Annotated in this window: 47 protein-coding genes (2 of these 47 only partly in view); 19 read left to right on the forward strand and 28 right to left on the reverse strand. The window is 63.3% G+C overall.

Annotated elements, in window-relative coordinates; all coding sequences use genetic code 11:
• From R9B85_RS21685 to R9B85_RS21710, 6 genes are all read left to right on the forward strand, one after another.
• Positions 1-236: the 3' portion of a Csu type fimbrial protein gene (locus R9B85_RS21685; protein WP_112252349.1), read on the forward strand. 301 nt of this gene lie to the left of the window's left edge; only the last 236 of its 537 coding nucleotides appear in the window; its start codon lies beyond the left edge, outside the window; its stop codon occupies positions 234-236.
• A gap of 18 nt (positions 237-254) precedes the next feature.
• Complete coding sequence (locus R9B85_RS21690) at positions 255-785, forward strand: Csu type fimbrial protein (protein ID WP_112252350.1); 531 nt, start codon at positions 255-257, stop codon at positions 783-785.
• Positions 786-788: 3 nt separating this feature from the next.
• On the forward strand, positions 789-1292 hold the full coding sequence (locus R9B85_RS21695; protein ID WP_252378844.1) for a Csu type fimbrial protein: 504 nt from the start codon (positions 789-791) through the stop codon (positions 1290-1292).
• A gap of 39 nt (positions 1293-1331) precedes the next feature.
• A complete protein-coding gene (locus tag R9B85_RS21700) occupies positions 1332-2108 on the forward strand; it encodes a fimbrial biogenesis chaperone (protein ID WP_207877406.1) in 777 nt (258 codons plus the stop codon).
• 108 nt (positions 2109-2216) lie between these two features.
• The gene (locus R9B85_RS21705) at positions 2217-4514 is read left to right on the forward strand and encodes a fimbria/pilus outer membrane usher protein (RefSeq protein WP_112252438.1); all 2298 of its coding nucleotides are present in this window, start codon (positions 2217-2219) and stop codon (positions 4512-4514) included.
• Positions 4511-5479 (forward strand): Csu type fimbrial protein, encoded by a 969-nt coding sequence (locus R9B85_RS21710; protein ID WP_112252353.1) that lies wholly within the window; start codon positions 4511-4513, stop codon positions 5477-5479. The genes R9B85_RS21705 and R9B85_RS21710 overlap by 4 nt, the downstream gene beginning before the upstream one ends.
• A gap of 167 nt (positions 5480-5646) precedes the next feature.
• On the opposite strand, the gene R9B85_RS21715 is transcribed toward R9B85_RS21710, so the two are convergent.
• From R9B85_RS21715 to R9B85_RS21735, 5 genes are all read right to left on the reverse strand, one after another.
• Positions 5647-6795 carry a M14 family metallopeptidase gene (locus tag R9B85_RS21715; RefSeq protein WP_112252354.1) on the reverse strand — a complete coding sequence of 383 codons (1149 nt, stop codon included), beginning with the start codon at positions 6793-6795 and terminating at the stop codon, positions 5647-5649.
• 109 nt (positions 6796-6904) lie between these two features.
• Positions 6905-7678 carry an AraC family transcriptional regulator gene (locus tag R9B85_RS21720; protein ID WP_112252355.1) on the reverse strand — a complete coding sequence of 258 codons (774 nt, stop codon included), beginning with the start codon at positions 7676-7678 and terminating at the stop codon, positions 6905-6907.
• A 39-nt stretch (positions 7679-7717) separates the two neighbouring features.
• Positions 7718-8950: an MFS transporter gene (locus R9B85_RS21725; protein ID WP_215521213.1), complete on the reverse strand. Its 1233-nt coding sequence runs from the start codon at positions 8948-8950 to the stop codon at positions 7718-7720.
• Between the two features lie 328 nt (positions 8951-9278).
• Entirely contained in the window at positions 9279-9488 is a 210-nt protein-coding gene (locus R9B85_RS21730) for a hypothetical protein (RefSeq protein ID WP_112252357.1), read from the reverse strand.
• A 13-nt stretch (positions 9489-9501) separates the two neighbouring features.
• Entirely contained in the window at positions 9502-10284 is a 783-nt protein-coding gene (locus R9B85_RS21735; RefSeq protein WP_423770547.1) for an MlaA family lipoprotein, read from the reverse strand.
• Positions 10285-10450: 166 nt separating this feature from the next.
• Here R9B85_RS21735 and R9B85_RS21740 point away from each other — a divergent pair, with 166 nt between their 5' ends.
• Together R9B85_RS21740 and R9B85_RS21745 are read left to right on the forward strand one after the other, a co-directional pair.
• A complete protein-coding gene (locus R9B85_RS21740) occupies positions 10451-11161 on the forward strand; it encodes a response regulator (protein ID WP_112252439.1) in 711 nt (236 codons plus the stop codon).
• Entirely contained in the window at positions 11158-12513 is a 1356-nt protein-coding gene (locus tag R9B85_RS21745; protein ID WP_112252359.1) for an ATP-binding protein, read from the forward strand. Before R9B85_RS21740 ends, R9B85_RS21745 begins: the two co-directional genes overlap by 4 nt.
• On the opposite strand, the gene R9B85_RS21750 is transcribed toward R9B85_RS21745, so the two are convergent.
• From R9B85_RS21750 to R9B85_RS21780, 7 genes are all read right to left on the reverse strand, one after another.
• Positions 12514-12978 (reverse strand): DUF1348 family protein, encoded by a 465-nt coding sequence (locus R9B85_RS21750; RefSeq protein ID WP_085592957.1) that lies wholly within the window; start codon positions 12976-12978, stop codon positions 12514-12516.
• A 260-nt stretch (positions 12979-13238) separates the two neighbouring features.
• Positions 13239-14411 carry an MFS transporter gene (locus R9B85_RS21755; protein WP_207877397.1) on the reverse strand — a complete coding sequence of 391 codons (1173 nt, stop codon included), beginning with the start codon at positions 14409-14411 and terminating at the stop codon, positions 13239-13241.
• Positions 14408-15400 carry a TIGR03571 family LLM class oxidoreductase gene (locus R9B85_RS21760; RefSeq protein WP_423770548.1) on the reverse strand — a complete coding sequence of 331 codons (993 nt, stop codon included), beginning with the start codon at positions 15398-15400 and terminating at the stop codon, positions 14408-14410. Before R9B85_RS21760 ends, R9B85_RS21755 begins: the two co-directional genes overlap by 4 nt.
• Positions 15401-15404: 4 nt before the next feature.
• Positions 15405-16208, reverse strand: coding sequence for a 2,5-didehydrogluconate reductase DkgB (dkgB, locus tag R9B85_RS21765; RefSeq protein WP_112252362.1), 804 nt, complete (start codon positions 16206-16208; stop codon positions 15405-15407).
• 223 nt (positions 16209-16431) lie between these two features.
• Entirely contained in the window at positions 16432-18003 is a 1572-nt protein-coding gene (locus tag R9B85_RS21770; RefSeq protein WP_207877395.1) for a hypothetical protein, read from the reverse strand.
• Positions 18004-18127: 124 nt separating this feature from the next.
• Positions 18128-18622 carry a DUF934 domain-containing protein gene (locus R9B85_RS21775; RefSeq protein ID WP_013971943.1) on the reverse strand — a complete coding sequence of 165 codons (495 nt, stop codon included), beginning with the start codon at positions 18620-18622 and terminating at the stop codon, positions 18128-18130.
• The gene (locus R9B85_RS21780; protein ID WP_112252363.1) at positions 18606-20258 is read right to left on the reverse strand and encodes a nitrite/sulfite reductase; all 1653 of its coding nucleotides are present in this window, start codon (positions 20256-20258) and stop codon (positions 18606-18608) included. Before R9B85_RS21780 ends, R9B85_RS21775 begins: the two co-directional genes overlap by 17 nt.
• Before the next feature lie 213 nt (positions 20259-20471).
• Here R9B85_RS21780 and R9B85_RS21785 point away from each other — a divergent pair, with 213 nt between their 5' ends.
• Positions 20472-21548: an ABC transporter substrate-binding protein gene (locus R9B85_RS21785; RefSeq protein WP_207877393.1), complete on the forward strand. Its 1077-nt coding sequence runs from the start codon at positions 20472-20474 to the stop codon at positions 21546-21548.
• A 378-nt stretch (positions 21549-21926) separates the two neighbouring features.
• Here the strand turns inward: R9B85_RS21785 and R9B85_RS21790 are convergent, their stop codons facing one another.
• Positions 21927-22142, reverse strand: coding sequence for a DUF2970 domain-containing protein (locus R9B85_RS21790; protein WP_423770549.1), 216 nt, complete (start codon positions 22140-22142; stop codon positions 21927-21929).
• Positions 22143-22313: 171 nt separating this feature from the next.
• Positions 22314-26021 carry a methionine synthase gene (gene metH, locus R9B85_RS21795; RefSeq protein WP_112252366.1) on the reverse strand — a complete coding sequence of 1236 codons (3708 nt, stop codon included), beginning with the start codon at positions 26019-26021 and terminating at the stop codon, positions 22314-22316.
• 182 nt (positions 26022-26203) lie between these two features.
• Between metH and R9B85_RS21800 the strand changes: the two genes are divergently transcribed.
• The 5 genes from R9B85_RS21800 (at position 26204) to R9B85_RS21820 (ending at position 31889) form a co-directional block, all read left to right on the forward strand.
• Positions 26204-28504 (forward strand): fatty acid cis/trans isomerase, encoded by a 2301-nt coding sequence (locus tag R9B85_RS21800; protein ID WP_112252367.1) that lies wholly within the window; start codon positions 26204-26206, stop codon positions 28502-28504.
• Between the two features lie 275 nt (positions 28505-28779).
• Positions 28780-29814: an acyltransferase family protein gene (locus R9B85_RS21805; protein ID WP_112252368.1), complete on the forward strand. Its 1035-nt coding sequence runs from the start codon at positions 28780-28782 to the stop codon at positions 29812-29814.
• A 58-nt stretch (positions 29815-29872) separates the two neighbouring features.
• Complete coding sequence (gene nfuA, locus R9B85_RS21810) at positions 29873-30457, forward strand: Fe-S biogenesis protein NfuA (protein WP_003250416.1); 585 nt, start codon at positions 29873-29875, stop codon at positions 30455-30457.
• A gap of 340 nt (positions 30458-30797) precedes the next feature.
• On the forward strand, positions 30798-31406 hold the full coding sequence (locus R9B85_RS21815) for an SCO family protein (protein ID WP_024086651.1): 609 nt from the start codon (positions 30798-30800) through the stop codon (positions 31404-31406).
• Complete coding sequence (locus R9B85_RS21820) at positions 31407-31889, forward strand: copper chaperone PCu(A)C (RefSeq protein WP_313853863.1); 483 nt, start codon at positions 31407-31409, stop codon at positions 31887-31889.
• A 127-nt stretch (positions 31890-32016) separates the two neighbouring features.
• Here R9B85_RS21820 and R9B85_RS21825 read toward each other — a convergent pair whose 3' ends face one another.
• The 8 genes from R9B85_RS21825 to R9B85_RS21860 form a co-directional block, all read right to left on the reverse strand.
• Positions 32017-32244 (reverse strand): hypothetical protein, encoded by a 228-nt coding sequence (locus R9B85_RS21825; RefSeq protein WP_003260451.1) that lies wholly within the window; start codon positions 32242-32244, stop codon positions 32017-32019.
• Positions 32245-32316: 72 nt separating this feature from the next.
• On the reverse strand, positions 32317-33150 hold the full coding sequence (locus R9B85_RS21830; RefSeq protein WP_112252370.1) for an AraC family transcriptional regulator: 834 nt from the start codon (positions 33148-33150) through the stop codon (positions 32317-32319).
• The gene (locus tag R9B85_RS21835) at positions 33147-33461 is read right to left on the reverse strand and encodes an AzlD domain-containing protein (protein ID WP_112252371.1); all 315 of its coding nucleotides are present in this window, start codon (positions 33459-33461) and stop codon (positions 33147-33149) included. The genes R9B85_RS21830 and R9B85_RS21835 overlap by 4 nt, the downstream gene beginning before the upstream one ends.
• The gene (locus tag R9B85_RS21840) at positions 33458-34150 is read right to left on the reverse strand and encodes an AzlC family ABC transporter permease (RefSeq protein WP_112252372.1); all 693 of its coding nucleotides are present in this window, start codon (positions 34148-34150) and stop codon (positions 33458-33460) included. The genes R9B85_RS21835 and R9B85_RS21840 overlap by 4 nt, the downstream gene beginning before the upstream one ends.
• A 222-nt stretch (positions 34151-34372) precedes the next feature.
• Entirely contained in the window at positions 34373-35068 is a 696-nt protein-coding gene (locus R9B85_RS21845; protein ID WP_423770550.1) for a sel1 repeat family protein, read from the reverse strand.
• Between the two features lie 138 nt (positions 35069-35206).
• On the reverse strand, positions 35207-36289 hold the full coding sequence (locus tag R9B85_RS21850) for a hypothetical protein (protein ID WP_112252374.1): 1083 nt from the start codon (positions 36287-36289) through the stop codon (positions 35207-35209).
• A gap of 39 nt (positions 36290-36328) precedes the next feature.
• Positions 36329-36955, reverse strand: coding sequence for a LysE family translocator (locus R9B85_RS21855; protein WP_025338491.1), 627 nt, complete (start codon positions 36953-36955; stop codon positions 36329-36331).
• A gap of 2 nt (positions 36956-36957) precedes the next feature.
• On the reverse strand, positions 36958-37746 hold the full coding sequence (locus tag R9B85_RS21860; RefSeq protein ID WP_112252375.1) for a YqcI/YcgG family protein: 789 nt from the start codon (positions 37744-37746) through the stop codon (positions 36958-36960).
• A 159-nt stretch (positions 37747-37905) separates the two neighbouring features.
• On the opposite strand from R9B85_RS21860, the gene R9B85_RS21865 reads away from it, so the two are divergent.
• Positions 37906-38826, forward strand: coding sequence for a LysR substrate-binding domain-containing protein (locus R9B85_RS21865; RefSeq protein ID WP_085592215.1), 921 nt, complete (start codon positions 37906-37908; stop codon positions 38824-38826).
• Here R9B85_RS21865 and R9B85_RS21870 read toward each other — a convergent pair.
• Positions 38807-39703, reverse strand: coding sequence for a LysR family transcriptional regulator (locus tag R9B85_RS21870; RefSeq protein WP_112252440.1), 897 nt, complete (start codon positions 39701-39703; stop codon positions 38807-38809). The genes R9B85_RS21865 and R9B85_RS21870 overlap by 20 nt on opposite strands.
• A gap of 117 nt (positions 39704-39820) precedes the next feature.
• Here R9B85_RS21870 and R9B85_RS21875 point away from each other — a divergent pair, with 117 nt between their 5' ends.
• Complete coding sequence (locus R9B85_RS21875) at positions 39821-41011, forward strand: MFS transporter (protein ID WP_112252376.1); 1191 nt, start codon at positions 39821-39823, stop codon at positions 41009-41011.
• Between the two features lie 235 nt (positions 41012-41246).
• On the opposite strand, the gene R9B85_RS21880 is transcribed toward R9B85_RS21875, so the two are convergent.
• The 5 genes from R9B85_RS21880 to R9B85_RS21900 form a co-directional block, all read right to left on the reverse strand.
• Positions 41247-41519, reverse strand: a complete 273-nt coding sequence (locus R9B85_RS21880) for a DUF3077 domain-containing protein (protein ID WP_112252377.1) — start codon at positions 41517-41519, stop codon at positions 41247-41249.
• 4 nt (positions 41520-41523) lie between these two features.
• On the reverse strand, positions 41524-41787 hold the full coding sequence (locus R9B85_RS21885) for a hypothetical protein (protein WP_112252378.1): 264 nt from the start codon (positions 41785-41787) through the stop codon (positions 41524-41526).
• A gap of 778 nt (positions 41788-42565) precedes the next feature.
• On the reverse strand, positions 42566-43033 hold the full coding sequence (locus R9B85_RS21890; RefSeq protein ID WP_146742839.1) for a hypothetical protein: 468 nt from the start codon (positions 43031-43033) through the stop codon (positions 42566-42568).
• Complete coding sequence (locus tag R9B85_RS21895) at positions 43030-44934, reverse strand: RHS repeat-associated core domain-containing protein (protein WP_423770551.1); 1905 nt, start codon at positions 44932-44934, stop codon at positions 43030-43032. Before R9B85_RS21895 ends, R9B85_RS21890 begins: the two co-directional genes overlap by 4 nt.
• 130 nt (positions 44935-45064) lie before the next feature.
• Complete coding sequence (locus tag R9B85_RS21900) at positions 45065-47629, reverse strand: DUF6531 domain-containing protein (protein WP_423770552.1); 2565 nt, start codon at positions 47627-47629, stop codon at positions 45065-45067.
• Positions 47630-48123: 494 nt separating this feature from the next.
• On the opposite strand from R9B85_RS21900, the gene R9B85_RS21905 reads away from it, so the two are divergent.
• The 3 genes from R9B85_RS21905 to R9B85_RS21915 form a co-directional block, all read left to right on the forward strand.
• Complete coding sequence (locus tag R9B85_RS21905) at positions 48124-50484, forward strand: DNA polymerase II (protein WP_112252380.1); 2361 nt, start codon at positions 48124-48126, stop codon at positions 50482-50484.
• 78 nt (positions 50485-50562) lie between these two features.
• Complete coding sequence (locus R9B85_RS21910) at positions 50563-55038, forward strand: NEL-type E3 ubiquitin ligase domain-containing protein (RefSeq protein WP_423770553.1); 4476 nt, start codon at positions 50563-50565, stop codon at positions 55036-55038.
• Between the two features lie 203 nt (positions 55039-55241).
• Positions 55242-57671, forward strand: partial view of an NEL-type E3 ubiquitin ligase domain-containing protein gene (locus R9B85_RS21915; RefSeq protein WP_423770554.1) — the 5' portion only. The gene runs 2070 nt beyond the window's last position; 2430 of the gene's 4500 nt are visible here — the first part of the coding sequence; the start codon lies at positions 55242-55244; the stop codon falls past the right edge of the window.

Raw genomic sequence — 57671 nt, forward strand, 5'->3', positions numbered from 1 at the left:
GCCTGAATGGCAGCGACGGCATACGGCGGCTGAGCAACGGCCGCGAGCTGATCCCCTACCAACTGGCGATCGACCCGGGCGGTAACAGCCGCTACGGCATCGGCCAGGCACGTGCCTTCACCATCAGCAGTACCCGGCAGATCCCGATCCCGATCTACGGTGTGGTAGTGGCGCACCCGCGCGCACTGCCGGCCGGGCTGTACCGTGACACCCTCAGGGTGACCCTGGACTGGTAACGACGCAAGGAGACTTCGATGCGAATGAACCTTTCACGCTGCATCCTCGCCGGTCTGGGCCTGGTGCTGGCTTCCCAGGCCCAGGCCGCCACGACCGGAACCATCGACTCGAAGCTGACCTTGACCGCGGCGTGCCAGGTCAATGGCAGCTCGGGCACCTCGGGGGTGAACTTCGGTGCCTTGGACTTCGGCACCAAGGATGCTCTGTTCACCACCGTCGACGCCCAGGTAATCGGTGGCGGCGGAGGGGCGATCAGCATTCTCTGTTCGGCCGGCACGGTACCCGTGATCCGTGTGGGTGCCGGTGCCCACGATGGCCAGTCGGCCGGCGGCAGTCGTGCGCTGGCGGATGGCCTCGGCAACTTCGTGCCGTACGACTTCTACACCGATACCGGGCGCACGCAGCTGTTGGCCATCAACGGCACCATCACCTTGCCGACCAGCAGCGGTGCGGCCCAGACCGTCAACCTGTATGGCCAGGCACGCGGCAAGGCCGGCCTGCCGGCGGGGGTGTACACCGACACGGTGTCCGTCGAGCTGTCGTTCTGAGCCATGCGCATCTGGCTGGCGGGCAGCCTGAGCGGCCTCGGCGTACTGCTGGCCGGGCCCCTGGATGCGGCGACCACCAGCAGTTTCATGGTGACGGCGCAGATCGTCGCCGGGTGCCTGGTGGTTGGCGGTGTGAGCAGCTACGGGACGCTCGACTACGGTACGCAATCGGCACTCGCCACCGGGGCCATCGGCACCTCGTTGGGCGGTACCACGGTGACCTTTCAGTGCACCCCGGGGGTGGCCTTGAGCATGAGCGTGGATGGTGGGCAGAACAGTGCCAGCGGCACACGCAACCTCAAGCGCACGGGGGGCACGCAAGTGCTGGCCTATCAGTTGTACCGGGACGCGGCCTACAGCCAGGGCCTGGGGATCGGCCAGAGCGTGGCCGTGAACTACAGCGACCCGACGGCGATCAAGCTGCCGGTGTACGGGCGGGTCCAGTTGAGCGGCACGCTGCCGGCCGGGACCTACACCGATGTGGTGCAAGTGACGGTGACCTGGTGAATGCACCGGCACCAACGACCAGTAGCCAAGGAGAGTTTCATGGGGGCAGGCGCGAAGTGGGCGCGTGGATTGACAGGGCTATTGTGGCTGGCGAGCCTGCCGGCCTGGGCGGCCACCTCGGTGCTGATCTGGCCGATCGACCCGGTGCTGGAGGCTGACCAGAAGGCTGGCGCACTGTGGCTGGAAAACCGCGGTACTGCACCGGCCAACCTGCAGGTGCGGGTGTTCGCCTGGCGCCAGGGGGACTATCAGGAACAGTACCAGGCACAGCGCGAGATCATCGGCAGCCCGCCAGTGGCCAGCATCGCACCCGGACAGAAGCAGCTGATCCGCCTGACCCGCACCGGCCCCTCGCCAGTCGGCCAGGAGCAGGCCTACCGCATCATCATCGACGAAATCCCTGCCGCCATCCCCGTCGACAAGGCCGAGCCCGGCACCACCGCGGCGATCCGCCTGCAGATGCGCTACTCGGTACCCCTGTTCGTCTACGGCGAAGGCCTGTGGGGCAAGGCCGATCCCGCGGGCAAGCGCAATGCCGAGGGCGTCGGCAAGCCGCAACTCAGCTGGCGTGCGGTGACCGTACAGGGCAAACCGTACGTGGAACTGCGCAACACCGGCGCGGTGCATGCGCGCCTGACCGATGTGGTGGTGCAGCAGGGTAGCCAGAGCAAGCCACTGGCCGATGGCCTGCTGGGTTATGTGCTGCCGGGGGCCAGCATGCGCTGGCCGGCACCGCTGGTACCGAATGCCGGCAGCGTGCTGAAGGGGAGGGTAAACGGCCAGAGCAGCGCGGACGCCATCCGCCAAAGCCAATGAGCCTGCGCCTGAATGCCGCGCAGGGGCCATGGGGGACCCGGCAATGGTTGGAAACCGTGTGTGAGGTGGCTGACAGGGGGTACCCACCGCTGGTGCCTGGGGCTTGCCCTGGTCGGCCCTGGCCTGGTGTTGGCCGACGACCTGCCGCCACCACCTACGGAGCTGGCCGCCATCGCCGATGCCACGTTGTACCTCGAGCTGCTGGTGAACCAGATGCCCAAGGCTGAGCTGGTGCCGGTGCAGCAGCGCGCCGGGCGGTTGTATCTGGACAGCGAGGTGTTGCGGGCAGCCGGTATCGCGCCGCCTGGCAACCCCCAGGGCGAGGTGGCGCTGGAGGCCATCGTGGGGCTGCATGCCGACTACGACAGCCAGAACCAGCGCCTGCTGCTGCAAGTGCCGCCGGCCTGGCTGCCCGAGCAGCAACTGGGCGACCGCAACCTGTACCCGGCCAGCGATGCGCGCAGCAGTTTCGGCGCCTTGTTCAACTACGATCTGTACCTGAACGACACCGATGACGGTGGCAGCTACCTGGCGGCCTGGAACGAACTGCGCCTGTTCGACAGCTGGGGTACGTTCTCCAGTACCGGGCAGTGGCGCCAGTCGTTCAATGGTGCGCCGACCGACGACGTGCGCCAGGGCTTCTTGCGCTATGACACTACCTGGCGCTTCACCGACGAACAGCGCCTGCTGACCTACGAAACCGGTGACCTGGTGACCGGGGCCTTGCCCTGGACCAGCTCGGTGCGGGTCGGTGGCCTGCAGGTGTCGCGCGATTTCGCTGCACGTCCCGACCTGGTCACCTATCCGCTGCCGGCGTTCTCCGGTGAAGCGGCGGTACCCACCTCGCTGGACCTGTTCATCAATGGCTACAAGTCCAGCACCGCCGAATTGCAGCCGGGCCCCTACACATTGACCAACGTGCCGTTCATCAACGGCGCCGGGGAGGCTGTGGTGGTCACCACCGATGCCCTCGGCCGGCAGGTGTCGACCACCTTGCCGTTCTACGTCACCAGCAGCCTGCTGCAGCAGGGCCTGGCGGATTATTCGGTGGCGGCCGGCAGCCTGCGCCGTGACTACGGGCTGCGCGATTTTGCCTACGGCCCCGGGGTTGCTTCGGCAAGCCTGCGCTATGGGGTCAGCGACGTCTTCACCCTGGAGACTCATGCCGAAAGCGCCGAATCGCTGATGCTGGGCGGCCTGGGCGGCAACATGCGGTTGGGCAATTTCGGCGTGCTCAACGCGGCCTTGGCGCAGAGCCGGTTCGACGGCGACAAGGGCCACCAGGTCGCCCTCGGCTACCAGTACAACAGCCAGCGCATCGGCTTCAGCTACCAGCGCCTGCAACGTTACGGCGACTACGCCGACCTGACCCGGGTCGATAGCCGTGATGTTCAGCTGAGCCAGCGCAGCGAACAGGTCACGTTGAGCCTGAACCTGAATCAATACGGCAACATCGGCGCCGGCTATTTCGATGTGCGCGCCGGCGACGGCACACGTACGCGCTTGATCAACCTGAGCTACAGCAGGCCGCTATGGGGCAACAGCAGCGTGTATCTGTCGGCCAACCGTGAAGTGGGGGACAGCCAGTGGGCGGTGCAGGCGCAACTGGTGATCCCGTTCGACCTGCACGGCACCCTGGCCCTGGGCATGGAGCGCAGCCAGCAAGGCGAAACCCTGCAGCGGGTGAACTACAGCCGCGCCACGCCGGTGGGTGGTGGTGTCGGTTACAACCTGGGCTACGCCGCCGGTAGCGAGCGCGACGCCTACCGCCAGGCCGATGTCACCTGGCGCTTGCAGTCGGTGCAGTTGCAGGCCGGTTTGTATGGCAGCAGTGGCGAGATGACCCGCTGGGCTGACGCCAGTGGCTCGCTGGTGTGGATGGATGCCGGGCTGTTCGCTGCCAACCGTATCGACGATGCCTTCGTGGTGGTCAGCACCGGAGGTTACGCCGATGTGCCGGTGCGTTATGAAAACCAGGAAGTCGGCCGTACCGATGCCGACGGCCACTTGCTGGTGCCGTACAGCAGCGGTTACTACCGCGGCAAGTACGAAATCGACCCCATGGACTTGCCGCCGGATATCCTCGCGCCGGAAGTGGAACAGCGGGTGGCGGTGCGCCGGGGCAGCGGTTACCTGCTGGAGTTCCCGCTCAGGCGCGTGCTGGCGGCCAGTGTCGAACTGGTGGACGCTGACCGGCAGGCACTCAAGCTGGGCAGCCGTGTCACCCATGCTGAAAGCGGCAGCCAGGCGGTGGTCGGTTGGGATGGCCTGGTGTATCTGGAGAACCTGACGCCGCATAACCGACTGCAGGTGGAGCTGGAAGGGGGCGGGCATTGCCAGGTTGCGTTCGACCTGCCTGAAGCGCAAGGCTCCATCCCGTTGATTGGCCCGTTGGTGTGCAAGTGAACGCCTGCTGGCGTGGGTTGTTGGCATGCGCCTTGTTGCTGTGGGCGGGCTCGGCCTGGGCCAAGTGCACATCAGTGTTGACAGCGCCGGCGGCGTTTGGATCGCTCAACTCGACCCAGGTACGTGGCACGGTACAGACGGCTTCCAGCACCAACTCTGGCCTGCAATGCAACGGTTCGGTGATCAGCCTGCTCAGTAGCAGCGACTCCTTCAAGATCAAGATTACTGCTACTACCAGCGGCCTGGTTGGGCCTACCGGGGATATCATCCCCTACACGCTGTATGCCGACGCCACAACCACCTATCCGATCACCCGTGGCACCCCCTTCGAATTCAGGACTACCGGCATCCTCGACTTGCTCGGGTTGCTTAACGGTACACCGAAGAACGTGCCCATCTATATGCGCACGCAGGTAGGCAGCAACGTATCGGCGGGGCTGTATCAGGAAACCCTCGATGTCCAATGGGAGTGGGACTATTGCGACGGGATTGGTGTTGGCGGGCTTTGCATCGGGCGAGACCAGGGCTCCGGTACCAGGACCCTGCTGGTAAGCATGACGGTGACCAACGACTGCCAGATCAGCACACCCAGCATCAACTTCGCCAGCGCCCCGGTGGTGGCGGGGTTCGGCACGGTGAGCCAGAGCCTGAGCGTTTCGTGCACCAAGGGCAGCAACTACACCGTGGGCCTGGATGACGGGCAGAACGTGGCCAATGGGCGGCGGCGGATGAAGTCGGCGGCCAACAACTACCTGGCCTACGACATTTTCAAGAGCGCCGGTGCGGTGCGCTGGGGTTCGGTAGGGGCTGCGCGACGGGCCAGCGCCGATGCCGACGTGAACCCCGGCACGGGTACCGGTACCGGTAGCCAGGTGTTCAACTACAACGCCAAGGTCTACACCGACCAGGCTACACCACCGGCGGCGACCTATACCGACAGTGTGATTCTGGATGTGCAGTTCTGAGCGCAGGGACCTGTGGGAGCGGCTTTAGCCGCGAAGAATCCAACACGGTGCATGGCACCGGCTACGCCGGTGTTCGCGGCTGAAGCCGCTCCCACAGGGGCCCTGCTAATTCCGTGAGTCATGTGCAGTCCTGTGAGAGCCGGCTTGCCGGCGATGGGCCGTTTCACTCAGCGCAAATCACCAACCATCTTCGCCAATGTCTCCAGCACCGCCCCGGCCAGCGCCTTCGAGCGCGCCCCCGACCAGCCGGTGACGGCATCCGGCGCGTCGTCATGGTCCTTGAACGGCATTTCCAGGGTCAGTGACAGGCAGTCATGCGCCATCCCCACCGCATTGCAGGCCAGCGTCGTGTTGGCCTGCCCCGGTTCGTCGCGGGTGTAGCCATGCACGGTCTGGAAGTCGCGGGTCAGGCTGCACAGGGTGCTGCGGAACTGCTCTTCCAGTTTGGCCAGCCGCGGCGTGTAGCCCGGGTTGCCCTCGCAGGCCGCGGTGAACACATGGGGAATCTCTTCGTCGCCATGCACATCGATGAACGCATCCACGCCGTATTGCTTCATCTGCGCCTGGGCGAAGAACACCTCGGGGCTGAGCTCGACGCTGGCGTCCTGCCACGCGCGATTGAGGTCCTTGCCCTTGAAGTTGGTGCGCAGGTGGCCGAGGAAGGCACCGTCGGGGTTCATGTTGGGGATCAGGTACAGGTCGGCCTTTGCCAGCAACTGCTGGATCACCGCGTCGTTACCCTGCAGGCGGTCGATCACGCCCTCCATGAACCATTCAGCCATGTGTTCGCCCGGGTGTTGCTGGGCAATCAACCACAGCTTGCGCTTGCCTGCGGCACCATCACCGGCACGCAGCAGGGGAATGTCGCGGCCCTGTACGCTGCGACCACTGGCGAGCAATTCGACCCCCGGCAGTAGCCGTGCACGTTCGATCAGCTGGTTGTGGCGCGCGCGCGGGTAGGGCTCGAAGTAGGCGAACCAGATGTGTGGCTGCTCGGCCTTCACCTCGAACGACAGCGCCGTGCCGTCGAACTGGCTGGGGACGCGGAACCAGGTTTGCTGGTCGTAGGAGGCCACGGCGTTGTAGCCGCTCCAGGCGTTTTTGTAGGAGGAGCCGGAGGCATTGTCGAGGCTGAAACGATGGACCTGGCCCGGCGTCAGCCCGCTGACCTTGAAGTGGAACCACTGGTAGTGGCCGCTGTGGGTGTCGGGGCGGATGGCCAGGTGCACCCGGGCCGGGTTGCTGGCATCCAGCACCTGGATGTTGCCGGAATCGAAATCGCAGTCGATCTGCAGGGGGGACAGCGTCACGCTCATGTGCCAGGCTCCTTCTGGGGGCTTTGTTGTGAGGGTACTGTACACGGCTTGGCAGGGTTGCTGCGCGAGATCAGGCGACGCGGGGGCGATCTCATATGTTTCCTACAGGCTATTTGAAGAACTGACTCGGCGTGATGCCGAACTGGCGCTTGAACATGCTGGCGAAGGCACTAGGGCTGTCATACCCCAGCGTCCCCGCCACATCGATGATTCGCTCGCCCAGGGCGATCCGCTCCAGTGCCTGCATCAGCCGCGCCTGCTGGCGCCACTGGCCGAAGGTCATGCCGGTTTCCTTGCGGAACAGGCGCTGGATGGTCTTTTCGTCCACCCCCAGCTGCTGGCCCCAGTCGGCCACGGTGGCGTTATCGTCAGGCCGCTCGTGCAGCGCGGAGCAGATTGCCTGCAGGCGCTTGTCGCCGGGCTGCGACAGTTTCAGTGGCAAGGTCGGCAGCACGCAGATCTCGTCGAGGATCAGGCGCATCACCCGGGCTTCACGCGAGTCTTCGGCAAACGGCGCGGTAAAGCCTACGGAGGCCTTGATCAATTCGCTGAGCAGCGGCGAGATGCTGATAGCCTTGCTCTGCGCAGGCAACTGCACTGCCGCGTCGGTGCGCACGAACACACTGCGCATCTTCACATCGCCCACGCAGCGGATCGCGTGCACCTGGCCGCAGGGCATCCATACGCCGCGGCTGGGGGGCACGGTCCAGCGTTCGTTACCGGACTCGACGATCATCAGGCCTTTGATGGCATAGATCAGTTGGTGCTTGGCATGGCTGTGGGGCTCGATGAACCAGTCGGTCGGGTAGTCCGTCGCACGGCTGCCGACCTCCCCGGTCCACTCATCCACTTCCACCAGCAATTCATGCTGCGGCTTCAGCATTTCGCTCCCCCTTGTACTGGCCAGCCTGGCGCGCCCACTTTAACAGCAGCGGCTGGGGCGGGCTTGCGAGCGGGTTGCCGGCAGCAGCGCCGTGGCCAACCCCAGCAGCGGCAGGAAGGAAATCATCTGGTACACCCAAGCGATGCCATGCCGGTCGGCCAGTTCGCCGAGCCCGGCGGCGCCGATGCCGCTGATACCGAACATCAGCCCGAACATCACCCCCGACACCATGCCCACCCGGCCCGGCACGGCCTCCTGGGCGTACACCACCAGTGCGGCGAAGGCCGAGGACATCACCAGGCCGATGGCCACCGCCAGTACCGCCGTCCAGGCCAGGTTGGCGTAGGGCAGGGCGAGGGCGAAGGGCGCCACGCCGAGGAACGAGACCCAGATCACCGCCTTGCGCCCGATACGGTCACCCACCGGGCCACCGGCAAAGGTACCCAGTGCCACGGCCGCGAGGAATATGAACAGGTACAACTGGCTGTGCTGCACGCTCAGGCCGAAATGCTCGATCAGGTAGAAGGTGAAGTAATTGGTGAACGAGGCGATGTAGACGAACTTGGCGAACATCAGCACGGCGATGACCGCCACGGCACGCCACATGGCGCCACGCGACAGGCCGGGGGCCTGCTGGCCGGCGAAGGTCTTGAGCCGGGTCTGGCCGTGGCGCACGGTCCAGCCGGTCACCCGCAACAGCACGAATACTGCCAGCGCAGCTGCCAGCATGAACCAGGCGATGGCCGGCTGGCCGTAGGGTATGACGATGGCAGCGGTCAGCAGCGGGCCGAGGGCCGAGCCGGTGTTGCCACCGACCTGGAAGGTCGATTGCGCGGTGCCGAAGCGCCCACCAGAGGCCATCCTGGCCACTCGCGAGGCTTCTGGGTGGAAGGTCGCCGAGCCCACGCCGACCACCGCTGCGGCCACCAGCAGCATTTCATAGCTGCCGGCGAAGGCGAGCAGGGCGATGCCCACCAGGGTCACCAGCATGCCGGCCGGCAGCAGGTAGGGTTGCGGGTGCTTGTCGGTGTACAGGCCGACCCAGGGTTGCAGCAGGGATGCGGTTACCTGGTAGATGAGGGCGATCCAGCCTACCTGGGCGAAGCTCAGCGTGAAATCGCTCTTGAGCATCGGGTAGATGGATGGCAGCACGGCCTGGATCAGGTCATTGAGCAGGTGGGCGAATGCGGCGGCGCCGACGATGCGGACCAGAAAGCCCTGGGGTTGATCGGCAGGTGTGGTGGCGGCCATGGAGGCGGTGGAGGTCGTCATGGGCGATCTTCTTCTGGCGAAAGGGAACAAGGCATTGCGGGGGCAGGTTAGCCAGTACCCGGGTTGCCTGTCTCACGCCGAACAGGCAGCTACTGTCGCGTTTCGGACATCTTGGGCCAGACGCCCAAACGCAATTCCTTTAGGAAATTTGCCGAGGCCTTTGGGCTGCACTGTTGGGTAGAGAATTGCATTTGCAAGCGGTCCGCGCGCCCTGTGGGAGCGGGTTTACCCGCGAAGAATCCAACGCGGTGCATGGCACCGGCTGCGCCGGTGTTCGCGGCTAAAGCCGCTCCCACAGGTCCCTGCTAATACCCGGCCGCACTCGGATTCATCGCTCGTGCCGCGCCACCCAGCGCAGCAATGCTGCAATCGGTACGCTGCGGTGAGCCTCATGCCGGTAAGGCTTGCCGTCGGCGGTAAAGCGTTCGCGATAGCGGCTCAGCACCAGGCTCCGGCCATCGGCCGAAACCCGGGCCTCCAGTTCGTGCAGCAACAGCGGTTGCCGGGCGGCGCCTTCCAGGCGCCTGAACAGCAGCATGGCGGCTTGGGCATCATTCTTCACGGGCACCCCCTGCACAATCCACTGGCCACGCTCCCGGCTCGCCGGCCTTGCCTTCTGCCACCCGGTTGCTGCGCCGCTGCGCGGTGTAATCACGCAACGCAAGGTAGTAGTCAGGCCAGGTGCGCAGCAGGTCGGTCAATGGCAGTGCTTCGGCCCGTGCATCGACAATGCCGCCGGCCGTGGCTAGGTTGCCCATGGTTTCGACGGTATCGCTGTTGCCGCCAAACGGGTCCAGCGCCAAGCCCAGTACTGTGCCAGTGGCATCGCGCAGGTTGTGGGTGCCCAGCAGTGGCAGTTCGACGATGGGGCCAGCGGCAATGTTCCACACCCCGAAGGTCTGGCCAAAGTCCGAGCGATGCTGGCTCAGCCCCATCTTGCCAGACACATCGACCAGCCCTGCCACACCCAGGGTGGTGTTGAAGATGAAGCGGCTGATGCTGGTCATCGCCCGTTCGCCATTGCCCTGCAGCAGGTCGTTGACGAACACCTTGGGCTCACCGAAGTTGCTGGCAAAGTTGTGCATGCCCTGTCGGGCAAAACCGGGCAGCGCGCTGTAGCCCCGTGCGACGGGGGCCAGCAGATAGTCGTCGACCCTGCGGTTGAAAGCGAACACGGCACGGTTGGCGGGCTCGGCCGGGTCACTGACCTGATAGGCGACATTACCGCAGGCAGCCGTGGCCGGCGCACGTTGGCTGCAGCCTCCCGCCGCAAGCAGCGACAAGGCCAGCGCGGCAGAGCGCACTGAGCGGGAGGCGGATGATGAACGGGACATGGATGCATTCCTGGCAAGAACTGGCGGCGATGCTGCGCAGTTTTCTTTGCCTGGGAATGTCCGGATTGTCTCGGCATCGACACTTTGTTTCCGGGTTGAAATATATGACGGCTGCGTGGGGATGGCCTTAAAGTACGGCTTGGTAACCTTGTTTTGCGGTGCTTTTGTGAGCCATTTGCTGATAGTCGACGATGATGTCGAGGTGCTCGACCTGCTGCAGAAGTTTCTCTGCCAGCATGGCTACGAGGTTGATGTGGCCAGGGATGGCAAGGCGCTCTGGCAGGCCGTCGAGCGGCGGGTGCCGGACCTGGTCATTCTGGATGTGATGCTGCCAGGCGACAGTGGCCTGGTGTTGTGCCAGCGTTTGCTGGCCGAGCACAAGGTGGCAGTGATCATGCTCACCGCCATGGGCGAGTTGAGTGACCGGGTGGTTGGCCTGGAGCTGGGGGCAGACGACTACCTGACAAAACCGTTCGCCGCCCGTGAACTGCTGGCCCGGGTGAGGGCAGTGCTGCGACGTGCCGGTGAAACTCCCGGTGGCACGGCGGGCCATGCCTGCGCGACCCTGGAGTTTGCCGGGTGGCGGCTGGATGTGGTGCGGCGCGAACTGCGTTCGCCGGACAACGTCATGATCCCCTTGTCCAACGGTGAGTTCGAGCTGCTGCTGGTGTTCGCCGAGCATCCACGGCGGGTGCTCAGCCGCCAGCAGTTGCTGGACATGGCCCGTGGCGATGCCTACGACGCCTATGACCGCAGCATCGACGTACAGGTGAGCCGGCTGCGTCGCAAGCTTGAAACCGACAACGGCAACGAACCCCTGATCCGTACCCTGCGCAACGCCGGTTACCTGTTCACGCCCACGGTCGCGAAGCGATGAAGTTGCTGGCCAGGGTTCGTCAGGCCCTGCCGCGGCCCAGAATCACCATCGCCCGCTGGATCGCGTTGACCACTCTGACGGCGATGCTGTTCTTGCTCTTGCTAAAGGTGCTGTTCAGCCTGTTGCTGAGCGTCTGGGCGCAGCCACCACTGCTGGAGAGTGGGGTGATCGAGAAGGTTGCAGCGGTCACCCGCATCCTCGACGCCGCGCCTGTGGCGCAGCGTGCCAACATCGCCAGTGCGGCGGGCGACGGCTCATACTCCGTGCGATGGTTGCACCGCCATGACGAAGCGGGCGTGCCGGCGCTGGTCGATGCCGAGTTCAGCCAGGGCACGCCTATCCTGCGCGCACTGCTCAAGCGCCCGGACGCCAGGATCGAGGCTTTCGAACCGTCCGATATGCCGCAGTACGCACCTGAACGTGGTTATGCGCTGATGATCGAGCTGAGCGACAAGTCCTGGGTGCTGTTCCGTGCCACCAGCCGTAGCTGGGGCCTGGATGAACTGCCGCGCAACCTGATCATCCTCGGGCTGATGCTGGTTTCCAGCCTTGTCGTCGCGCTGCTGGCCACGCGCTACCTGGCCAAGCCGCTGGAGCGCTTTGCCGAAGGTGCGCGGCGTTTTGGCAAGGACTTCAATGCCCCACCCATTCCGGTGGTCGGCCCGCACGACCTGCGCCAGGCCATTCTCGCGTTCAATGCCACCCAGGCGCAGCTCAAACATTTTCTCAACGACCGTACCCAGATGCTTGCGGCCATTTCCCACGACTTGCGGGCACCGCTGACGCGCATGCGCTTGCGCGCCGAATTCATCGACGATGCCCAGCTACAGGCCAAGCTATTCAAGGATGTCGACGAGATGCAGGCGATGGTCGATGCGGCGTTGGGGTTCTTCCGTGATGACGCGCGGCTGGAACAGAGCACCGTGTTCGACCTGGGCCAGTTGCTGCTGACCGTGGTGGACGACTTCAAGGATGCAGGGGTAGAGGTCGGCCTCAGCGGGCCCCGCCGCTGCGTGTATACGGGGCGGCCAGTGGGTATCAAACGTGTGCTGGTCAACTTGATCGACAATGCGGCGAAGTACGGCCTTGAGCCCATGGTGGTGTTGGCGGTAAGCGCCAGGCAGATCGAGATTACCGTGCAGGATCGCGGGCCGGGTATCGCGCCGGAGCTGCATGAGCAGGTATTCGCGCCGTTCTACCGTATCGAAGGTTCACGCAACCGCAATACCGGTGGCGTGGGGCTGGGCCTGCCAGCAGCACGGGCCATCGTGCTCGAGCAGGGCGGCAGCGTGACCCTGGCCAACCGCCCGGGTGGTGGGCTGGAAGTCAGGGTCATGCTGCCGCCGGGCTGATCAGAGCCCCAGTTCGCTGAGCCCGGGGTGATCATCCGGGCGCCGGCCCAACGGCCAGCGGAACTTGCGCTCGGCTTCGCTGATAGGGTGCTCGTTGATGCTCGAGTGGCGGTTCTGCATCAGCCCGTCGTCGGCAAACTCCCAGTTCTCGTTGCCATAGGCGCGGTACCACTGACCGCTGTCGTCGTGGTACTCGTAGGCATAGCGCACGGCAATGCGGTTGCCGGTGAAGGCCCACAGCTCCTTGATCAGGCGGTACTCCAGTTCATGGTTCCATTTACGGGTCAGGAACGCCTCGACCTCGGCACGGCCGCGGGGGAACTCGGCGCGGTTACGCCAGACGGTGTCGATGGTATAGGCAAGCGCGACCTTGGCCGGGTCGCGGCCGTTCCAGCCATCCTCGGCCAGGCGGACCTTTTCGATGGCGCTTTCGCGGGTGAAGGGTGGCAGGGGTGGGCGGGACATCGGGATACTCCTCAGTTCGATTGGCCTGTAGGAGAGTAGTAGCCGCTGGCCGAACAGAGAATGGGTGTGCCTGGCACATCATAATTGCAGTGCGTGGAACAATGCTGAGGTGCCATGGCAGGCGCGGTCCACGTGTAGGAGCGGCCTTGTGTCGCGACAGGGCCGCCCAGCGGCCCCAGCAATTCATGCTGCGAAGCTGAAAATCTGGGGCCGCTGTGCGGCCCATCGCGACACAAGGCCGCTCCTACAGGGGGGCTTTATCAGGCTGCGTCGGCTGCGGTTTGCCCGGCAGCCTTGCTACGCCCGCCCAGCCACACCAGCAGCAGCCCGGCAGCCGCCAGCACGCCACCTGCCATCGGCACTGCCGCATAGCCCAGGTCCAGGCTGATCACCGCACCGCCCAGCGCCGCGCCCACGGCATTGCCCAGGTTGAACGCGCCGACGTTGATCGACGAGGCCAGCCCCGGTGCTTCGATGGCGGCGATCATCACCCGCATCTGCAGCGGCGGTACCACGGCGAAGGTGAACATGCCCCACACCAGCAAGGCGATGGCGGCGCCGATGTGGCTGCCCAGCACCAGCGGCATCAGCAGCATGATCACCGCCAGTGCCGCGAGGAAGATCCGCGCCGCCCCATCCAGCGACCAGTCGGCCAGGCGGCCACCCAGGCTGTTGCCCAGGGTAAAGCCCACACCGATCAGCACCAGGCCGAGGGTGACGAAGCTGTCCGAGGCGCCGGTCAGTTCGGCCAGTACCGGTGCGACATAGGTGTACAAGGTGAACATGGCGCCGGCACCGAGCACGGTGGTGGCCATTGCCAGCAGCACGCTGGGGCGGGCGATGACCGCCAGCTCCTTGCGCACGTGCGGCACGCTGCCGCGTTCGCCCTTGGGCAGGGCATACCACAGCGCGGCCATGGCCAGCAGGCCGAGCACGGCGGTACCGGCAAAGGCCATGCGCCAGCCGACCTGCTGGCCGATCCAGGTGGCGGCCGGCACACCGCCGATGTTGGCGATGGTCAGGCCCATGAACATGGTGGCCACGGCACTGGCCTGTTTCTCCTTGGGCACCACACTGGCAGCCACTACCGCGCCAAGGCCGAAGAACGCGCCGTGGTTGAGGCTGGTGACCAGGCGTGAGGCGAGCAGGGTGTAGTAGTCCGGTGACAGCGCCGACAGCAGGTTGCCGAGGGTGAAGATGGCCATCAGCGCCATTAGCGCGGCGCGTTTGCCGAAACGGCTGAACAGCAGGGTCATGATCGGCGCACCGACCATCACTCCGATGGCATAGGCGGTAATCAGCATGCCGGCGCTGGGGATACTGACATCAACCCCTTGGGCGATTACCGGCAGCAGGCCCATCGGGGTGAACTCGGTGGTGCCGATGCCGAAGGCGCCGATGGCCAGGGCAAACAGGACGCGTCCGGCGTTCATTGCGCGTGCTCCGGCGCGGCCAACTCGGTCAATGGGGATGGGGTGGACTCCGTCAGTTTGACTGGTGTCTCATGGAACTGTGGCAGTACGTATTCGGCGATTTCGTGCAGGGTTTCGTCCAGCGGTCGCACGTTACGCCGCAGGTGCAGGCCGATATGGTCGACGCCCGCCGCGCGCAGGGCGCCCAGCTCGGCCACCAGCGCCTTGCGCCCGCCGCGGAAACCGAAGCGCCAGCGTTGCAGCGGTTCGTCGGGGTTGTCCGCCAGGTCCAGGTGGATGAAGCTGCTGTAGGGCTTGTTGCCCGCCACCGCGCGCCAGGCGGCGACTCGGTGTCGGTGGTCTTCCGGTGTGCCGGGGTAGGCCAGGCAGCCGTCCAGGTTGCTGCCGATCCATTCCGGGCTCTGCTGCGCCAGGCCGGCTACCAGCAATGGTAGCGGCGAAGCGGTGCCGGGTAACATGGCCAGCCCTTCGGGCAGGTGGCCGTTGGCACCATCACGCAGCAGCGCGACCTGTTCGCGGAATGCGTTGCCACGCCCCTCGAAATCCCGACCGAACAGCGGGTACTCCACCGGCCGGTCACCACTGGCCACGCCCAGCAGCAGGCGGTTGCCACTGAGGCGCTGCACGCTGTTGGCCGATTTCAGGGTCAGCAGCGGTTCGCGAATCGGCAGCACCACGGCAGCCGTGCCGAGCAGGATGTCGCGGGTTACCCCGGCCAGGTAGCCGAGGTAGGCAAACACCTCGAACACCTGGGCGGCGTCGCCGAACGACGGGTCGTACAGCGGCACATCGCGAACCCACAGGGCGCGGTAGCCCAGGCGGTCGGCCAGTTGTGCCAGTTCTGCGTGGCGGGCCAGGTCCGGCTCGCCGAACTGGCGGCCGTCGCGGCGCCGCGCCTGGTCGCCGGCGGGCGTCCAGTCGTGGTCCAGCGGCGCTTCCAGGCCGATGCTGAAGCCGCCAGCCGTCAGGCGTTCAAGGGGCGTGGTCATGGCTTCAGTCCCAGATTGGCGCCAGGCCGTCAGGGCTGACTTCGCGGCCATTGCGCTCGAGCTTGGCGATGCGTGCCATGTCGTCGGCGTCCAGCTTCAGGTCACGGGCGAGCAGGTTGCTGGCCAGGTTTTCGCGCTTGGTCGACGACGGGATCACCGCGTAGCCCAGCTGCAGGGCCCAGGCCAGGGCAACCTGGGCGACGGTGGCCTTGTGCTTGGCGGCGATGTCGGCCAGTACTGGGTCTTTCAGCACCTTGCCGTAGGCCAGGGTCATGTACGAGGTGACGGTGATGCCTTGCTCCTTGAGGAACGCTGTCAGCTTGACGTTCTGCAGGTACGGGCTGAGCTCGATCTGGTTGGTTGCGATTTCGCCTTTGCCGACCACTTCGATGGCCTGGCGGGTCAGTTCGATGTTGAAGTTGGACACACCGATCTGGCGCGTCAGGCCCAGTTTCTTGGCTTCGGCCAGGGCGGCCATGTACTCGGGCAGTTCAACGCCGTTGCCTGGGGCTGGCCAGTGGATCAGCAGCAGGTCGACGTAGTCGGTACGCAGTTTCTGCAGGCTGTCGCGCAGGCTGGCGATCAGCTTGTCGGCGGCGTAGTTCTCGACCCAGATCTTGGTGGTGATGAACAGCTCGCTGCGCGGTACGCCGCTTTCGGCGATGGCCTGGCCGACGTCGGCTTCGTTCTGGTAGATCTGTGCGGTGTCGATGACCCGGTAGCCCAGTTCCAGGGCGGACTTGACCGAATCGATGACGGCTTGGCCGGTGAGTCGGAAGGTGCCGAGGCCGAAGGATGGAATGCTCATGGATCTGCTCCTGCTGCTTGAGAGAGGTGAACGGAACCGAGGCGGGACGCTCGGTACGTTCGTGTGGCAGCAGTGTGCGGGTTTGGCGGGGATAGATTAAGGGGCGGCGGGGCCAAGGTCCTTTGATCCGCAGTCAACAATAGGCAGCTCGGTCGTGATCGTGAGCCACCCAATCTGCCCCAAGCGCCCATTGAAGGGCGATAGGGGCAGGCAGATGCAATGATCAGTCGTCGATCAGCGACGGGTTGGACTGCAGCAACCACAGGCCTCGCAGCGACTGGACCTGTTGCTCCAGACTCGAGGCGAGGCCAAGTCGCCGCGCCTGCCGGTCCTGGGCCAGAAGTTTTTCGAGCATGTCCAGCAGGTCGCGTGACTGTTCGGCCGAGGCAGAGGTGGTGACATCGGACTGCAGTTCGGCTTGCTGGTAAGTGCGTACACGCTCCCGCTGGCTGGCCTGTTGCGTAGCAGTGGCCTCGACCAGGACGTTGTTGACAAAGCCTATGCGGGTCGAGCTGCTGGCTTCGTCATCCACCTCATGGTAACGGTAGTCCTGCGATTTGCTGTCGAGGCTTAGTTGCAGCTCTACCCAAGGGTTGAGGCTCTCGTGCCAGGAGGCCTTCAGCGCGCTCTGCTGGTCCTGTTGCAAGCTCAGGTTGGCTGCTCCGCCCTTGCGGGTGGTGGTTTGTGAAACGTTGTAAGTGAAGCTGTCTACTTCCTCCCGCCGCATGGGGTTGGTTCGCTTCTCGGGTGTGGTGAGCGAAGCATTGAAGTCGGCCATGCCACTCAGCAGCAGGCGGCTGGTCCTGCTTGACCAGGTGTCATGACCCGCCGGGCGCAGGGCGGCGTCGTCGACGCTATTGAGTTGGCGGAAAGCATCCTTGAACAGCGTCATCAGCTGTTCATCGCCGTTTCCGCGTTGCTGTGCAGCATCGAACTGGGTCAGGTAGTTCGACACTGCTGCCTGTCGTTGCGTCTCGCTGCCGAGCAAGGTGCCGCCCTGGGTGTCGAAGTTCATCTTCACATTGCCGGACGGTCCCTGGAGTTCAAGGCTGCGCGTATGCTCATCCATCTGCAGGGCAAAGGTCTGCTGAGCGCCGCCTGCGGTTTGCAGTTGTGCTTCGAATTGCAGGCCGGTGAAAAGCGCGGGGTCGAGCTTCACCAGCGCGCCGAGCTTCAGGCTCGGAGGTTCTTGAGCAAGGCCGTTGACGGCGGTCTGGAAGCTGTCCGCCATCATCGCCAGGCCTTTTAGTTCACTGGCTGTCAGGTCGCCACCGAGCACCTCGGCATCTACCGCCAGGCCCCTGTCGCTGTTGAACAGCCCCAGTGAAACGGTCGCGCCGGACGCGGTGTTCAGGGTGAAGGTCACGCGGTCGGTGGCGAACTCGCGCAGCCTGGCCTGTTGCAGGCCAAGCAGCAGGGGCTCGGTTGCCGTACCGCTGTCAACTGCCAGGCCTGACTGGGCGATACGTTGCCCGCCGTTGGCTGCCAGTTGTTCCAGCAACGCTGCGCCCAGGCCCTGGAACCGGGAAGCGGTGGAAGAGGCCTGAATCGCGCTGTACATGTTCAGGCTCAGCTTGTCGATGCCGTTGTGCTCCCAGATGTGGCGAACCTGCCCATTGCCGAGGGTGCCTTTGGCGTTGTAGATGCCAATGTCGGCGCTGGGCGGCGACTTGCCAATGCTGACCTCGTTGCTCGCAGCTGTGGATTCTGCGGCTTTTATGGCAATGCCTGGAGGTGCGGTAGCGGCAGGCATGTAGGTCTGCGTCGTGCGTATGATCGGTGTAATCGGATTCATTCACGCTCCCTGCGTTTTCTGGTACGTTCGTACGTGATGTCGGCGCGCCATCAGCGAACTTGAATTTTGACCCGAAAACGCAACGGCCCGCCATGAAGGCGGGCCGTCAGGCACAGCATGACGATCAGCGGCGGCGGAACAGCGGCAGCGGCTCGTCGGTGGCGGCCTGGTAGGTCACCGAGAAGTCCTTCAGGCTTTGCAGCGCGTCTTCCGGGTCCTTGTCGGCACGGATGGCGAACGCGTCGAAGCCGCAACGGGCCATGAAGAAAAGCTGGTCGCGCAGCACGTCGCCAATGGCGCGCAGCTCGCCCTTGAACTTGTAGCGGTCACGCAACAAGCGCGCATTGGAGTAGTTGCGCCCGTCGGTGAAGGCCGGGAAGTTCAGGGCGATGACCTGGAAGTGCTGCACGTCTTCGCCGATTTCTTCGGCTTCTTCGTCACTGTCCAGCCAGATGCCCAGGCCGCCGTCGCGGGCTTTGAGCGCGTGGGCATGGTCGCGCCACATCTGTAGCGGGACGATGTAGTCGTCGCAGTTGGTCAGCTCGTCAAACGAGGTTTCCTTGGGCAGCAGGTGCCAGGTTTCGTCGACGATCTGGTTGTTCTTAATGATTCGCTGCATAGACGCGTTCCTTGAAGGGGTCGATGCCGATACGCTGGTAGGTGTCGATGAAACGCTCTTCCTCGGTACGTTGCTCGACGTACACGGCGATCAGCTTCTCGATCACATCGGCCATGTCATCCTGGGCGAACGACGGGCCGAGGATCTTGCCCAGGCTCGCGCCACGCGCGGCGTTGCCACCCAGCGACACCTGGTAGAACTCTTCGCCCTTCTTGTCCACGCCGAGGATGCCGATGTGGCCCACGTGGTGGTGGCCGCAGGCGTTCATGCAGCCGGAGATGTTCAGGTCGATTTCGCCGATGTCGAACAGGTAGTCCAGGTCGTCGAAGCGGCGCTGGATGGATTCGGCGATCGGGATCGACTTGGCGTTGGCCAGCGAGCAGTAGTCACCGCCCGGGCAGCAGATGATGTCGGTCAGCAGGCCGATGTTCGGGGTGGCGAAGCCGCCTTCGCGCAGTTCCAGCCACAGGGCGTGCAGTTGACGCTGCTCCACGTCGGCGAGGATGATGTTCTGCTCGTGCGAGGTGCGCAGGAAGCCGAAGCTGTAGCGCTCGGCCAGGTCGGCCACGGCGTCCAGCTGCTTGTCGGTCACGTCGCCAGGGGCAACGCCGGTCGGCTTCAGCGACAGGGTCACGGCCACGTAGCCAGGGCGCTTGTGGGCGCGGGTGTTGCGCGAGCGCCAGCGGGCGAAGCCCGGGTTTTCGGCATCCAGAGCGCTGTAGTCGACATTGTCGAGCGCCAGGTACTCGGGGTCGACGAAGTGGCGCGATACGCGTTGTACTTCGGCTTCGGTCAGGGTAGTGCTGCCGCCACGCAGGTGGACCATTTCGGCCTCGACCTTTTCGGCGAACACTTCCGGGGTAAGGGCCTTGACCAGGATCTTGATGCGCGCCTTGTACTTGTTGTCACGGCGACCGTAACGGTTGTACACGCGCAGGATGGCGTCGAGGTAGCTGATCAGGTCCTGCCACGGCAGGAACTCGTTGATGAACGAGCCCACCACCGGAGTACGGCCCAGGCCGCCGCCGACCAGCACACGGAAGCCCAGCTCGCCAGCGGCATTGCGCACCGGCTCCAGGCCGATGTCATGCACTTCGATGGCGGCGCGGTCTTCCTGCGAGCCGTTGATGGCAATCTTGAACTTGCGCGGCAGGTAGGCGAATTCCGGGTGGAAGGTAGTCCACTGGCGGACGATTTCGCACCACGGGCGCGGGTCGACGATTTCGTCTGCGGCCACACCGGCGAACTGGTCGGTGGTGGTGTTGCGCAGGCAGTTGCCGCTGGTCTGGATCGCGTGCATCTGCACGGTGGCCAGCTCGGCGAGGATGTCCGGGATGTCTTCCAGGGCCGGCCAGTTGTACTGCACGTTCTGGCGGGTGGAGATGTGGGCGTAGCCCTTGTCGTAGTCGCGGGCGATCCTGGCCAGGGTGCGGACCTGGGTGGCGTTAAGCTGGCCGTACGGCACGGCGACGCGCAGCATCGGTGCGAAACGTTGGATGTAAAGGCCGTTCTGCAGGCGCAGAGGGCGGAATTCTTCTTCGCTCAGCTCACCGGCCAGATAGCGGCGGGTCTGATCACGGAACTGCTTGACGCGGTCCTCGATGATCCGCTGATCGTACTCGTCGTATACGTACATAAAAGTCCTGTCTCAGGCATGCAGCTATTCGCGCGCACGGCCGCGCACTCCGCTTCGGAGCCGGGGAACGATAGCAGGTTGCGTTTATGCGCTAAAGTGATGTTTTTGCATATGAAAAGAACCAAATGGACTATGTGAGACTGACTGCCATTTGTGCGCTGGGTGTGGCCTGGCGTTTATAATCCGATGTTTGCTTTGCAGGGATGTCAGCCCATGCTCAAGGCGTTGTGCCAAAGCTTGTGTCTTGCCTTGCCGCTGGCGGCAAGCGCACAACCGGCTTCGGTGGTTTTCCTCAACCCGGGGCTATCCACCGAGGCGTTCTGGACCAGTTATACGCGTTTCATGCAGGCCGCCGCGAACGAGCTGGGCATGACCCTGCGCGTTGAATACAGCGAACGCCGCGCCGACCTGGCGCTGACCCAGGCCAGGGCGATCCTGGGCGGGGCGCAGCGCCCGGATTACCTGGTAGTGGTCAATGAGCAGTACGTGGCGCCGGAGATCCTGCGGCTGTCGCGCGGCAGCGGGGTCAAGCTGTTCCTGGTCAACAACGGCCTGACTGCCAGCCAGGCCCGCAGCATCGAGGCCCAGCCCGACAAGTATGCCGAGCTGCTGGGCACCTTGACGGCCAACGACGAGCAGGCGGGCTTCCAGATGTTGCACCAGATGGTCGCGCAATTGCCCCGTGACAGCGGGCCGGTAGACTTGCTGGCGTTTGCCGGGGTCAAGACCACTCCGGCCTCGCAGCTGCGCGAGGAAGGCATGCGTCGGGCCCTGGCCGACTTCCCTCAGGTGCGCTTGCGCCAGGTGGTGTATGGCGGCTGGAGCCGTCAGCGCGCCTACGAGCAGGCGCAACAACTGCTGGAGCGTTACCCGGCCACCCGTCTGGTGTGGTCGGCCAATGACGAAATGGCCTTTGGTGCCATGCAGGCGTTCGAGGAGGCGGGGCGCAAGCCGGGGCGCGATGTGCTGTTCAGCGCCATCAACAGCTCGCCCGAGGCTCTGCACGCACGTATCGACGGGCGCCTTAGCGCGCTGATGGGCGGGCATTTCACCCTCGGCGGCTGGGCCATGGTGATGCTGCACGATGATGCCCTGGGGCTGGCGGTGAACCGCGATGGCGTGCGCGAGCATCGCGTGCCGGTGTTGCAACCGATCGACCAGGCCAAGGCAACCCATTGGCTGAAACTGCTGGAACAGCCCGACTACGGCATCGATTTCCAGCATTACAGTGCCGAAGGACGGCCGCCCGACTACCAGTACCCATTTCTGACATCACCGATCAATTATTGAAAGACCCTGCTTGAGAGAAGGGCATTGCTCGTCTTAACTGCTGGTGGTGAAGTGCATTCCCATAACCACTACAAGAGGCAATGCAATGGGAAACTCAACCAAGGTCCGCAAAGCTGACAGCAGCGTCGATGCCTGGGCGATCCTCTGCCTGATCGTTCTGGTGGTGGTCACTGCCGTGTATTGGGTCAGCCACCAGTAGACTTGTATTCAAGACCATGATGCAGCCTGAGCGCCTGCGGGAGGGAATCCCGCGGGCGTTTTTGCTTTACCTGTGCTGGCCCTTTCGCGGCTGAAGCCGCTCCCACAGGTACTGCACAGGCCTTGAGCACCGTGGTGTCCCTGTGGGAGCGGCTTTAGCCGCGAAAGGGCCAGCACAGGCTAGCGAGCAAGGTGCAGGGCCAATTGCACCAGGCCGATAAGCGCGGCAATGAATATCAGTGTGAACAGCGTCCCCAGCGCAATGAAATGGCTGGCCTTGCCGTGGGTGAAGTCGCGGGCGCGGTTCTTGCCGCTTTGCACGCCGAAGGCGGCAGCGAGGATGCTGTGCAGCATCTGCCAGAAGGTCGGGGGTTTGCCCTGGCTGGAATCGTCCATGGTGGCTCCTGAGGAAATCAGAGGCAATCAGGGACAGTGTAGGCAATGAGGGTGAGGTTGGCTTTGCCGGCCTATTCGCGGGCTTGCCCGCTCCCACAGGTACTGCGCAGCCCTGAAGAGCAGTGCGGTCCCCGTGGGAGCGGGCAAGCCCGCGAAGAAGCCAACGCCGATTTAGCTGTCGTACCCGAGGTTAGGCGCCAACCAGCGCTCGCTGACACTCACATCCTGGCCCTTGCGCGCGCTGTAGCGCTCGATCTGGTCCTTGTCGACCTTGCCCACGGCAAAGTACTGCGCCTGTGGGTGAGCAAAGTACCAGCCGCTGACTGCCGCCGCCGGGAACATCGCGAAGTGATCGGTGAGGAACACGCCGCTCGGCCCGGTCTCGCCGATGGCAGTGCCATCAAGCAGGCGGAACAGGGTTTCCTTCTCGGTGTGGTCCGGGCAGGCCGGGTAGCCGGGAGCCGGGCGAATGCCGCGGTACTGCTCCTTGATCAGCGCTTCGTTGTCCAGGTGTTCGTCGCGGGCATAACCCCAGTGCTCTTTACGCACCTGTTCGTGCAGCCATTCGGCACAGGCCTCGGCCAGGCGGTCGGCCAGGGCCTTGACCATGATCGAGCTGTAGTCGTCGCCCTTGTCCTGGTAGGCCTTGGCCACTTCCTCGGCACCGATGCCAGCAGTGGTGATGAAACCGCCGACGTAGTCGGTAACGCCACTGGCCTTCGGCGCGACGAAGTCGGCCAGCGACCAGTTGGGCTTGCCGTCCGGCTTGATGGTCTGCTGGCGCAGGTGATGCAGGGTAGCCAGGGCCTGACCGTCCTCACCGTACACTTCGATATCGTCATCGGCCACCTGGTTGGCTGGCCAGAAGCCGAACACCGCGCGGGCGCTGATGAGCTTTTCGTCGATCAGCTTGTCGAGCATCTCGCGGGCATCCTTGTACAGCGCCGTGGCAGCCTCGCCGACCACTTCGTCGGTGAGGATGCGCGGGAACTTGCCGGCCAGGTCCCAGGAGATGAAGAACGGGGTCCAGTCGATGTACTCGGCCAGGGTGCGCAGGTCGATGTCTTCCAGCACCTTGACGCCGGTGAAGGAGGGCACCGCTGGCTGATAGCCAGCCCAGTCGTACTGAGGTTTGGCGGCGACAGCCTGGGCATAGCTCAGGCGCTCGGTGCGGGCGCTGCGGTTGGCGGTGCGCTCGCGTACTTCCACATAGTCCTGGCGAGTTTTCTCGACGAAGCCCGGCTTCAGTTCTTTGGACAACAGCTGAGTGGCCACGCCGACCGCACGCGAGGCGTCGGTCACATAGACTACGGCGTCGTTGCTGTACTTCGGTTCGATCTTGACCGCAGTGTGCGCCTTGGAAGTGGTGGCACCGCCGATCATCAGCGGCAACTGGAAGCCTTGGCGCTGCATTTCGCGGGCAACGTGGACCATTTCGTCCAGCGACGGCGTGATCAGGCCGGACAGGCCGATAATGTCGCACTTCTCGTCGCGGGCGGTTTGCAGGATCTTCTCGGCCGGCACCATCACGCCGAGGTCGACGATGTCGTAGCCGTTGCAGCCCAGCACCACGCCGACGATGTTCTTGCCGATGTCGTGCACATCGCCTTTTACCGTGGCCATCAGGATCTTGCCTTTGGCTTCCGGCTTGTCGCCTTTCTCGGCTTCGATGAACGGGATCAGGTGTGCTACCGCCTGTTTCATCACGCGGGCCGACTTGACCACCTGGGGCAGGAACATCTTGCCCGCGCCGAACAGGTCGCCGACCACGTTCATGCCATTCATCAGCGGGCCTTCGATCACTTCGATCGGGCGTGCGCACTGCTGGCGGCATTCCTCGGTGTCTTCGACGATGAACGCGGTGATGCCCTTGACCAGTGCGTGCTCCAGGCGTTTTTCCACCGGCAGCGAGCGCCACTCTTCGTTTTCAACTTCCCGGGTTGCGCCGCCGCCCTTGTAGTCGTCGGCGATGGCCAGCAGTGCGTCGGTGCCATGCGGGGTACGGTTGAGCACCACGTCCTCGACCTTTTCACGCAGTGCAGCCGGGATCTCGTCATAGATTTCCAGCTGGCCGGCGTTGACGATACCCATGGTCAGGCCATTCTGGATAGCGTGGTACAGGAACACCGAGTGGATGGCTTCGCGCACCGGGTTGTTGCCCCGGAACGAGAACGACACGTTGGACACACCGCCCGAACTCAGGGCGTGCGGCAGGTGGTCACGGATGTAGGCACAGGCCTCGATGAAGTCGACGGCGTAGTTGTTGTGCTCTTCGATGCCGGTGGCGACGGCGAAGATGTTCGGGTCGAAGATGATGTCTTCCGGTGGGAAGCCCACTTCGTTGACCAGGATGTCGTAGCTGCGCTGGCAGATTTCCTTCTTGCGCGCTGCAGTATCGGCCTGGCCGACTTCGTCGAACGCCATCACCACCACGGCAGCGCCATAGCGCTTGCACAGGCGGGCGTGGTGCTTGAACTGCTCGACGCCTTCCTTCATGGAAATGGAGTTGACGATGCCCTTGCCCTGGATGCACTTGAGGCCCGCTTCGATCACTTCCCACTTGGACGAGTCGATCATGATCGGCACGCGCGAGATGTCCGGCTCGCCGGCGATCAGGTTGAGGAAGCGGACCATGGCGGCCTGGGAGTCGAGCATCCCCTCGTCCATGTTGATGTCGATCACCTGGGCGCCGGCCTCGACCTGCTGCAGGGCGACTTCCAGCGCTTCGGTGTAGTTCTCTTCACGGATCAGCCGGGCGAATTTGGCGGAGCCGGTGATGTTGGTACGCTCGCCGACGTTGACGAACAGCGACTGGCGGTCGATGGTGAACGGCTCCAGGCCGGACAGGCGGCAGGCCTTGGCGATTTCCGGAATCTTGCGCGGCTTGTACTTGGCCACGGCCTCGGCGATGGCCTGGATGTGGCCCGGAGTGGTGCCGCAGCAGCCGCCGATGATGTTGAGGAAGCCGCTGGCGGCGAATTCCTCGACCACCACGGCCATTTCCGCCGGGGTTTCGTCGTATTCGCCGAAGGCGTTCGGCAGGCCGGCGTTGGGGTGGGCCGAGACATGGGTGTCGGCCTTGGTCGCCAGCTCTTCCAGGTAGGGGCGCAGGTCCTTGGCGCCGAGGGCGCAGTTCAGGCCCACGGAAATCGGCTTGGCGTGGCGCACCGAGTTCCAGAACGCTTCGGTGGTCTGGCCCGACAGGGTGCGGCCCGAGGCATCGGTGATGGTGCCGGAAATCATGATCGGCAGTTCGATGCCGTCTTCCTCGAACACCTGCTGTACGGCGAAGATCGCCGCCTTGGCGTTGAGGGTGTCGAAAATGGTTTCGATCAGCAGCAGGTCGGCGCCGCCTTCGATCAGGCCGCGGGTAGCCTCGATGTAGTTCGTTACCAGCTCGTCGAAAGTGACGTTGCGGTAGCCGGGGTCGTTGACGTCCGGGGAAATCGAGCAGGTGCGGCTGGTAGGGCCGAGCACGCCGGCGACGAAGCGCGGCTTGTGCGGGGTTTCCAGGGTCTTGGCATCGGCCACCTGGCGGGCGATGCGCGCGCCCTCGACGTTCAACTCGTAGACCAGCGACTCCATGCCGTAGTCGGCCTGGGAAATCTGCGTGGCGTTGAAGGTGTTGGTCTCGAGGATATCGGCGCCGGCATCCAGGTAGGCCTTTTCGATGGCGGCGATCACATCCGGGCGGCTGAGCAGCAACAGGTCGTTGTTACCCTTGACATCGCTTGGCCAATCGGCGAACCGCGTGCCACGATAGTCGTGTTCCTCGAGCCGGTAGCTTTGGATCATAGTACCCATGCCGCCGTCGAGGATCAGGATGCGCTCTTCGAGTGCGTTCTGGAGTGCTTGGAGACGAGCGCTGCGGTCGGACATAGGAACTACCTGGTCGGGCGAATTTCAGAAGGTGCAGAATCATAACAAAGCTGCGCGGTTTTTAGGTGCATCGCCCATTTGCATGAAAATGCCTCATGTTGGGCGGGCGTCGGCAAAGCAGGGCACCCAAGGACGACCAGGCAACAAATCGTGATGGCTTTCATACCCAGGACTTTCCGCACATGGTGCATCGTATTCTTGCCGGCGTTTTCGCCCTGCTCATCAGCAGTGTGGCGTTCGGGCAAGCCCCCCAGTCGAGCCCGGCTATTTCCTACACCCGGGACATTCAACCGATCTTCACCGAGAAATGCGTGGCCTGCCACGCCTGCAACGACGCGGCCTGCCAGCTGAAGCTGGAAAGCCCCGAAGGCGCGGTGCGCGGCGCTACCAAGGTTCCGGTGTACCAGGGTGAGCGCAGCAAGGCAGTGCCCACCACGCGGCTGTTCTACGACGCCCACAGCGAGGGCGAATGGCGCAAGAAGGGCTTCTACTCGGTGCTCGATAACCAGGGTAGCCAGGCTGCGCTGATGGCGCGCATGCTCGAGCTGGGGCACAAGACCCCGCTCACCCCCAACGCCAAGCTGCCCGAGGAAATCGTCCTGGGCCTGAACCGCAACAACATGTGCCCGTTGCCGCATGAGTTCGATGCCTATGCCGGCGCCCACCCCAAGGAAGGCATGCCACTGGCGGTGACCGGCCTGACCGACAAGGAATACGACACCATGCGCCGCTGGCTGGCCGCAGGTGCACCGGTCGAGCACCAGCCGATCAAGCCAAGCGCGGCCGAAGCCACTCAGATTGCCGATTGGGAAGAGCTGCTCAACCGCCCGGGTTCCACCGAGGCGCTGGTCGGCCGCTGGTTGTACGAGCACCTGTTCCTGGCGCACATCTACTTCGTGGGTGGCGAGCAGGGCCACTTCTTCCAGTGGGTACGTTCGCGTACACCGAGCGGCCAGCCAGTCGACCTGATCGCCACGCGCCGCCCCAATGACCCACCGGGCACCGACTTCTACTACCGGTTGATTCCGGTGCAGGGCGTGATCGTGCACAAGACGCACATCACCTACCCGATGGGGCCGCAGAAGCTCAAGCGGGTCAAGCAACTGTTCTACGCCGGCGACTGGCATGCCACTGCACTGCCAGGCTACGGCCCGCGCCACCGGGCCAACCCGTTCGAAACCTTCGAAGCGATCCCGGCCGTGGCGCGCTACCAGTTCATGCTGGATAACGCCGAGTACTTCGTGCGCACCTTCATCCGTGGCCCGGTATGCCGTGGGCAGATCGCCACCGACGTGATCCGCGACAACTTCTGGGCGTTGTTCCAGGAACCGGCCCACGACCGCTACATCACCGATGCCAAGTACCGTGGCGAGGCCACGCCGTTGCTGGCCATGCCTGGGCAGATCGATGACGTGGGCAGCGTGCTGAGCCTGTGGCACGCCTACCGTGACAAGCGCAACGAGTACGAAAAACTGCGCCGCGAAGCCTATGCCGACATGCCGGCACCGGGCTGGGCGACGCTGTGGGCCGGTAACGACAACGCGCTGCTGAGCATTTTCCGCCACTTCGACAGCGCTGCGGTGACCAAGGGCCTGGTCGGTGACGTGCCGCTGACCGTGTGGCTTTTCGACTACCCGTTGTTCGAGCGCACCTATTACCAGCTGGCGGTCAACTTCGATGTATTCGGCAACGTCTCGCACCAGTTGCAGACGCGCCTGTACTTCGACCTGATCCGCAACGGAGCCGAGGTCAACTTCCTGCGCCTGATGCCGGCCGACCAGCGCAAGGCGATCCTCGGCGACTGGTACCAGACCAGCGGCAAGGTGAAGATGTGGATGGATTATGAAGACATCGACACCGACACCCCGAGCGGTATCCAGCTCGACCCGCGCAACCCCAAGCGCGACTTCGGCCTGAAGCTGTTGCAGCGTACCGGTAGCCTGAATGCCGCGCCTGACCCGATCAACCGCTGCCAGGGCGCGTTCTGCTCACGGCCGCAGGTGAGCGAAGAGTTCCGCAATGCCGAGCAGTCGCTCAGCCGCCTGGTGTCGCGCCCGGCTGCCGGGCTGAAGGTGATCAACCAGCTGCCCGAGGCGACCATGCTGCGCATCGAAGGGCAGGGTGGCCAGCGCCAGGTGTACAGCCTGTTGCGCAACCGCGCGCACAGCAACGTGGCGTTCCTGTTGGGCGAGGCATACCGCTACCAGCCGGGGCTGGACACCCTGACCCTGTACCCGGGCGTGCTCAGCAGCTACCCCAACTTCATCTTCAACATCCCGACCAAGGATGTGCCGGAGTTCGTCGAGGACATGGAATATGCGAAAGATGACCCGGCCAGGTTCGAGCGCATTGTCATGCGCTGGGGTGTGCGCCGCAGTCACCCAGAGTTCTGGCGCTACTTCCATGACCTGACCAGCTTCATCAAGGAGACCGAGCCGGTCGAGGCGGGCGTGCTGGACATGAACCGCTACGAGAACCTCTGATCGGTTGGGCTGACCTTTCCGATTACCCTGCGGTCGGACTTGCCGGGTGGTCCTGATCGATTGCAAGGGGCTGCTGTGCAGCCCTTCGCGGGTAAACCCGCTCCCACAGGCATGGCACCACTCTCGAGGTCAGCGCTAACCCTCCCACAGGAATGGCACGACTCTCGAGGACAGCACTAATCCTGTGGGAGCGGGTTTACCCGCGAACGGGCGCGTAGCGCTCGCCCTTGCATTCGAGCCTGGGCCTCAATGCACCGGCAATCGCAGGGTACTCCATGCTGTATTCGCTTCAAGCACTGCGGGCGTTCGCCGCCTGGGTGGTGGTCTGCCACCATTTCATGCAAATCTTCTTCGACTTCCAAGCCTCCGGCCCCATCGGCCAACTGCTCACCGACCGTGGCGCCGCAGGCGTCGACATCTTCTTCGTCATCAGCGGGCTGGTCATCTACCTGTCGACCTGCGACAAGGCCATCGAGCCCCGCCAGTTTCTGCTCAACCGGGTGCTGCGTATCGTCCCGGCCTACTGGTTCTATACGGCATTGATGGCAGCCCTGCTGCTGGCCTTCAGCCAATGGATGCCGCACCAGGCATTCACCTGGCACCACCTGCTGCTGTCGCTGCTGTTCATCCCGGCAGAAAACCCCGGTGGCTACGGCTTGTACCCGACCCTGAACGTGGGCTGGACACTGAATTTCGAGATGTTCTTCTACCTGCTGTTCGGCCTTGCTTTCCTGGTGCGCCAGCGTCATCACCAGCTGCTGGTCACCGCCGTGCTGCTGCTGGCCAGCGAGATACTGGGCCGGCTGGGCGTGCTCAGCCGCTTCTACAGCAACGACATCATCTACGAATTCCTGCTCGGCATCGGCCTGGGCGTGTTGCACCGGCGCGGGCTGATCCAGCAGGGCCGCTGGCTGCCGTTGGTGCTGCTGGCGGCGGCGGGCCTTGCCATCTACCACCTGGACGCTTCCCGGCGCTTGCTGCACTGGGGCGTGCCGAGCGCAATGATCGTGCTGGCCTTCGTTGCCCTGGAGCCGGTGTTCCGTGGCAACCGGCTGCTCAAGGCGCTGGGCGACTGTTCGTATTCGGTGTACCTGGTTCATGTGCTGGTGCTGTATGCCGGTTGGTTCGCCAGCCAGCGCCTGCAGTTGAACCCGTACCTGGTGTTTGCCCTGTGCGTGCCGTCCATTGGACTAATGTCGTGGTTCAGCTACCAGTGGCTCGAGCGCGGCCTTTACCGGCGCATGCAGGCCTGGCTGGCGGCGCCACGGGGGCGAGCCCCTGAATATGCGCTTTCCCGAGTCAAATACTAGGACTTTGTTCGAAGGCCGGGTTGGCGTACACTTGGCCGCAAGTCTGTGAGGAACCTACATGAGCGCTATAACCATTACCGACGCCGCCCATGACTACCTGGCCGATCTGCTTTCCAAGCAGAACACGCCTGGCATCGGCATTCGCATTTTCATCACCCAGCCGGGCACCCAGTACGCCGAAACCTGCATCGCCTACTGCAAGCCGGGCGAAGAGAAGCCTGACGACACCGCCGTGGGTCTGAAGAGCTTCACCGCTTACCTGGACGCGGTCAGCGTGCCGTTCCTGGAAGACGCGCTGGTCGACTATGCCACCGACCGCATGGGTGGCCAGCTGACCATCAAGGCGCCGAACGCCAAGGTACCGATGGTCAACGAAGACAGCCCGATCAACGAGCGCATCAACTACTACCTGCAGACCGAGATCAACCCCGGCCTGGCCAGCCACGGCGGCCAGGTGAGCCTGGTGGATGTGGTCGACGACGGCATTGCCGTGCTGCAGTTCGGTGGTGGTTGCCAGGGTTGCGGCCAGGCCGATGTGACCCTGAAGGAAGGCATCGAGCGCACCCTGCTCGAGCGTATTCCCGAGCTGAAGGGCGTGCGTGACGTGACTGACCACAGCCAGAAAGAGAACGCCTACTACTGAGGCTGACGCGCTCTGTCATGTGTAGGAGCGGCCTTGCGTCGCGAAAGGGCTGCGGAGCAGCCCCGGGATATTGGCGGCGAAGCTGGTATTGCCGGGGCCGCCTCGCGGCCCTTTCGCGACACAAGGCCGCTCCTGCAGGGATCGCATTGAACCCACTTCCTTAGCAACAAAGTGTTACTGTTTCAACCCCTGCGACAACAGGCCGCAGCCCGTATTCAAAGGGCTGCAGCCGATCCTCGCCTTCGTCGGGTAGAACCCCTCAGGGTGCCGTGCCAGAATGCCCCCGTTTTTCGACCGGCCCGTCCCGAGGGCCGGCACCTTCCCTGTAAAGGATGGTTTCATGAATGATCTATATACCCGGCGCGCAGTTGTCGCCGGGATGGGCGTTCTCGGGCTTGGCCTGCTGGCAGGCTGCAGCCCGGCCCGGGGGCTCGAGTTCAAGTACGGCAAGAACATGAGCAATGAAATCCTTGGGCGCAAGTTCAGCCTCAAGGACACCCAGGGTAACGTGCGCACCCTGTCGAGCTTCTACGGCAGCATGCCGATGATCTTCTTCGGCTTCACCCAGTGCCCGGCGGTTTGCCCGACCACCCTGGCGCGCGCTGCGCAAATCCGCAAGCTGCTGCGCGGCCGCGATCGCGACCTGTTCCAGGTGGTGTTGATTACCCTGGACCCGGAGCGCGACACCCCCGAAGTGCTCGATGCCTACGTCAAGGCGTTCGACCCATCGTTCACCGCGCTGACCGGCACCCCCGAGGAAATCGCCGCGGTGGCCAAGGAATTCAAGGTGTTCTACGAGAAAGTCCCGGCCGGTGACACTTATACCGTCTCTCACTCGTCCACCAGCTACGTCTACGATACGCGTGGCACCCTGCGCCTGAGCCTGGGCCATTCCCTGACCGCCCAGGAATGCGCCGAAGACTTGGTCACCCTGATGGAGATCTGCTGAATGTCGATGCAACCGATCAAGCAAGGCCTGGCTGCCCTGGCCCTGTTGGGCCTGGCGCTGCCGGCCCTGGCCCAGACCACCGTGAGCGACGCCTGGGTCCGTGCGACTGTGCCGCACCAGCAGTCCACCGGCGCCTTCATGACCCTGACCGCCAGCAGCGACAGCAAGCTGGTGGGCGTGGCTTCGCCTGTGGCCAAGACCGTGCAGGTGCACGAGATGACCATGAACGGCGACGTGATGGGCATGCGTGAGGTCAAGGCGGTCGAGCTGCCGGCCGGCAAGGCGGTGACCCTCGATCCTAATAGCCTGCATGTGATGCTGATGGGCCTGAACAACCAGGTGAAAGAAGGCGAGAAAGTGCCACTGACCCTGACCATCGAAGATGCCAAGGGGGACAAGGAAACTCTGGATGTGCAGGCCGAAGTGCGTGCGCTCAACGCCGAGGCGGGCGCTGGGCATGATCACATGCACATGAAGCACTGATCAGGCTGAACCCTTTGGGGGCGCTTTGCGCCCCATCGCGACACAAGGCCGCTCCCACAGGAGAACGCTTATCCCCTGTGGGAGCGGCCTTGTGTCGCGATGGGCTGCCAGGCAGCCCCCGGTTCAATCAGCTGCGAAACTTGGGCAGCGGCCTGTCGAGGGTCAGCGAGGTCAAGGTCTTGCGGACCTGGGCCTCATCGGCCTCCAGGGCCTTGAGACTTGCGCGGATCTTGCCGGCGGCGGGCACGTCGCCCTGCCGGTCGATCCAGTCGGCTATCTCCTTGCAGGCACTGCTCAGGCAGGCCTGGCGCTGGTTCATCAGCGACAGGAGGGTGGTGAGCTCTCTTTCGGACATGGCAGGATCCTCCATTCAGCCTTGTCAGTGTAGCAGTGGCTGGCCGGCCTGCCTGAGGCCGGCTGTCGCAGCTCAGCCCTGCAGGCAGGCGCTGCGATAAGCCCCTGGCGTTACCCCATAGGCCTGCTTGAACTGCCGGCTCAAATGGCTCTGGTCGGCAAAGCCCAGGTCGAACGCCACCTCCGAGGCAGCCCACCCACGCTTGAGCATTTCCCGCGCACGGGCCAGGCGCCGCTGCTTCAGCCAGGCATGTGGCGGCAGGCCGGTGGCCTGGCGGAACACCCGGGCGAAGTGGAACGGCGACAGGTTGACCGCCGCCGCCAGAGCTTCGAGCGAGGGCGGGTCGGCCAGCTGGCTTTCCAGCAGCTCACGGGCGCGGGCCACTGCCAGCGGCTCGTGCCCGGGGGCGGCGGGTTCGGCGCATTGCCCGTGCCGTTGCACCAGGGCCAGCACCGCCTGGCGCCAGGCGGTCTGCTGCTGCAGGGCACTGGCGCCGGCTTCGGACAGTTGGTGCAACTGGCTGAAGGCAATCGCCAAGGCCGGGTCGTGGATCACGCTGTCCTTGAAGCTGGGCATGCCGTGGCGGCCCAGTTCCAGTTCGTCGAGCACCCCGGTTACCCGTTCATGTTCCGGGTAGAACCCACGGTAGCGCCAGCCCGCTTCGTGGGCGGTGGCACCGGTATGCAGCTCGTCGGGGTTGATCAGCACCATGCTGCCGACCGGCGCCAGGTGCTCGCTGCCGCGATGCCAGAAGCGCTGTGCGCCCGACTCGATCACGGTGAAGACATAGCCTTCATGCACATGCGGGGCGAAACGCTGCTGGAAATAGCGCGCGTGCAGCATCTCGACGTCGCCCAGTGCCGGCGCCTGCCAGAGGTGTGTCTGCTCGCGCAGGGGCGTGCTCATGCCAGCCAGCTGCGCAGGAGGAAGAAGATCAACATGCTCACCAGCATGCTCAGCAGCACGCTGCGGGTCAACAGCACCAGGGCAATGGCCACCAGCGAGCCCAGCAGGTAGGGGTTGAGCAGGCTCAGGTTCAGCTGGTGCTCGGGCATGAAGATGATCGGGCCGCAGATAGCGGTGAGCATGCCCGGCACGGCAAAACCGAGGAATTGCCGTGCGTTGGAGCTCAGGCGCAAGGGCAGGCGCGGCTCCAGGAACGCATAGCGGTTGAGGAACACGATGGCGCCCATGGCGAAAATAAGGATCCAGGTCATGCGCGGGCTCCGGCGAATTTCTGGCAGATGAAACCGGCGCTCATGCCCAGCAGGCCTGCGGCCACCAGGGCGGTTTCCCAGTGCCAGTAGCTGAACAGCACCGAACAGAACAGCGACACCGCCACGCACACCAGCGTGGCCAGGTTGCGCACCAGTGGCGCGATCAGGGCGACGAAGGTGGCGACGATGGAGAAGTCCAGGCCGAGCTGGTCCAGGTGCGGAATGTTCTGCCCCAGCAGGATACCGGCCAGGGTGAACAGGTTCCAGGCGACGTAGAAGGTCAGGCCCACGCCCAAGGCGTACCAGCGGTTGAACTGCTGCTGGTCGTACTGACTGGTCAGGGCGAAGAACTCGTCGGTCAGCAGGAAGCCCAGGCCCAGTCGCCAGCGCAGCGGCTGGCTGGACAGCACCGGGCGCATTGTCAGGCCATACAGCAGGTGCTGCGAGGTCAACAGCAGGGTGGTCAGCAGGATCGACGCCAGGTTGGCGCCGCCCTTGAGCATGCCGATGGCCACCAGTTGCGCGGCACCGGCGAAGACGATGGCCGACAGCCCTTGCCCCTGCCAGGCGCTGAGGTTGGCTTCGATGGCCATGGAGCCGGCCAGCAGGCCCCAGGGGGCAACGGCCAGGGACAACGGGAGAATGGCGATGGCGCCGTGGAGAAAGGCTTGGCGGGCGATGTGGGGCATGGTGGCTGCAGTGCGTGTAGGTGGTAGGCCAGCATGCCAGACGGGGCGGGGGATGGCTTGAACGATCTTGCTATGCCTGGCACGGTCCCTTGTAGGAGCGGCCTTGTGTCGCGATGGGGCGCGCAGCGGCCCCGGCAATATCTGCAGCGAAGCTGAAATCCTGGGGCCGCTGCGCGCCCCATCGCGACACAAGGCCGCTCCTACACGGGAGCCGTGTCCGTGTTAAGGACGGCTGGTCAGGTGCTGCTGCGCTGTCACGCAGCCGTTGGTGTCCACGGCCTTCTGCAGCAGGCTCTGGCGGTGCTGCGGGTCGAGGTCGCCGAGCAGGCGGTATACCTCGGCCTGGTAGTCACGCTGGCGCCCCCACTGCATTTCCAGGCCTTGTGGCCGGTTGCGGTTGCAGGCTAGGCGCGTGGCCGGTTGCGGGTAATAGGGCGCATACACGGTAGCCATGTTGGGGATGGCCTCCAGCGCAGTCCGGTACTCGCTGCTGACGTTATAAGGCGGGCACCAGGTGGCGATGGCCGGCGCCGGTGCTGCAAAGCCCTGTCTGAGGCTGGCTTCGAGCAGCGGGCAGGCGGCATCCGGGATTTGCGCGGCGGGCAGGTAGGTCATGTAGTACAGCGCCAGGCGGTACTGTGCGACCGGGTGGCCCAACTCCACGGACTTTTTCAGCAAGGCGACTGCTGTCGGCAGGGTGTGGGCCATGGCCTGGCCCTGGCGGCTGAGCTCCGGGTCGCCGCCGATGGCCGTGCGCAGCGTGCTGGCGCCGTCGTCCTGGCTGTCTGCCTGCTCCAGCAAGGGCAAGGCCTGGCGGTAGAGCAGGTCGGCATGAGGGTCGATGCGCACTTCCAGCGCATGCGTGGCCAGTGGCATCAGGGCGATCAACAGTGGGGGCAAGCGCAGCATGCGGCTCACAGGCAAGCTCCATGGGGTGCCAGGTACTGATGGATGGCTTCGATGTTCATGGCGGTCAAGCGTGCGCCTCGGGCAGATCGGAACGACGGCCTATTCTAGCCACCCAAAGGGTCTGGCCGAAAGTCCACCCGGCAACTGTCAGACGAGCTTGATCGGCGTGACCTTGCGCTGGGCATGTTTTTCCTGGGCCAGGCCAAGCTTGGCGGTAATGACCTTGGCCAGGGCATTGTTGCCCAGGTCGTTCAGGTGCAGGCGGTCGATGAACAGGTCGGCGCCGAACACCGGTGAGCTGCTGAGCATGCAGTTCATGTCGTAGCAGGGGACCGGTTCGGCCTGGCTCTTGATACGGCGGAAGAAGGCCGAGTGCAACTGGCTGTCGAACGCGCCGTCCAGCAGCCGGTCGAAATTCGCCGGTCGCCGCTGTAGCGCGTCCAGCATGGCCTGCTCGCCAGCGGGCAGGCTATCCCGGCACCAGGGCAGCAACGGCTGCAGGATGAAGGTGAGGGTGGAATGGCTGTCTGCCAGCAGCCGGTCCCATTGGCGCAAGGTCCGGCCAATGCTGTCGGCGGCACGGGCCAGGCGCTTTTCCGGGGGCGACAGCGGCCAGGTCGCAGGTGTTGCGACCGAGGGCGTGGCCAACGCCTGGCCGATACGCTGCCATAGCGATTGCCGGCGGGGCGACGTCGAGGGCTGCATGCCTTCGCTGAAACTGTTGAGAAAATCCTGGTAGGCCTTGGCGTGCTGAGGGTCATTCAGGTTGGCGAGGACCTCGCAGAGGGCTTCGTGGGCCAGGGTGTTGAGGCCGCTGAGCACCACCACATGGCCGAGCTGGCCAAGGCGATGTTGGTGGGTCAGGAACATCAGCAGTTCCTGGCTGGCATTCAGCCCGCAGCCGGCCAGGCTCAGCCAGACTTCGCCGGTAAGCATCGACAGGTGCGAGGCCACTGTGTGTCCGTCGGAGCTGGCGCCGATGCCCAGGGCAGCGGAGCCGCCGACCAGCAGGTTGATGCGTGACGCCCCACCGCGTTCGGCCACCGAAAAGCGCTTGCCGGCGCAGTGGCTGTAACGCAGGCCCAGGGCATCGGTGTTGATGGTGCCGGAGCGGTAGCCGGTTTCGTGCACATGCACGGTGTGCGGGGCACGTCGGCTGCCCAGCAGCAGAAAGCGCTGGTAGTCCTGTTGCAACGGCGAAGGCGAAGGGCTCGTGTCAGTCGCGGTCATGGGTTCTCCTTCTGTTGCAGCGGGCGCTTTGCATCACATTCAGGCCGCCAGCTCCTTGACGTTGTACAGCAGGCCGCCAGCGGCGATCAGCAGCAGGGCGACCCCCGAGGCCAGGCTGATCATGCGGTTGCTGCGTTGCGAGGCGATCTTGCCGATGGCGAAGATGTACAGGCTCAGCACGGCAAAATCGATGGCCACCCACAGCATCGACAGCACCACCATGCTCTTGCCGAACGACTCGGTGATCTGGATGAACTGCGGGAAGAAGGCGATGAAGAAGATGATGTCCTTCGGGTTGGAAATGCCCACCATGAAACCTTGCAGCAGCCCGCCGCGGCCAGGCTTGGCGAGCTCGCCCGGTGCCTCGGCTGCTGGCGCCTGCAGGGCGTCCCGCAGCGTGCCGACGGCAATGTAGCCGATGAACAGGCAACCCAGCAGGCTCATGGCGCTGAGCCAGGCCTTGTCGATGGCGGCGCTGGTGAGGATGATCCAGGCCGCCGCGCCGATCAGCACCAGTGATGCCCAGTTGGTGCCGACAGCCGTGAACATGGCCTTGCGTGAACCGGAGGCGGCCGCGGTGTTGACGATCAGTGCCACCACCGGGCCGGGGGTGGCGATCAGTAGCAGGACAGTAAGGGCGTAGGTAGCGGTGAGTGCGGTATTCACGGTCAGGTCTCGATCAGTATGTCGGGTGTTGCCGGCTGTACGGCATGGGCGTGGAACGGGCAGCGGGACGGGTTGAGCGACCCTGCCTCCTGCAGTTGGTACTGCTTCCACTCGTAGTTGTCGGCATCGCCGAAGAAACCAAGGGTGTCGGGCATGACGCCGTCGTTGTAGTGGTGCACGCGCTCGCGGATGCGTTCGCGGATACGATGGCCGCTTTCGGTGTTGACGTTGGCCACTTCGTCGAAGTTCGCCCGCGGGTTGATGACGAAGGTGATGTGTGGCCCCAGGTTGCGGCTTTTCATCTGCTGGTGGCCGGGGAAGTTCATGTTGATGAACAGCGGCATGCCGGCAAAGCAGAACGACCAGGCGTTGTCGTCGGGGTCGGTCGGGATGCCCTGCGGCCAGGGATGCGGGTCGCGCGCGTGCACGCCACGCAACACCTTCCAGGCCAGCGCCTGTTGCTCGGCCAGTGTGTAGTCGGCGGCGGTTTCGAGAAACACCACCAGTGGGCTGCCGATACGCTGCTTGGGTGGGATAGGTGCGACTGTGCGCACGTAGTCGGCCAGGCCCATGGCGATGTCATCGGCCAGTTGCCCGGCGCGGGCGAAGAGGATGTGGCAGGTTGCGCCGTTTACCGCCTTGCGGCCGAACAGGCAGGGAAACTCGGGGTTGGCGAGGACACTGCGAAAATGTTCTACGGCTTTGTAGGTCCAATGTTGCGTGTTGCGCACATGGTCAGCGGCCAGCTCTAGCGCATCCAGGCGATAGCAAGTTCCATAACCCGTCGACATGATTTCCCCAGGCGTAAATTTTATGAACGTTCAAGTCACATGCAGGCAGGATCTTGGTTATGTTTGTTATTTACCTGCATTTTCCGAGACGTCCTTGGCGTTGTAAAACGCGTGGAACTATGACCTACTATTAGTCTTACTCATGCTCAGGGCGTCGCCATGTCGGAACGGATTCAGGCTTTGCACGCGCTGCGTGCCTTCGAGGTGGCCTCTCGCTATGGCTCATTTACCCGTGCCGCGGAAGAGCTGGCCCTGACCCAGGGCGCCGTCAGCCACCACATCAAGACCCTCGAAGCCATGTTCGGCTGCGACCTGTTCGAACGCCGCGGGCCGAAGCTGGCCCTGACCGAGCACGGCCGCCTGCTGGCGCAGGAACTCAAGGTTGGCTTCAAGATCATCGAAAATGCCTGCGCCCTGCTGCGTCAGGACCGCTACGGCCTGCGTCTGAAGGCGCCGTCCACGCTGACCGTGCGCTGGCTGCTGCGGGCGCTGGATGCGTTCAAGAAGGTCGAGGACAACTGCAGCGTGCAGCTGTCCAGCGTGTGGATGGACATCGACAGCGTGGACTTCTACTCCGAGCCCTACGACTGTGCGATCCTCCTGGCCAACGGGCGTTTTCCCGCCGATATCGAGAGTTTCAAGCTGTTCGATGAATGGCTGATCCCGGTGTGCCACCCGGATTACATGGCCCAGGCTCAACCGGTCCTTGCCGACCTGGCCCAGTGCGAATTCCTGCACCCGTCCCCTGACCGACGAGACTGGCGGCGCTGGCTGGCTCGCATGGATGCGCTGGACATCAGCATCGACCACGGGCAAGTGTTCGATACCCTCGACCAGGGCATCTCGGCCGCACAGCAAGGCCTGGGTATTTCGGTGGTCGACCTGGTGCTGGCCAGCGCCGACCTGTTGGCCGGGCGCCTGGTAACGCCGTTCAAGCACGCGGTGGCCACCGGCGACGGCTATTACATGACCTGGCTCAAGGCCAGCCCCAAGGCGCGGCAGATGCACAAGCTGCGCGAGTTCCTGCTGGGCCAGGTGCCGCCGCTGGCCTGCAAGGACATCAATTACCTGTACGGTTGAATACGCGTTCGAGCATGAAGTCGATGAAAACCCGCAATTTCGGCGGCATCTGCCGCCCGGACGGCCATAGCAGGTAGAAGCTGCCACGCCGCTCCATGAAGTCGTCGAGCACGCTGACCAGCGCACCGCTGGCCAGTTCGCGGCGTACGGTGAAGTCCGGCAGGCAGGTGATGCCGCGGTGGTTGACGGCAAAGCAGACGCGCGTCTCGACGTGGTTGCAGACCATCGAGATAGGAATGTCGTAACCCTGCTCGGGGTGTTCCTGGCGCAGCGGCCAGGTTTCCAGCTTGCCGTTGCTGGGAAAGCGGTAATGCAGGCAGGTATGCGCCGCCAGATCGCGCGGGTGCAGCGGCGTGCCGCGTTCGCGCAGGTACTCGGGCGAAGCCACCAGGCAGTGCTGGAAGTACCCCAGAAACTTGGCGTTGAGCCGCGAGTCCACCGGCTGCCCACCTCGCATCACCACGTCGAAGCCTTCGCCGACGATATCCACCATGCGGTCGGAAAAATCCAGGTCCAGCTCCACCTGTGGGTACCGCGCCATGAACTCGGCCAGTGCCGGCATCACCAGCCCGGTGACCTGCGGCATGCTCACCCGCAGGCGGCCAGTCGGGGTCGCGCTGGCCTGGGACAGCTCCTGCTCGGTGGCCTCGATTTCAGCGAGGATGCGCCGGCTGCGCTCAAGGAACAGCGTGCCTTCGGCGGTGAGGGTAATGCTGCGCGTGCTGCGGTGGAACAGGCGTACCCCCAGGCGGCTTTCGAGCCGCGCCACGCGTTTGCCCACGGCCGAGGCACTGATGCCCAACGACTGGCCGGCGGCGACGAAACTGCGGGTTTCAGCCACCCGGTTGAAGACCACGAAGCCGCTGAGGCTGTCCATGCTGCATTCCTGATTGCGGACATTGACGTCCTGGGTAAGCGGCATTGTACCCATCTTTTTCCATAATGCTTTTGGCTTGCAGACTGTTCGCCTCGTTTTCCAATCAAGGCATCTGCAATGTCCCAGACATCTTCCGCACCGCTGCTGGCCAACGGCAGCGAACGCTTGCCCACCAGTGGGCTGCTGGCGCTGGCCATGACCGGCTTTATCGCCATCCTCAGCGAAACCCTGCCGGCCGGCCTGCTCGACCAGATCGCCGATGGCATGCACATCAGCCAAGCCATGGCCGGGCAATGGGTCACGGCGTATGCCCTCGGCTCGTTGCTGACCGCCATCCCCTTGGTGACCCTGACCCAGGGCTGGTACCGCCGCCGTGCGCTGTTGCTGGCGATCGTGGGTTTCGTGTTGTTCAACGGGTTGACCGCCGTGTCGACTTCCAACACTTTGACCTTGGTGCTGCGTTTTTTCACTGGCGCCGCGGCCGGGCTGGCCTGGGGGCTGATTGCCGGCCATGCCCGGCGCATTGTGCCGGTGGCGTTGCAGGGCCGGGCCATGGCCATGGCAATGCTCGGCCAGCCCATTGCCCTGTCGCTCGGGCTGCCGATAGCCACCTGGCTGGGGGCGGGGCTGGGGTGGCGGGCCACTTTCGTGGTGGTCACGGTGGTGGCGCTGCTGCTGGTAGCCTGGGTACTGCGGTCGGTGCCGGACTACCCGGGGCATGCCGCTGGTAAACGCCCTGCGGCCCTGCAGGTGTTGCGCACGCCGGGGGTGTTGATCGTGCTGTTGGTAATCCTCAGCTGGATCCTTGGCCACAACATTCTCTACACCTACATCGTGCCACTGCTGGCGTCGGCCGGCATGGCTGCCGACATCGGTCCGGTGCTGATGGTATTCGGCCTGGCGGCCATGGCCGGAATCGGCTTGGTGGGGCTGCTGGTCGACCGGCATCTGCGAACCCTGGTGCTGCTGAGCCTGGCCGGTTTTGCCTTGGCCACGCTGGTAATGGGGCAGGCGTCGCCGTGGGCGATGTACTTGAGCATTGCCTTGTGGGGCGTGACCTACGGCGGTGCGCCGACCCTCCTGCAGACTGCCTGCGCCGATGCTGCGGGCGAGGGTGGTGATGTGGCGCAATCGATACTGGTAACGGTATGGAACAGCGCCATCGCCCTGGGTGGGATCATTGGCGGGTTGTTGCTGAACGGGGCGGGGGTAGAGTGGTTTGCCGGGGTGGTGTTGGGGCTGATCGCGCTGGCCTGGCTGCTGGCTTGGGCTGGGCGTCGCAGTGGGTTTGTGTTGGGAGCCCGCTAGACGGGCAGTACCTGTCACAGCACTATCGCTGGCAAGCCAGCTCCTACAGAAGCTGCTCCGGTCTGTAGGAGTGGCCTGGTGTCTCGAAAGGGCTGCGAAGCAGCCCCAGGTTTCCAGCGCAAACGCACAAGTGCTGGGGCTGTTTTGCAGCCTTTCCGCGACACAAGGCTGCTCCAAAAGCCCGCGCAAGGCCAGGAAATTGATGTAAGGCAGTTGCCTTTAAAATCCCTGAGCTTCAGCGCAAGGTATTCTTGGTCAGCTCAACCTCGTTCATCAAGGCCTTGGCCAGTGTCGTGAGGTAATCGGCGGCGCCCAGGAACTTGTGGTCGTCCTCCATATCGCCTTCGCGCAGCAGGTGCTTGATATAGCTCAGCAGGATCGACACTTGCTCGTAGGCATCATCAATAGGAATGCCCGGCTGGACCCGCAGCAGATTGATCGGCGGGTTGCCGACCTCGAGGAAGGTCTCTGCGCCGATGGTGAGGATGACTTTGGGTTCGTCTGTCATGTCGTCACTCCTCTTCCTTTTCCTTTGCGCCGAACAGCCACGCATGTGAATGCGCTACCAGCGAGTGAGCGATTTCAGTTGCATGCAAGGCATTGCACAGGCCGGGCTCGCCAGCGTAAGTGCGGCAGTGTTCGTCGAGGGTATCGATAACGCCGCGTAGTAGTTCGATGACGTGGGCGAGGGCGTGGGGAGGGTAGATGTCGGATTTGACGGTGAAGAACGGGGTATTGACGGGACGGCGTGGTGAATTGGGGACGATCTTTTTCATTGTGTAATTCCAGCTTCTTAGCACAAAGGAACTACCACCCGAATCTTTCTCATGGATTTGAGGGTGGCAGCCGTACGCGGGTGTGAGAAAGCCGAGAAGAAGCTAGCAAAGACCCGGCCAGGCGAAAGCCCGCCCACGTACGGCCACCATAGAGGTGCTGCTAGCTTATCTGTCGGGTTCTCATGCCCGGTCACCGAAGCGACCCGGAAACGTTATCCGTGAGGTGTTTCCCCGACAACAGCGATAGTTCGGCAGCGCGCGTAGGATAATTCCTAAGCGGGTTCATTCTGAAGCATTTGGTTTCATGTTCAGAAATGTCTTACAGGATGGCTTTGTTGGCTGTGGGGTGTAGGGCGAGAGGTTGGAGTCAGGGCTACTATGTGTCCGGCACTACATTTTCAGCGCCTGTGAGATCGAGCGCCGCCCGCGCGGCGCTTCGCAGCACAAGGCTGCTCCTACATCTGTTTCTGGCCAGTAACGCCTGTGCCAACGCGCGCGATCGCCTTTTTTGTCCGGCACAATATCGAGGTCGAGGCGAAGGGGGCGCGCCTTTGCTTCAGAAGCGGCCTAGTGTCCCGATCGGGCCGCAAAGACCTCGCTGGCGGTGTTGATCAGTTTGGCCAGCTGACCCAAGGTATTTCCTCACCGCTGGCTTGAGTTGGGGGCGGCGGTACAGGATTTTTGGTGAAATGCCATACCGCCGCCTCCGCTTGTTTTTCGCACTTTAGCGATGGACGCTGCCGTCTGGTGTTAGTTCCTGAGATGTCATGGTTCTGGGTCACTTGCTGTCATGGATATTAATTAGCTTGAATTTCTCTGAAAGCTCAAGAATTCTCTCGATGAGTGCCTCGCTATTTAGTTTGATAAGCGGCGGGAGTTCGTCGAATTTTCCAAACACATTGGCTGGAATAAGCTGTCCCTTTGATACAACTAGGCGAATGTCGGGCCTGATCTCAGATACCTGCTTCCTTGGGGGTGGCCATGCTGAGTCTTCGTTTGGGAATGGAATATTTACGACTCTTGGCCATTCACCGCTCTCCATGGGCTTTCGTATGGTCAGGACATCTTGGTAAGATGTTAGATCAGCAAAGTCTGAAGCGTTTAATAATATTTCTCTAGAGATTATGGGGAGAATTGCTATGTCGGGGTCTTGATATGCCCGGATATAGCCGTAAAGCGGCTCTCGTGTTGACAGTGGAACCGCGAATACGTCTCCGGTAATAATTCTAATTTTTTTCGATTTCATTTTGATAGGTGCCTTTCTGCACATTCTATATAGGTCGGTTTGTTTTTATTTCGATTCCCAATAGGGTTATTCTGTTTGGTCGCTCTGTCTCCGAGTTGAACCTTTTCCATGTGCTCAATGCCCCTTACCGCTGCATATGAGTCTGTAGTGTGTATGATAGTGACAGAACTTAGGTCAATTTTGCGGTGATGGCCACCGCTGAAACGTCTACTGAGAACGCTTGTTGGTACCCCGTAGCCTGAGGCTTTTCCTGTATAAATTAATGGATTTCCGTCTGCATCGGTATGTTTTGGGTCTGGAGCTTGATATACGATGTGAGTCTTGCCGTCATCGGCGCAGGGGTCAATCTCTATTGGGCAGCAAGAGGATACGGCTTTCTTCTTAAGCCCGTATGGGTCAATCCACTGGACTGGATTGACTGCAAAGATGAAGATGTTTAACCCGCCGGAGAAACCAATTGGATCTCTGCCTACAAAGCGGCCAATACTCGGGTCGTAATATCGATATCGGTTGTAGTGGAGCTTGGTTTCGATGTCGAAATACTGACCTTGGAAGCGGATATTGGTGTATCCATTCTCTGGCGGGTCGATACTGATCTGATCTGCTGTGGATCCCCAGGCTTTGTAGCTTCCCTTCCAAAATACCTGGCCGCTGGCGCCGGTAGTTTCCATTGGAGTGCCGAGCTGATCACACTGGTACCAGCCAAGAGTGTCAAACGGCTTCGGCGTTGGTTTTTCCTGCCATACCGGATCCCGGTTGATGTTATAGGGGAAATCATAGCTCGGCTGATGCAGCATCTCCTCAATATGATTCATCACTCCCTGTGCCACAGGAACGAAGGTCCCCGGTTCAAACACATAGTGCGTGGTCTTTCCCTTACCATCCCGACCGCGCTGCTCGAACGCCAGCGTATCGCCGTCCCAGATGAACAGCGTCAGATCACAGCCCAGCTTGTCATCCAGCGCTCGCCGCGCATTCTCGTTCCAGACCGGCCCTGCTTGTAACCGTTTGCGGTACTTCGAGCGCGAGTCCTTGTACACCCGGCGGCCTAACGCGTCATACCCGAACTCGACAACCAGCCGCTCATCCTCGTAGCGCCGCAGCCGGTCATACAGGTCCCAGGTAAACTTGCCTGTCTTGCCGTTCTCAATCCGCTCCTGCAGGTTGCCGCGCTCGTCGTACCGATACTGCGTGCCGCAGTAGCTGCGCAGCACGTTGTCCATCAACTTGTGCGGCGAGTGCGGATTAGGATTGGGTGGTGCCTCGGGGTCCAGCAGGTTGCTCGCCGGGTCGAAGGCGAAGGTTTCCTTCTCGTAATTGCGGCTGGCTTCAAGCAAACGGCCAACCGGGTCGTAGCGATAGTGCAGGTCGCCACGGTTCAGGTCGTCGATGTGGCACAGCTGGCCGGCTTCGTCGTAGCGGTAGCTGCGCGCCGCGATACGTCTGGATTCACCTTGGCGAACCAGTGTCTGCTCCAGCAACTGGCCATTCGGGCTCCAGGTCTGGCGCTGGACCAGGCCATTGCCTTGCACGCGGCCGATCTCCCGGTGCAGATCATCTCGCTCGTAGCTGATCAGCTCCTGGTCATCGAGCTTGAGCGCCAGAAGATGGCCGCTGCCGTAGGTCAGCCAACTGACCCGATGCCCATCGGGGCGGGTGGTGGCGATGCGTTGGTTGAGGGCGTCGTACTCATGCCTAAACACGGCAACCTGTGGCTTGACCAGATAATCCAGCCACTGATGCTCGCGCGTGTTGTTGCCGGCAGCATCGTAGAACCATTGCAGCCTGCAGGCCTCATTGTTGGCCGCCAGCAGGTTGCCATTGCCGTCATAGGCAAAGGTTTCAACCTCCCACTTGTCACCGCCACGCCGAGCGGCCTTGCGCTGGATGAGCCGGCCCATGGGGTCGTATTCGAAGTGCGTGGTCCGGTCGCCATCCACGCGGCGGGTGGGCAGGTTGCTGCCGTTGTCGTAGAGGTAGTGAGTGGTCTCTTTGTCGAAGCCGGTTTCCTTGAGCAGCCGCCCGACGGGGTCATATTTGAAGCTGGCTTCGCTGTTGTTCTCGTTGCGCAGGCGTACCAGCTGGCCGAGCTTGTTCCAGTGGTAGGTGAGGGGTGGTGTCGTTGGCGTTGTGGCGCTGGTGAATCAACCCTGCTTCGTTGTAGGTCCAGGCGGTTCGGCGATACAGGGCATCGGTATGGCTGAGCAAGCGGCCTTCGGCATCACGTTCGAAGCGTTCGGTGGTCTTGTCCGGGTGGATGAGCAACACCAGCTGACCTGCTTCGTATTGGTATTCGGTAACCTCGCCGGCGGCGTTGATCAGTTTGGCCAGTTGCCCCAACGCGTTGTATTTCCACTGCGTGGTCTTGCCTGAGCAATCGGTGTAGCTCGTCAGCTGGCCATCAGGGTTATAGGCCAACGTCTTCTCACCGCCGTTGGCGTCGGTGATGGCGATGGGCAGGTTGTCGCTGTTGTAGGTATAGAGGGTCTTGTTCTCCAGTGGGTCCTGGGTTTCGATGATGTTGCCGCGCTGGTCGTAATCGTACTTCCACAGGCCGCCCTCGGCATCGCGGGTCTTGAAGCGCTGGTCCAGGTCGTCGTAGGCGTGGTGGACGGTCGTGTAGTCCGGGCGTGTGTGCTGCAGCAGATTGCCGCGATTGTCATAGACGTAGTGATCAGCGGTGCCATCAGTATGCACATGCTGGGTAACGTTCTTGTCCCTGTCACGGTACAGCCATTCTTCGTCACCATTCGGGTGGATGATGCGGTAGGTGTAACCCAAGCTGTCATAGAAGTGCTGGGTCTGGTTGCCGTTGGCATCGGTCACGCGGGTCAGGCGAATATCTGGGTCCCAGTTCAATCGGGTATCCAGGCTGCCGTCGTCGGCCCACTCGCGGATGGCCTTGGCGTCGGAGCCTTCGCCGACCCATTCAAGGTTCATGCCCCGGCCCGTACGGTCGGTGTAGCGGGTGATCAGGTGATGGGCGTACTGGTAGGTCCATTGCGCGCCATGTTCGTCACGCGCACTGCGCAGGTCGCCCTGGGCATCGAATTCATAGCCAGCGACTTGACGCTCTGGCTGGCCATCACGCATCAACCACAGGGCGACGATCCGGCCGTGATCGTCCAGTTGCGTGTGGATGTGCTGATGGGCGGTTTCGTACTGGTAGGTCACCAGGTCGGACAGCACAGAACGGTCGGCATGGCGGTGCTCATAGAACAGTGCGATGCGTGCACCGCCCTGATGCGAGATCAGCTCCAGCCGGAACTGGTCACCGTCGCGCACGTACACCTCATGCATCACATGCCCGCGCGCCAGCACCAGCTTGTCAGCCTCTGGTCGTCCGACCCACAGGTTTTCGATCGGGTCGTGGTGATGCTTGCTGACATCAGGCAAGGGGTAGTGCTGGCTACGGCCATCGATGCCGTGGTAGACGAGCGTGTCCCCGGTCAGGTCGAAGCGGCTGGAGAACGGCGTGATCCAGCGGGCGCCGAACGGGCTATGGTCGTAGGCGCCTAGAGTCGAGCGATAGGTTCTGTTCCAGTTGATGGGAAACACGCCGGGTAGCGCGAAGTCCGTGTGGCTGATCGTTTCGCTGCCCAGGGCAAAACTGATGCTGCATCCTGTGCCGCCGGCGACCCCGGCTTTGCGGCAGTTGGGGTCGGCACGGGCAGGGCGTTGCCGCGCGGCTGCTTCGGTGCCGTTCTGTGGGTGAACGCGCCGCACTTGGGTGACCCTGCCGTCGACATTCACGTTGGCCCGCATCACTACAGGCTTGCGCTTGCTCAGGGCCAGCTTCAACGCATCCAGGATCGCCGCCAGGCTGCCTGGGGTGGCCTTGTTGCCGATCTGGGCGATCTTGTTACCTGCCATTCGGCCGAGGCTTTCCAGGCTGAGCGCAATGGGTTCGAGCAGTGCCAGCAGTTTTGGGGCCGGCCCCAGGCCAAGCTGGTCTCTGCTCAAGCCGTAGCCGGTTTTGCGTTTGGCGTAATCGGAGGCTTCGGCAACCAGGCGTAACCCCGGGAAGATAACGGTCAGGGCAGTGCTTTTGACGGTGCCGTCTGCGGCCGAGCGGATAAGGTCTGCGAAGAACTGGCAGATATCCACGACCTTCTGCGCAAAGCCGGCCAGGATGGTTTGTAACTGCCGGTCGATTTCCTTGACGAAGTTTTCCAGGTCGCCCCGGCAGACGTCGGCGAGGGCGTTTTCCATCGCGATCAGCAGGGCTTGGGCCATGCCGTCCTTGGAGGAAGCCCTCGCGGACTTCAACACCGGCCGCATCACTTTGCGAGCGGGACCCATGCCGGGTATCGGTGCAATGGCGAACAGGTTGATGCCAAGGCCAACCCAGTTGAACAGGTCGGCCCGGTATTCCGGAGTGCCCTGGACAAGGCTGATGATGTCCCCGATGGCGTCGGTGGCGGCGAATACCGAACCGGCGACGGGCATTACCTCCGCGACGGTGATGACGGTGCGCCAGTTGACCAGATGGCCGGTGAGGTCAGTCAGCCATTGCGCCAGCAATTCGGTGCTGGCGCCGACATCGTCCTGGTCGAAGGTCTCGGTGGGGGCGACGACGCCGGAGCATTTATCCATGGTGGGTACCCCAGGTGACGGGATGAATCATCCAGGCTGGAGTGAGGGTATTTGGGGTAACGCGTAGAGTGTGTTGTGCGCTCATTAGTGTTCCTGCTGTTCATTCCATCGGGCAGGTGAACGCCGGCATGCAGCCTCCTGGCGCATGCGGGCACGTGTGGTGAATTGCACGGGGTGCAAGCACCGGACACTAACGAGGCAAGGGTTCCGGGTCGCTAGTCCGGCTTCCGAAAAATGTGTAGGAAAGTTCGACTCGTGGCGTTACAGGGTGTTGGGGATGTAATAAGTGGTCACAGGCAGGCCTTTGAACCGAGCGACGTGATGGATGGCACCGGCTGCGCCGGTGTTCGCGGGTGAACCCGCTCCCACATCGACCGTATCGGTTTCAAGGTTTTAGGTAAGGCAGTCGCTCTTCATGCATGGCGCATGCCCAGCGCAAACAGCCGCCATGGAGGTAGAATCCCCCCTGGACAAACGATTCAGAGGTCGACGCGGTGGAGTTGCAGCAGGGCTTTGTCCTGACCCGACATTGGCATGACACGCCCGAAGGCACCTGCGTGGAATTCTGGCTGGCCACCGACCAGGGGCCACGACAACTGCGCCTGGCGCCACAGGTATCGGTGGCATTCATCCCCCAGGCGCAGAAAGCACATGCGCGGGTGCTGCTGGCCAACGAAGCCGGTGTCGAGTTGCGGCCGCTGCAGCTGAAGGACTTTGACCAGCGCCCGGTGCTGGGCCTGTACTGCCGCCAGCACCGGCAACTGATGCAGTTGGAGCAACGCCTGCGCACGGCCGGTATCGAGGTGTTCGAAGCCGATATTCGCCCGCCAGAGCGCTACCTGATGGAGCGCTTCATCACCGCCCCGGTGCAGTTCACCGGCCAACCGGATGCCCAAGGCGTGTTCTGCGATGCCCAGCTCAAGCCCCTGCCGGGTTATCGCCCGCCGCTGCGCCTGGTGTCGCTGGACATCGAGACCAGCGAGCGGGGCGAGCTGTACAGCATTGCCCTGGAAGGCTGTGGCCAGCGCCAGGTGTACATGCTCGGGCCGGCCAACGGCACGGCTGATGACCTCGACTTCGACCTGCACTACTGCGCCGACCGCGCCGACATACTGGCCTGCCTCAACCAGTGGATGGCCGAGCACGACCCGGATGCAATCATCGGCTGGAACCTGATCCAGTTCGACCTGCGCCTGCTGCATGAGCACGCCAAGCTGCTGCAGGTACCGCTGGCATTGGGGCGCAACGGCGCGCCGATGACCTTGCGCAGCCATGCCGGTGGTGGCCACGTGTTCGCTGATGCCCCGGGGCGGCTGCTGATCGACGGCATCGAGGCGCTGCGCTCGGCGACCTGGAGCTTCCCGTCGTTCAGCCTTGAAAGTGTCGCCCAGACCTTGCTCGGTGAAGGCAAGGCCATCGACACGCCGTACCAGCGCATGGATGAAATCAACCGCCGCTTCGCCGAGGACAAGCCGGCTTTGGCGCGCTACAACCTCAAGGATTGCGAGCTGGTGACGCGCATCTTCGCCCACACCCGCCTGCTCGAATTCCTGCTGGAGCGGTCTTCGGTCACCGGCCTTGCGGTGGACCGCAGCGGTGGTTCGGTGGCCGCGTTCTGCCACTTGTACATCCCGCAGATGCACCGCCTGGGCTTCGTCGCCCCCAACCTCGGCAGCCGCCCCGACGAGGCCAGCCCCGGTGGCTTCGTCATGGATTCACGCCCGGGCCTGTACGACTCGGTGCTGGTGCTGGACTACAAGAGCCTGTACCCGTCGATCATACGTACCTTCCTGATCGACCCGGTGGGGCTGGTCGAAGGCTTGCGCCTGCCCGACGATGAACACTCGGTGGAAGGCTTCCGGGGTGGGCGTTTTTCCCGTAGCGAGCATTGCCTGCCGGCCATCGTCGAGCGGGTATGGCAGGGCCGGGAAGCGGCCAAGCGCGAGGGCAACGCGCCGCTGTCGCAGGCGCTGAAGATCATCATGAATGCCTTCTACGGAGTGTTGGGTTCGAGCGGCTGCCGCTTCTTCGACCCGCGCCTGGCTTCGTCGATCACCATGCGCGGCCACCAGATCATGCGCCAGACCCGTGCACTGATCGAAGCCAGGGGCTACGAGGTGATCTACGGCGATACCGACTCCACCTTCGTCTGGCTCAAGGGCGCCCACGGCGAGGAGGCTGCAGCACGCATTGGCCGCGAGCTGGTGGCGCAAGTCAATCAGTGGTGGCGCGAACACCTGCGCGAGCAGATGAACCTGGAAAGCGCGCTGGAGCTGCAGTTCGAGGTGCATTACCGGCGCTTCCTGATGCCAACCATCCGCGGTACGGACGAAGGCAGCAAGAAGCGCTATGCCGGGCTGGTGCAGCGGGCCGATGGCAGCGAGCAGATGGTCTACAAGGGCCTGGAGTCGGTGCGTACCGACTGGTCGCCGCTGGCCCGGCAGTTCCAGCAAGCGCTGTACGCGCGGATCTTCCGTGGTGAGCCGTACCGCGACTACGTGCGTGACTACGTGCGGCAGACGCTGGCCGGTGAACTGGACGCGTTGCTGGTGTACCGCAAGCGCCTGCGCCGGCCGCTGGCCGACTATCAACGCAACGTGCCCCCCCATGTGCGCGCTGCGCGCCTGGCAGATGACTACAACAGCCGCCTGGGCCGGCCAAAGCAGTACCAGCGTGGCGGCTGGATCAGCTACCTGATGACCACCGCGGGGCCCGAGCCGCTGGAGAACCCACAGGCGCCCATCGATTACGATCATTACCTGAGCCGCCAGCTGCAGCCGGTGGCCGATGCCATCCTGCCGTTCGTGGGGGATGATTTCGCTGCGCTGACCGATCGCCAGCTCCTGTTGTTCTGACGCGGTGGTACCTGGCTAACACTCGCTGGCCAGTGGCAGCTACTAGTTTCGCACCTCCTTTTACCCTGGAGGCGCGACATGCAGAACCGTCTGAATCCGACCCGAGCATTACCCACCACCCTGGACCTGGAGCGAGGCTTTCAGGACGGCATCCTTGCCCGCCGCTTGCCGGCCTGGCTGAGCGGGGTGCGCCTGGCAAGCCCCGACAGGGCGTCGCAGTCGCATTTTTCGGTCACAGCAGAACAACTGACGACGCTGCTGCAGGCCCTGCAAGACAGTTTCGACTGCCGCCAGCGCCTGCAGCGCCAACTGGCGCCGCTGCAAGGCATTCACGCGTTCTGCAAACCGCTGCTGCAGCGGGCGTTGCAGGAGAAACTGCATTCCCTGCACGACCCGGATACGTTGTTCTACCGCCACACCTACTTCACCGTTTCGCCTGATCCCGAACTGGCCACAGGCCACTTGGCGCAACAGGAAGAGAATCACTACGACATCGCACTTGTCGACGCTGCACTGGCCAATTTCACCGAGGATGAAGCGAGACCGGGCAACCTGCCGCGTAGCGACTGCCTGGTGGATGCGGCGGGTTTGATGGTGCCGGGGGTGAGCGCGCCGGCGTTGGCCAAGATGTGCCGCCAACTGGACCTGGGGGGGCGTTACCAAGAGCACCTGGATACCGTTCTGTACCCGCCCGCCAAGGGGGCCGAGGGCCTGCAAGCCACGCTCAAGGCGCAGCTGGTGTCGAACATGCAGGTAGATGCCTTCAAGGCAATGACCGAGGCGGCCCTGACCCTTGCAGAACTGGCTCTGATCCTGGGGTTGTGCAACAGCGGCGCACCTGGCAGGTTCGAGGGCGACCCAGTCGCCGCCAGGCGTCTGCAAGCCTTTGGGTGCACGCTGGAGCAGGTCATCGTGCTGCATGTCACCCGCACGACACTGGGTTTTACCAGCACCAGACGCGTGCTGGTGTACCTGCCCGGCGACCCGGTCAGCCCCTGGTGTGCCGCGCCAGATCTCGACACGTTTATTCGCAGGACCTTGGGCAAACGCCTTGCCGACCCTCAGTACCAGCGTTTCTTCAGGCGTTTCGTGCGCCTGCGGGATCAGGCCGGTTTTTTTACCCGGGTTACCGACGAACTTGCGGATGTGACCGAAGCAGTTTCGCGGGATATGGAGCAGCACCTGGCTGATTGTAATTTGCCCTTGTTCGACCATCAGGCACAGGCGCGTATCGATGTGATCAAGGATGACGCGGCGTTCATCGCGGTACCGGTGCGCATGATCGACAGCGGCGTTCAACAGGCACAGCGTGAACGTCTGGTGGCCAGTGCCTGGGCTGGGGCAGGGGTAGTGGGGGTGTTCGTGCCGGCCATTGGTGCGGTGATGGTGGCTGCCATGGCTTGGGACATGCTCAAAAACGCATTCCATGCAGTGGAAAGCTGGCGAGAGGACGATACCCGTGCTGCGGTCGAGCACCTGTTGAACATCGCCAGGACGCTCATCACGGTGGGTATCACCTCCGTGCTGGCCGGCGCGGTGATGCGTAAGACCGACCTGGTCGAGCAACTGGTCACGGCGCGGCTCGAGGATGGCAGCGAAAAGCTCTGGCGCTTCGACCTGGCCCCTTTTCGCACCGAGCCGCCAGCGCTGCAAGCTCAGCCCGATGACGAGGGTGTGTATCGCCTGGGTGAGCGTCGCTGGGTGAACATCCAGGGCTACTTCTACGAAGTGGTACAAGGCGACGACGATCAATGGCGCATGCTGCCCAGGCAAGGGCACGGGCCCCAGTTGCGCCACAACGGCGCCGGTGCCTGGCGGGTATGGTGCGAGCAGCCGGTGGAGTGGGATGACACGCACGCCATGTTCCGGCGGCTGGGCGGTGAGTTTCAGCAACTGGAAGGCGACCAGATCGATCACGTGCTGGCCATTCATGGGATGGAACCGGACGACTTGCGCGGCTTGCATGTCTGCGGGCAGGCGGCGGATGCCTGCCTGGTGGACACCGTCAGCCGGGTCAGGCTGGCGAATCGCATCAAGGTATTGGTCAGCCAGCTGCGCGCAGGCGGGGCGGTGACCGATACGGCACTGCTTGCCCGGGCACAGCGCTGGCAGGATACAGAGGGTGTGGCGAATGACGAGCTGGCCGATTACCTGTGGAACCGTCGCCGTTCGTTGCTGGGGCAGTTGTACTACGAACAGTACCCGGTGACCGGCGATACGCAGGCGTTACAGCGCGATTTTGCCAGCCTGCACCGGCTGGCAGCGGAACACCTGCTGGCTACGGCAAGCCCGGACGACCTGTGGATCTCGGCTGCGGCACTAGTCAAACGTATTCGCTGCATACGTGTACACGAAGCCTTGGTGTTCGATACGCCGCAAACCCTGGACCTTGCGCGCTTCGCCCTGGGCATGCTAGACCGCATGCCTGGCGTGGACATCGGTCCGCACTGGCAATTGTTCGACGGTGACGCCGGTACGCCACTGCTCGGCACCCATGGGGGCGGGCGGCAGTTGCAGCTCAGGTTCCGGGACGGCCTGTTCCATCTCAGCGATGACCAGGGGCCGTTGGGCGCAGCGGGGGAGTTGTTCCAGCAGATAGCCAGCGGCTATACCCGTGAGCAGCGCGCGGCACTGGCCATTGGCAAACCGTTCGCCTTGCAGCTACGCAGCGAGCTGGCGCGGCGGGTGGCGCAACAGCGGGAAGTGATCGCCGAAGTGCTAGGCATCAGGCCCTCGAACGGCGCTGTGTTCTTGCCGCAACGCCTGGCCAACGGCCGCATCGGCTACCCGTTGAGTGGCTGGCGCCAGTGCCTGGGCCTGGACCGGGCTGTGGTCAGGAACCTGGCCGCCGAGCTGCGTGACCTCTACCCGGGCTTCGACGATGACGAAGTCGAGCACTGGCTGGAACGGTTGCGGGCGTCGCAACGTGACCCCGCCACGGAGCTGGCCGAGTTGAAACAACAGCTGGGCACGTTGCGTCAGACCCTGAAGGGCTGGCAGGTGGGTACGGTCAAAGCCTGGGCCTGGAAGGCGCGTCGCGAGTTCGCTCGAGGCCTCGTTGACTGTTGGCGCTACCTGGTGCCCAGACAGCTGGGGGCTGTCGAGGCAGACCGGGGCTATTTGCTGAGTTGCTACAGCAGTGACCTGGATGCGCTTCCGGCTATCCCGGCGACGGTCAGCTTCGCGCATGTGTCGGACCTGGCATTACGGTCACTGCAGATAAACACCGTGCCGGATACGTTTCTGCACGCCTTCTCCACGTTGAGAACGCTGAATATCACCAATTGCCGACTGCGTACGCTGGCGTTGACCCAGGCCATGGCTGAGCGCCTGCAGGTGCTGGACCTGTCGAACAACCAGATCGGGCCCGAGGGCGGCATGCCGGCCCTGCTGCAGGCCTGTCGCTCGCTGGTTTACCTCAACCTGTCCCACAACCCGTTGCGCACTGCGCTGTCAGTGGCAGGCCTGCCCCGGCTCAATGCCCTGATGCTGCGGGGGACGCAGTTGACACAGATGCCTGCCGGGGTCGTGGAAGCGCCGCACCTTCATACGTTGGACGTGAGCCACAATGCGATCCGCACCTTGCCCTACGGGTTCTATCGCTCGTACTTGTGGCACGCGGGGCGGGTCCGGCTGGCGGGCAACCCGTTGCTGCTTGACCAAGATAGCTGGAATGAGGTGCTCGAAGACCAGGTGCCGACGATGCTGCGCTGGGTCGACCTGGTGTCCCCCGCTAAACGAGATCGCATGGCCGATATCTGGGGCAAGCTCAATGGCCAGGAGGCGTCGAGAGACTTCTTTCACCTGCTGCAGCGCTTGACCAGTTCGGCCGATTTCCAGCAGGAATTCCTGGCCCGCTACCTGGCACTCAGGGTGCTGCGCATGCTGGTGTCCATGAGCGAACAACCACTGTTGCGCACGGAACTGTACGCGCATGCGCTGACCGAGCACTGCCAGGACAATGCAACATTGCGCTTCAGCGACCTGGAAGTACGTGTGCGCAAATGGAAAGCACTACACGGCAGCGTGGGCGAAGACCCGGAGCGGGCGCTGTTGCATCTGGGCGGGCAATGCTGGCGACTGGATACCCTCGACCAGGTAGGCGGCCTGCACGCCGTGCGTGCCGGCCGGCCTGATGAGTCACTGGAGTTCGCACTGGCCTACCGGCTGGCGCTGGCCGACGACCTGGACCTGCCTGTCGAGCACGACGAAATGCTCAACCCCGGCGTTGCCAACCTGTCGCGGCAGGATATCGACGCCGCCGCGCAGCTGGTGCGGGTTGCCCAGTCCAGGGACGCGCTGGTCGATTATCTATCGACCACACCGTTCTGGAAGGAGCACCTGGCACGCGCCTTCGCTACGCGCCTGAGTACGCCGCACTTCTTTCATGCCGAACTGGAAGGGCTGGTCGAGCGCGACGCAGCGCAAGCGGACATCGACCGGCTTCAGGATCGCGTGCAACAGTGGGAACTCAATGTGACCAAGCAACTGACACGGGAGGCAATGGGCCGCCACCTGGCGGTTGTGATGATACCGGTGGCTGCGCCCAGGTAGCATTACCTGACCTGACCTGACCTGACCTGACCTGGCAGCTGCAGCCGGTGGCCGATGGCATCCTGCCGTTCGTTGGCGACAGTTTCGAAGGGGTGACCGGCCAGCAGCTGGCGCTGTTCTGAAGGGGTGGTAGCTATCTAGCTAATCGCTTGCCGAGCCTGCGTCTAATGTCGGGCCTTTGGATCAGCCCGAGGCGCAACAACGTGACTACACCCCGCCAGGAACTACCGCCAACTGCCGATACGCTGGCCATGGAGCAGGCTTATCAGGACAGCCTCATCGTCAAGCGGCTGCCCAGATGGATTCTCCGGCTGCGTATCGTATCGCCGACCGAGCAGAACATACCGGTCAACGGTTTGTATGAATCACAGCATGCTGCATTGCGCGATGCGTTGAAAGACAGCCTGGCCTGTCGACAGTGGCTGGCAAAGGAGCTTGCGCGAATCGAGGGTATCGACCATTTCGTCAAGCCGTTGCTTCAACGTGCCATGCAAAAAGAATTCGGCATCCGGGAAAATGTAGATGGCATGTTTTTCAGGCGTTGGTACACCTACACAGCTCCAAGCCAGGGCACTGTGTGGGGGCGCTACCCGGTAGCGGACAAGGACTATTTCGAAGTGCCGTTGATCGAGGCGGCACTGGACAACTTCACGCCCGGCGAGGGGCGAAACGAACAGCACAAGGACAACTGCATCGTCGACAGCCTGTCGCAACGGCTCACCTCACCAACCGCACCTGCCTTCGCACGCGTGTGCCGTCAGCTGGATCTGGGCAGGCGCTATCAAGAGCATCTGGACACCGTGCTCAAAGCACCGAGCACCCAGGCGCGCGGCTGGCGCAGCATGGCTTCGACGCTTGCCCAACTGTACAGCTCGGTCATGTTGATCGATGCGTGCAAGGCCAAAAGCGATGGAATACTGAGTGCCGCCGAACTGGACCTGGTGCTGGACCTGTGCAAGAACGGACGGCTCGGCACGTTCTACGAATCGAAAGTGGTGGCCCGGCAACTCAAGGCGTTCGGCTGTGATTTGCAACAGATCGTGATACTGGAGGTACTTCACGAAGGTTGGCTGTTCAACGCCAGCCGCAAAGTCATTGTCTACATTCCTGATGACCCCAATGGCCCCTGGAGCGTAAGCCCCGATCTGGAAAGCTTCACCCGCAAGGTACTGGGCAAGCGTCTGCGGGATACGCGCTATCAGTCGTTCTTCAGGCGTTTTGTACGACGACGTGACAGCCAGCAGTTCTTCTGCAAGGTTGCCAAGGAACTGGTGGACGTTGCCGATTGGGCAACTCGGGAAATGGACCAGCACATGCAGGACTACCCGCTGCCTTTGTTCGAGCACCTTGCCTCCGCGCGCATTGCTCACATCAAGGATGATGCCGCGCTTATAGCCACGCCCGTGTCAGACCTGGATCGCCAGGCCCAGGAAGCACATCAGCAAAGGTTGGCTGCCGAGGGATGGACATTGGCCATGGTGGCGGGCGTGTTCGTCCCCGCACTCAATACACTGCTGCTGGCGGTAATGATCTGGGACCTGCTGGGCGAGCTGTTCCAGGCGGTGGAAGACTGGCGCGAGGGTGATACCAATGCAGCAATGGACCATTTGCTCAGCGTAACCAAAGACCTGGCCGTGGTTGGTGCCACCGCTGTGATATGGCGGGAAGCTAGTCGGGCCTGGGCCAAATTGGACCGGTGGTTGCCAGCGCGCCTGGAAAACGGGACCCAGAAACTCTGGAATGGAGACCTGCTACCGTTCCGTAGCGCTGCTCCTCCCGCTGGGGCGGTGGCCGACGCCATGGGCATCTACCGTGCACAAGACAGAAGCTGGATGCTCATGGACGGCCGTTACTACGAAATCGTCCAGCGCGCAGATGAAGAGTGGCAACTGGCGCCACGAGGTGGCCATGGACCTTTGTTGCGTCATAATGGCGCCGGTGCCTGGCGGCTTTGGACCGAGCAACCTGCCAGCTGGACAGACAAGCACTGGATGTTCCGCCGCCTGGGTGAGCGTTTCGCTCGCCTGGATGATGAGCAGATTGACCAGGCCATGGCCCTCCATGCCCTGGATACAGATCATCTTCGGGCGTTGCATGTGTACGGCCGGCCGCCTGAGGCCGAGCTGGTCGATACCGTAGAGCGGCTGCTGATCGACCGCCGGCTGCGGGCCCTGCTGAACGAACTGCAGCTTGGGCGAGTGCCAGAGGACGCGCTGTTGCTGGCGGAGGCGCGCGCCTTGTCGGGTGTCACCGAGCTCGACGGGCCAGCATTGGCAGCGCAGGTCTCGACAAGGCGGCGCCAGCTGTTTCAACTGGTGTATGACGGGCAGCAGGAGCCAGACGATGCGGCGGTGGCTACGTTGCGCAGGGCATTCCCGAGCCTGCATCGCCGAGCGGCGCGCGAGCTTGTGGATGGGCTCTCGGCAGAAGGTGCAGAGTTTCAGGAACTGGTCAGCGGCACGGTGCCGTTTCGCCTGGTCGAAAGGGCCAGGCTAAGCGTACTGCGCATACGTGTTGCGCGCGCCTGCGAGGCGCTGTTCATCGATACGCCCCAGACCTTGGACCAGGCCAAGGTCGCACTGACTCTGCTGGAGACTCTGGATGTCGGTAGGGTCAGACCGAGCTGGCGGCTG

It is taken from the genome of Pseudomonas sp. NLJ1, from assembly GCF_049486705.1.
In the GTDB taxonomy this organism is placed as follows: domain Bacteria; phylum Pseudomonadota; class Gammaproteobacteria; order Pseudomonadales; family Pseudomonadaceae; genus Aquipseudomonas; species Aquipseudomonas inefficax.

Excerpts from the sequence above, each read along its gene's own strand:
- R9B85_RS21885 (WP_112252378.1), bottom strand. The coding sequence starts at position 41,787 with ATGAAAAAGATCGTCCCCAATTCACCACGCCGTCCCGTCAATACCCCG.
- R9B85_RS21815 (WP_024086651.1), top strand. The coding sequence starts at position 30,798 with ATGAATGATCTATATACCCGGCGCGCAGTTGTCGCCGGGATGGGCGTT.
- metH (WP_112252366.1), bottom strand. The coding sequence starts at position 26,021 with ATGTCCGACCGCAGCGCTCGTCTCCAAGCACTCCAGAACGCACTCGAA.
- R9B85_RS21700 (WP_207877406.1), top strand. The coding sequence starts at position 1,332 with ATGGGGGCAGGCGCGAAGTGGGCGCGTGGATTGACAGGGCTATTGTGG.
- R9B85_RS21880 (WP_112252377.1), bottom strand. The coding sequence starts at position 41,519 with ATGACAGACGAACCCAAAGTCATCCTCACCATCGGCGCAGAGACCTTC.
- dkgB (WP_112252362.1), bottom strand. The coding sequence starts at position 16,208 with ATGAGCATTCCATCCTTCGGCCTCGGCACCTTCCGACTCACCGGCCAA.
- R9B85_RS21840 (WP_112252372.1), bottom strand. The coding sequence starts at position 34,150 with ATGCCCCACATCGCCCGCCAAGCCTTTCTCCACGGCGCCATCGCCATT.
- R9B85_RS21715 (WP_112252354.1), bottom strand. The coding sequence starts at position 6,795 with ATGAGCGTGACGCTGTCCCCCCTGCAGATCGACTGCGATTTCGATTCC.
- R9B85_RS21725 (WP_215521213.1), bottom strand. The coding sequence starts at position 8,950 with ATGACGACCTCCACCGCCTCCATGGCCGCCACCACACCTGCCGATCAA.
- R9B85_RS21790 (WP_423770549.1), bottom strand. The coding sequence starts at position 22,142 with ATGGACGATTCCAGCCAGGGCAAACCCCCGACCTTCTGGCAGATGCTG.
- nfuA (WP_003250416.1), top strand. The coding sequence starts at position 29,873 with ATGAGCGCTATAACCATTACCGACGCCGCCCATGACTACCTGGCCGAT.
- R9B85_RS21830 (WP_112252370.1), bottom strand. The coding sequence starts at position 33,150 with ATGAGCACGCCCCTGCGCGAGCAGACACACCTCTGGCAGGCGCCGGCA.
- R9B85_RS21745 (WP_112252359.1), top strand. The coding sequence starts at position 11,158 with ATGAAGTTGCTGGCCAGGGTTCGTCAGGCCCTGCCGCGGCCCAGAATC.
- R9B85_RS21750 (WP_085592957.1), bottom strand. The coding sequence starts at position 12,978 with ATGTCCCGCCCACCCCTGCCACCCTTCACCCGCGAAAGCGCCATCGAA.
- R9B85_RS21730 (WP_112252357.1), bottom strand. The coding sequence starts at position 9,488 with ATGCTGCTGTTCAGGCGCCTGGAAGGCGCCGCCCGGCAACCGCTGTTG.
- R9B85_RS21890 (WP_146742839.1), bottom strand. The coding sequence starts at position 43,033 with ATGAAATCGAAAAAAATTAGAATTATTACCGGAGACGTATTCGCGGTT.
- R9B85_RS21775 (WP_013971943.1), bottom strand. The coding sequence starts at position 18,622 with ATGCAGCGAATCATTAAGAACAACCAGATCGTCGACGAAACCTGGCAC.
- R9B85_RS21910 (WP_423770553.1), top strand. The coding sequence starts at position 50,563 with ATGCAGAACCGTCTGAATCCGACCCGAGCATTACCCACCACCCTGGAC.
- R9B85_RS21825 (WP_003260451.1), bottom strand. The coding sequence starts at position 32,244 with ATGTCCGAAAGAGAGCTCACCACCCTCCTGTCGCTGATGAACCAGCGC.
- R9B85_RS21780 (WP_112252363.1), bottom strand. The coding sequence starts at position 20,258 with ATGTACGTATACGACGAGTACGATCAGCGGATCATCGAGGACCGCGTC.
- R9B85_RS21820 (WP_313853863.1), top strand. The coding sequence starts at position 31,407 with ATGTCGATGCAACCGATCAAGCAAGGCCTGGCTGCCCTGGCCCTGTTG.
- R9B85_RS21690 (WP_112252350.1), top strand. The coding sequence starts at position 255 with ATGCGAATGAACCTTTCACGCTGCATCCTCGCCGGTCTGGGCCTGGTG.
- R9B85_RS21870 (WP_112252440.1), bottom strand. The coding sequence starts at position 39,703 with ATGGACAGCCTCAGCGGCTTCGTGGTCTTCAACCGGGTGGCTGAAACC.
- R9B85_RS21695 (WP_252378844.1), top strand. The coding sequence starts at position 789 with ATGCGCATCTGGCTGGCGGGCAGCCTGAGCGGCCTCGGCGTACTGCTG.
- R9B85_RS21835 (WP_112252371.1), bottom strand. The coding sequence starts at position 33,461 with ATGACCTGGATCCTTATTTTCGCCATGGGCGCCATCGTGTTCCTCAAC.
- R9B85_RS21800 (WP_112252367.1), top strand. The coding sequence starts at position 26,204 with ATGGTGCATCGTATTCTTGCCGGCGTTTTCGCCCTGCTCATCAGCAGT.
- R9B85_RS21805 (WP_112252368.1), top strand. The coding sequence starts at position 28,780 with ATGCTGTATTCGCTTCAAGCACTGCGGGCGTTCGCCGCCTGGGTGGTG.
- R9B85_RS21735 (WP_423770547.1), bottom strand. The coding sequence starts at position 10,284 with ATGTCCCGTTCATCATCCGCCTCCCGCTCAGTGCGCTCTGCCGCGCTG.
- R9B85_RS21720 (WP_112252355.1), bottom strand. The coding sequence starts at position 7,678 with ATGCTGAAGCCGCAGCATGAATTGCTGGTGGAAGTGGATGAGTGGACC.
- R9B85_RS21865 (WP_085592215.1), top strand. The coding sequence starts at position 37,906 with ATGTCGGAACGGATTCAGGCTTTGCACGCGCTGCGTGCCTTCGAGGTG.
- R9B85_RS21755 (WP_207877397.1), bottom strand. The coding sequence starts at position 14,411 with ATGAACGCCGGACGCGTCCTGTTTGCCCTGGCCATCGGCGCCTTCGGC.
- R9B85_RS21760 (WP_423770548.1), bottom strand. The coding sequence starts at position 15,400 with ATGACCACGCCCCTTGAACGCCTGACGGCTGGCGGCTTCAGCATCGGC.
- R9B85_RS21900 (WP_423770552.1), bottom strand. The coding sequence starts at position 47,629 with ATGGATAAATGCTCCGGCGTCGTCGCCCCCACCGAGACCTTCGACCAG.
- R9B85_RS21895 (WP_423770551.1), bottom strand. The coding sequence starts at position 44,934 with ATGGGCCGGCTCATCCAGCGCAAGGCCGCTCGGCGTGGCGGTGACAAG.
- R9B85_RS21785 (WP_207877393.1), top strand. The coding sequence starts at position 20,472 with ATGCTCAAGGCGTTGTGCCAAAGCTTGTGTCTTGCCTTGCCGCTGGCG.
- R9B85_RS21875 (WP_112252376.1), top strand. The coding sequence starts at position 39,821 with ATGTCCCAGACATCTTCCGCACCGCTGCTGGCCAACGGCAGCGAACGC.
- R9B85_RS21860 (WP_112252375.1), bottom strand. The coding sequence starts at position 37,746 with ATGTCGACGGGTTATGGAACTTGCTATCGCCTGGATGCGCTAGAGCTG.
- R9B85_RS21770 (WP_207877395.1), bottom strand. The coding sequence starts at position 18,003 with ATGAATCCGATTACACCGATCATACGCACGACGCAGACCTACATGCCT.
- R9B85_RS21850 (WP_112252374.1), bottom strand. The coding sequence starts at position 36,289 with ATGACCGCGACTGACACGAGCCCTTCGCCTTCGCCGTTGCAACAGGAC.